General features: G+C 73.6%; 51 protein-coding genes and 1 pseudogene (1 of these 52 cut by a window edge). 29 read left to right on the top strand and 23 right to left on the bottom strand.

Annotated features, from left to right (window positions below; translation table 11 throughout):
- Nucleotides 1–96 precede the first annotated feature (96 nt).
- Nucleotides 97–1,026 (bottom strand): NADP-dependent oxidoreductase, encoded by a 930-nt coding sequence (locus LV78_RS23730; RefSeq protein ID WP_253847821.1) that lies wholly within the window; start codon nt 1,024–1,026, stop codon nt 97–99.
- Nucleotides 1,027–1,157: 131 nt separating this feature from the next.
- On the opposite strand from LV78_RS23730, the gene LV78_RS23725 reads away from it, so the two are divergent.
- Complete coding sequence (locus LV78_RS23725; RefSeq protein ID WP_253847820.1) at nt 1,158–1,667, top strand: MarR family winged helix-turn-helix transcriptional regulator; 510 nt, start codon at nt 1,158–1,160, stop codon at nt 1,665–1,667.
- 101 nt (nt 1,668–1,768) lie between these two features.
- On the top strand, nt 1,769–2,998 hold the full coding sequence (locus tag LV78_RS23720) for an APC family permease (RefSeq protein ID WP_253847819.1): 1,230 nt from the start codon (nt 1,769–1,771) through the stop codon (nt 2,996–2,998).
- Here LV78_RS23720 and LV78_RS23715 read toward each other — a convergent pair.
- Entirely contained in the window at nt 2,977–3,579 is a 603-nt protein-coding gene (locus tag LV78_RS23715) for a class F sortase (protein WP_301307217.1), read from the bottom strand. The two genes, LV78_RS23720 and LV78_RS23715, sit on opposite strands and share 22 nt — an antisense overlap.
- 398 nt (nt 3,580–3,977) lie before the next feature.
- Between LV78_RS23715 and LV78_RS23710 the strand changes: the two genes are divergently transcribed.
- From LV78_RS23710 to LV78_RS23700, 3 genes are all read left to right on the top strand, one after another.
- Nucleotides 3,978–4,670, top strand: coding sequence for a hypothetical protein (locus LV78_RS23710; protein WP_253847817.1), 693 nt, complete (start codon nt 3,978–3,980; stop codon nt 4,668–4,670).
- A gap of 104 nt (nt 4,671–4,774) precedes the next feature.
- Complete coding sequence (locus LV78_RS23705) at nt 4,775–5,869, top strand: glycosyltransferase family 4 protein (RefSeq protein WP_253847816.1); 1,095 nt, start codon at nt 4,775–4,777, stop codon at nt 5,867–5,869.
- A gap of 16 nt (nt 5,870–5,885) precedes the next feature.
- On the top strand, nt 5,886–6,692 hold the full coding sequence (locus LV78_RS23700) for a glycosyltransferase family 2 protein (protein WP_253847815.1): 807 nt from the start codon (nt 5,886–5,888) through the stop codon (nt 6,690–6,692).
- Nucleotides 6,693–6,737: 45 nt separating this feature from the next.
- Here the strand turns inward: LV78_RS23700 and LV78_RS23695 are convergent, their stop codons facing one another.
- Complete coding sequence (locus LV78_RS23695; protein WP_253847814.1) at nt 6,738–7,214, bottom strand: peptidoglycan-binding domain-containing protein; 477 nt, start codon at nt 7,212–7,214, stop codon at nt 6,738–6,740.
- 395 nt (nt 7,215–7,609) lie between these two features.
- Here LV78_RS23695 and LV78_RS23690 point away from each other — a divergent pair, with 395 nt between their 5' ends.
- Entirely contained in the window at nt 7,610–8,857 is a 1,248-nt protein-coding gene (locus tag LV78_RS23690; protein ID WP_253847813.1) for a helix-turn-helix domain-containing protein, read from the top strand.
- A gap of 44 nt (nt 8,858–8,901) precedes the next feature.
- Here the strand turns inward: LV78_RS23690 and LV78_RS23685 are convergent, their stop codons facing one another.
- The 3 genes from LV78_RS23685 to LV78_RS23675 form a co-directional block, all read right to left on the bottom strand.
- Nucleotides 8,902–9,537, bottom strand: coding sequence for a hypothetical protein (locus tag LV78_RS23685; protein WP_253847812.1), 636 nt, complete (start codon nt 9,535–9,537; stop codon nt 8,902–8,904).
- 100 nt (nt 9,538–9,637) lie between these two features.
- Nucleotides 9,638–10,687: a hypothetical protein gene (locus LV78_RS23680; protein ID WP_253847811.1), complete on the bottom strand. Its 1,050-nt coding sequence runs from the start codon at nt 10,685–10,687 to the stop codon at nt 9,638–9,640.
- Nucleotides 10,688–10,919: 232 nt separating this feature from the next.
- Entirely contained in the window at nt 10,920–12,950 is a 2,031-nt protein-coding gene (locus LV78_RS23675) for a dynamin family protein (protein ID WP_253847810.1), read from the bottom strand.
- A gap of 459 nt (nt 12,951–13,409) precedes the next feature.
- On the opposite strand from LV78_RS23675, the gene LV78_RS23670 reads away from it, so the two are divergent.
- On the top strand, nt 13,410–15,359 hold the full coding sequence (locus tag LV78_RS23670; protein WP_253847809.1) for a hypothetical protein: 1,950 nt from the start codon (nt 13,410–13,412) through the stop codon (nt 15,357–15,359).
- Nucleotides 15,360–15,450: 91 nt separating this feature from the next.
- Complete coding sequence (locus LV78_RS23665) at nt 15,451–16,992, top strand: ABC transporter substrate-binding protein (protein WP_253847808.1); 1,542 nt, start codon at nt 15,451–15,453, stop codon at nt 16,990–16,992.
- A 92-nt stretch (nt 16,993–17,084) separates the two neighbouring features.
- On the opposite strand, the gene pcaB is transcribed toward LV78_RS23665, so the two are convergent.
- Nucleotides 17,085–18,449: a 3-carboxy-cis,cis-muconate cycloisomerase gene (gene pcaB / locus LV78_RS23660; RefSeq protein WP_253847807.1), complete on the bottom strand. Its 1,365-nt coding sequence runs from the start codon at nt 18,447–18,449 to the stop codon at nt 17,085–17,087.
- 129 nt (nt 18,450–18,578) lie between these two features.
- Here pcaB and LV78_RS23655 point away from each other — a divergent pair, with 129 nt between their 5' ends.
- Entirely contained in the window at nt 18,579–19,550 is a 972-nt protein-coding gene (locus LV78_RS23655; RefSeq protein WP_253847806.1) for a right-handed parallel beta-helix repeat-containing protein, read from the top strand.
- Nucleotides 19,551–19,604: 54 nt separating this feature from the next.
- On the opposite strand, the gene LV78_RS23650 is transcribed toward LV78_RS23655, so the two are convergent.
- Together LV78_RS23650 and LV78_RS23645 are read right to left on the bottom strand one after the other, a co-directional pair.
- The gene (locus tag LV78_RS23650; RefSeq protein ID WP_253847805.1) at nt 19,605–20,609 is read right to left on the bottom strand and encodes a pectinesterase family protein; all 1,005 of its coding nucleotides are present in this window, start codon (nt 20,607–20,609) and stop codon (nt 19,605–19,607) included.
- A gap of 51 nt (nt 20,610–20,660) precedes the next feature.
- Nucleotides 20,661–21,518 (bottom strand): rhamnogalacturonan acetylesterase, encoded by an 858-nt coding sequence (locus LV78_RS23645; protein ID WP_253847804.1) that lies wholly within the window; start codon nt 21,516–21,518, stop codon nt 20,661–20,663.
- 352 nt (nt 21,519–21,870) lie between these two features.
- Here LV78_RS23645 and LV78_RS23640 point away from each other — a divergent pair, with 352 nt between their 5' ends.
- Nucleotides 21,871–22,251, top strand: a complete 381-nt coding sequence (locus LV78_RS23640) for a VOC family protein (protein WP_253847803.1) — start codon at nt 21,871–21,873, stop codon at nt 22,249–22,251.
- Nucleotides 22,252–22,330: 79 nt separating this feature from the next.
- The gene (locus LV78_RS23635; protein WP_253847802.1) at nt 22,331–23,266 is read left to right on the top strand and encodes a trypsin-like serine peptidase; all 936 of its coding nucleotides are present in this window, start codon (nt 22,331–22,333) and stop codon (nt 23,264–23,266) included.
- 36 nt (nt 23,267–23,302) lie between these two features.
- Here the strand turns inward: LV78_RS23635 and LV78_RS23630 are convergent, their stop codons facing one another.
- From LV78_RS23630 to LV78_RS23615, 4 genes are read right to left on the bottom strand one after another with little or no spacing between them, the layout of a single operon-like run.
- On the bottom strand, nt 23,303–23,905 hold the full coding sequence (locus LV78_RS23630) for a response regulator transcription factor (RefSeq protein ID WP_253847801.1): 603 nt from the start codon (nt 23,903–23,905) through the stop codon (nt 23,303–23,305).
- On the bottom strand, nt 23,902–25,020 hold the full coding sequence (locus tag LV78_RS23625; protein WP_253847800.1) for a sensor histidine kinase: 1,119 nt from the start codon (nt 25,018–25,020) through the stop codon (nt 23,902–23,904). The genes LV78_RS23630 and LV78_RS23625 overlap by 4 nt, the downstream gene beginning before the upstream one ends.
- A complete protein-coding gene (locus tag LV78_RS23620) occupies nt 25,017–25,763 on the bottom strand; it encodes an ABC transporter permease (protein ID WP_253847799.1) in 747 nt (248 codons plus the stop codon). Before LV78_RS23620 ends, LV78_RS23625 begins: the two co-directional genes overlap by 4 nt.
- Nucleotides 25,760–26,671 carry an ABC transporter ATP-binding protein gene (locus LV78_RS23615; protein ID WP_253847798.1) on the bottom strand — a complete coding sequence of 304 codons (912 nt, stop codon included), beginning with the start codon at nt 26,669–26,671 and terminating at the stop codon, nt 25,760–25,762. The genes LV78_RS23620 and LV78_RS23615 overlap by 4 nt, the downstream gene beginning before the upstream one ends.
- A 352-nt stretch (nt 26,672–27,023) precedes the next feature.
- Here LV78_RS23615 and LV78_RS23610 point away from each other — a divergent pair, with 352 nt between their 5' ends.
- The 7 genes from LV78_RS23610 to LV78_RS23580 all read left to right on the top strand — a co-directional run bounded on the left by LV78_RS23610 (nt 27,024) and on the right by LV78_RS23580 (nt 34,341).
- Nucleotides 27,024–27,914 (top strand): alpha/beta hydrolase family protein, encoded by an 891-nt coding sequence (locus LV78_RS23610; protein WP_253847797.1) that lies wholly within the window; start codon nt 27,024–27,026, stop codon nt 27,912–27,914.
- 17 nt (nt 27,915–27,931) lie between these two features.
- Complete coding sequence (locus LV78_RS23605; protein WP_253847796.1) at nt 27,932–28,774, top strand: LLM class flavin-dependent oxidoreductase; 843 nt, start codon at nt 27,932–27,934, stop codon at nt 28,772–28,774.
- A gap of 107 nt (nt 28,775–28,881) precedes the next feature.
- A complete protein-coding gene (locus LV78_RS23600) occupies nt 28,882–29,565 on the top strand; it encodes a M15 family metallopeptidase (RefSeq protein ID WP_253847795.1) in 684 nt (227 codons plus the stop codon).
- A gap of 211 nt (nt 29,566–29,776) precedes the next feature.
- Nucleotides 29,777–30,772, top strand: coding sequence for an SGNH/GDSL hydrolase family protein (locus LV78_RS23595; protein WP_253847794.1), 996 nt, complete (start codon nt 29,777–29,779; stop codon nt 30,770–30,772).
- A 1-nt stretch (nt 30,773) separates the two neighbouring features.
- Nucleotides 30,774–31,778: an SGNH/GDSL hydrolase family protein gene (locus LV78_RS23590; RefSeq protein WP_253847793.1), complete on the top strand. Its 1,005-nt coding sequence runs from the start codon at nt 30,774–30,776 to the stop codon at nt 31,776–31,778.
- A 63-nt stretch (nt 31,779–31,841) separates the two neighbouring features.
- Nucleotides 31,842–33,020: an NB-ARC domain-containing protein gene (locus tag LV78_RS23585; RefSeq protein WP_253847792.1), complete on the top strand. Its 1,179-nt coding sequence runs from the start codon at nt 31,842–31,844 to the stop codon at nt 33,018–33,020.
- Complete coding sequence (locus LV78_RS23580) at nt 33,013–34,341, top strand: hypothetical protein (protein WP_253847791.1); 1,329 nt, start codon at nt 33,013–33,015, stop codon at nt 34,339–34,341. Before LV78_RS23585 ends, LV78_RS23580 begins: the two co-directional genes overlap by 8 nt.
- 36 nt (nt 34,342–34,377) lie before the next feature.
- On the opposite strand, the gene LV78_RS23575 is transcribed toward LV78_RS23580, so the two are convergent.
- The gene (locus tag LV78_RS23575; RefSeq protein ID WP_253847790.1) at nt 34,378–35,001 is read right to left on the bottom strand and encodes a hypothetical protein; all 624 of its coding nucleotides are present in this window, start codon (nt 34,999–35,001) and stop codon (nt 34,378–34,380) included.
- Between the two features lie 96 nt (nt 35,002–35,097).
- Between LV78_RS23575 and LV78_RS23570 the strand changes: the two genes are divergently transcribed.
- Nucleotides 35,098–35,313 (top strand): hypothetical protein, encoded by a 216-nt coding sequence (locus LV78_RS23570; protein WP_253847789.1) that lies wholly within the window; start codon nt 35,098–35,100, stop codon nt 35,311–35,313.
- Between the two features lie 475 nt (nt 35,314–35,788).
- On the opposite strand, the pseudogene LV78_RS23565 reads toward LV78_RS23570, so the two are convergent.
- A pseudogene (locus tag LV78_RS23565) lies at nt 35,789–36,410 on the bottom strand (RNA polymerase sigma factor).
- Between the two features lie 120 nt (nt 36,411–36,530).
- On the bottom strand, nt 36,531–36,692 hold the full coding sequence (locus LV78_RS23560) for a hypothetical protein (protein WP_253847788.1): 162 nt from the start codon (nt 36,690–36,692) through the stop codon (nt 36,531–36,533).
- A 17-nt stretch (nt 36,693–36,709) separates the two neighbouring features.
- Between LV78_RS23560 and LV78_RS23555 the strand changes: the two genes are divergently transcribed.
- Nucleotides 36,710–37,348, top strand: a complete 639-nt coding sequence (locus LV78_RS23555; protein WP_253847787.1) for a hypothetical protein — start codon at nt 36,710–36,712, stop codon at nt 37,346–37,348.
- Between the two features lie 18 nt (nt 37,349–37,366).
- Here LV78_RS23555 and LV78_RS23550 read toward each other — a convergent pair whose 3' ends face one another.
- Nucleotides 37,367–39,157 carry a protein kinase domain-containing protein gene (locus tag LV78_RS23550; protein WP_253847786.1) on the bottom strand — a complete coding sequence of 597 codons (1,791 nt, stop codon included), beginning with the start codon at nt 39,155–39,157 and terminating at the stop codon, nt 37,367–37,369.
- A gap of 413 nt (nt 39,158–39,570) precedes the next feature.
- Between LV78_RS23550 and LV78_RS41735 the strand changes: the two genes are divergently transcribed.
- Nucleotides 39,571–41,352, top strand: a complete 1,782-nt coding sequence (locus tag LV78_RS41735) for a cellulose binding domain-containing protein (RefSeq protein ID WP_253847785.1) — start codon at nt 39,571–39,573, stop codon at nt 41,350–41,352.
- On the opposite strand, the gene LV78_RS23540 is transcribed toward LV78_RS41735, so the two are convergent.
- Both LV78_RS23540 and LV78_RS23535 read right to left on the bottom strand, forming a co-directional pair.
- The gene (locus LV78_RS23540) at nt 41,256–42,092 is read right to left on the bottom strand and encodes a hypothetical protein (protein ID WP_253847784.1); all 837 of its coding nucleotides are present in this window, start codon (nt 42,090–42,092) and stop codon (nt 41,256–41,258) included. The genes LV78_RS41735 and LV78_RS23540 overlap by 97 nt on opposite strands.
- An 8-nt stretch (nt 42,093–42,100) precedes the next feature.
- Entirely contained in the window at nt 42,101–43,258 is a 1,158-nt protein-coding gene (locus LV78_RS23535; protein WP_253847783.1) for a TetR/AcrR family transcriptional regulator, read from the bottom strand.
- A gap of 222 nt (nt 43,259–43,480) precedes the next feature.
- Between LV78_RS23535 and LV78_RS23530 the strand changes: the two genes are divergently transcribed.
- Nucleotides 43,481–45,061 carry an AMP-binding protein gene (locus LV78_RS23530; RefSeq protein ID WP_253847782.1) on the top strand — a complete coding sequence of 527 codons (1,581 nt, stop codon included), beginning with the start codon at nt 43,481–43,483 and terminating at the stop codon, nt 45,059–45,061.
- A 73-nt stretch (nt 45,062–45,134) separates the two neighbouring features.
- On the opposite strand, the gene LV78_RS23525 is transcribed toward LV78_RS23530, so the two are convergent.
- Nucleotides 45,135–46,751, bottom strand: a complete 1,617-nt coding sequence (locus tag LV78_RS23525) for a succinic semialdehyde dehydrogenase (RefSeq protein ID WP_253847781.1) — start codon at nt 46,749–46,751, stop codon at nt 45,135–45,137.
- Nucleotides 46,752–46,923: 172 nt separating this feature from the next.
- On the opposite strand from LV78_RS23525, the gene LV78_RS23520 reads away from it, so the two are divergent.
- The 5 genes from LV78_RS23520 to LV78_RS23500 all read left to right on the top strand — a co-directional run bounded on the left by LV78_RS23520 (nt 46,924) and on the right by LV78_RS23500 (nt 52,018).
- Entirely contained in the window at nt 46,924–48,135 is a 1,212-nt protein-coding gene (locus LV78_RS23520) for an oxygenase MpaB family protein (protein WP_253847780.1), read from the top strand.
- A gap of 201 nt (nt 48,136–48,336) precedes the next feature.
- Complete coding sequence (locus LV78_RS23515) at nt 48,337–49,458, top strand: serine hydrolase domain-containing protein (RefSeq protein ID WP_253847779.1); 1,122 nt, start codon at nt 48,337–48,339, stop codon at nt 49,456–49,458.
- Entirely contained in the window at nt 49,449–50,834 is a 1,386-nt protein-coding gene (locus LV78_RS23510; protein WP_253847778.1) for a sensor histidine kinase, read from the top strand. Before LV78_RS23515 ends, LV78_RS23510 begins: the two co-directional genes overlap by 10 nt.
- A complete protein-coding gene (locus LV78_RS23505; RefSeq protein WP_253847777.1) occupies nt 50,822–51,475 on the top strand; it encodes a response regulator in 654 nt (217 codons plus the stop codon). The genes LV78_RS23510 and LV78_RS23505 overlap by 13 nt, the downstream gene beginning before the upstream one ends.
- A 27-nt stretch (nt 51,476–51,502) precedes the next feature.
- Nucleotides 51,503–52,018, top strand: a complete 516-nt coding sequence (locus tag LV78_RS23500) for an SUKH-4 family immunity protein (protein WP_253847776.1) — start codon at nt 51,503–51,505, stop codon at nt 52,016–52,018.
- Nucleotides 52,019–52,073: 55 nt separating this feature from the next.
- On the opposite strand, the gene LV78_RS23495 is transcribed toward LV78_RS23500, so the two are convergent.
- Both LV78_RS23495 and LV78_RS23490 read right to left on the bottom strand, forming a co-directional pair.
- Complete coding sequence (locus tag LV78_RS23495) at nt 52,074–53,213, bottom strand: serine hydrolase domain-containing protein (RefSeq protein ID WP_253847775.1); 1,140 nt, start codon at nt 53,211–53,213, stop codon at nt 52,074–52,076.
- A gap of 412 nt (nt 53,214–53,625) precedes the next feature.
- Nucleotides 53,626–54,705, bottom strand: a complete 1,080-nt coding sequence (locus tag LV78_RS23490) for a hypothetical protein (RefSeq protein WP_253847774.1) — start codon at nt 54,703–54,705, stop codon at nt 53,626–53,628.
- 216 nt (nt 54,706–54,921) lie between these two features.
- Between LV78_RS23490 and LV78_RS23485 the strand changes: the two genes are divergently transcribed.
- Both LV78_RS23485 and LV78_RS23480 read left to right on the top strand, forming a co-directional pair.
- Nucleotides 54,922–55,584, top strand: a complete 663-nt coding sequence (locus LV78_RS23485) for a lytic polysaccharide monooxygenase auxiliary activity family 9 protein (protein WP_253847773.1) — start codon at nt 54,922–54,924, stop codon at nt 55,582–55,584.
- Between the two features lie 167 nt (nt 55,585–55,751).
- Nucleotides 55,752–56,972, top strand: coding sequence for an MFS transporter (locus tag LV78_RS23480; RefSeq protein WP_253847772.1), 1,221 nt, complete (start codon nt 55,752–55,754; stop codon nt 56,970–56,972).
- A gap of 3 nt (nt 56,973–56,975) precedes the next feature.
- On the opposite strand, the gene LV78_RS23475 is transcribed toward LV78_RS23480, so the two are convergent.
- On the bottom strand, nt 56,976–57,134 hold the 3' end of the coding sequence (locus tag LV78_RS23475; protein ID WP_253847771.1) for a class I SAM-dependent methyltransferase. The gene runs 672 nt beyond the window's last position; only the last 159 of its 831 coding nucleotides appear in the window; the start codon falls outside the window, past its right edge; the stop codon is at nt 56,976–56,978.

The raw sequence follows: 57,134 nt of genomic DNA, 5'->3' as shown, positions 1-57,134 counted from the left end.
CCACCACAGGCCGACAGCACGACCCGAACCCGACACCAGGCCGCCCGACCGCGTCCCCGCGCGGGTGAGGCGCGGGGAGGTCGCGGCCCACCGGGGTCACACCAGGACCACGACCTTGCCGGGCAGCGTCGTGGACTCGGCGTGCACCGACGGCAGCTCGGCCAGCGGCACGCGGCGGGCGACGTCCACCCGCAGCTCGCCCCGGTCGACCCGCTCGCCGAGCTCGGCCAGCTGGGCGGCGTCGCTGCGGACGAACAGGTTCACGCCGCGCACGCCGCGCGCCTCGTCGGTCGGGGCGGGCATCCAGACCGTGGTGTTCACGACGATCCCGCCGTCGTGGACCAGGTCGGTCAGCGCCGCGAGCTGCTCCGGGGCGACCGGGGCGAGGTTGAGCACCAGGTGGACCCGCTCGGTCACCGCGTCGGCCAGGGCGACCGTGGTGTGGTCGACGACCTCGTCGGCGCCTGCGGCCCGGACGCGGTCGGCGGTGCGGGGGCTGGCGGTGGCGATCACGTGGGCGCCCGCGGCCTTGGCGAGCTGGATCGCGTGGCCGCCGACCGAGCCGCCCGCGCCGTTGACCAGGACGCGCTGGCCTGCGACCAGGCCGCCGTGGTCGAACAGGGCCTGCCAGGCGGTCAGGCCGACCACCGGGAGCGCGGCGGCGTCGGCGAGGGGGATGGACTTCGGCGCGGGCGCCACCGCCTCGGCGGCGGTGACCACGTGCTCGGCGGAGGCGCCGACGCCGGTCATGGACAGGAAGGCGACGACCGCGTCGCCGACCCGGACGTTCGTGACGCCCTCGCCGAGCGCGTCGACGGTGCCCGCCACGTCGAGGCCGGGGGTGTGCGGGAGGGCCACCGGGATGGGGCCCTGCATGAACCCGGCGCGGATGTTGCCGTCGACCGGGTTGAACGAGGTGCCCGCGACCTTGATCCGGACCTCGCCCGCGCCGGGGGTGGGGAGCTCGACGTCCTCCAGGACCAGGACCTCGGGGGCGCCGTACTGGTGGAAGCGCACTGCCTTCATGGGAGAGCCTCATCTCGCTCGGTGTTGCTTCGAGTTCGAAGTAACTGGGGAGAACACTAGCGTTGCTTTGAATTTGAAGCAAAGTGACCTGCGCCACGGTGCTTTGAATTCAAAGCAGTAGACTCGGCGGCATGGCCGACACCCCGCCGTCGCTCGACCCCGTGCAGCTCGGCGCCTACTTCGACCTCATCGAGGTCACCAGCCTGCTGCGGCACGCCGTGGAGCAGCAGCTGCGCGAAGCGGGCGACCTGAGCTACGTGCAGTTCCAGCTGCTCGCCCGGCTCGGCGACTCCCCCACCGGCAGCCACCGGATGACCGACCTCGCCGACGGCGTCGTCTACAGCCGCAGCGGCCTGACCTACCAGGCGGGCCTGCTGGAGAAGGCCGGGCTGGTCACCCGCGCCCCGTCGCCGGACGACGAGCGCAGCGTCACCGTCACGATCACCGACGCCGGGCGCGCGCTGCTGGTGGAGGTGCTGCCGGGGCACGTCGAGGTGGTCAGCGGGCTGCTGTTCGAGCCGCTCTCCCGCGACGACGTCACCACCCTCGCCGGGCTCCTCGCCCCGGTCCGCGACCACATGCGCGCGGTGCCGCCCCGCTCCGCCGCGCCGCGCAAGCGCAGGGGCGCGCCGCGCGGCTGACGTTTCCCGGCGCGGGGGTGAACAGTCGGGGTTCGCGCGGGCGGGTCGCGCCGGGGACGTGGTGCACTCACCCGGTCGCCCCCGATCCGAAGGACGCGCCCGTGCCCCCACCCCCGCTCGCCCGCCGGTTGGGCCTCGGCGGCGCGACGCTCACCGGGTTGGGCGCGATGCTCGGCGCGGGAGTGTTCGCGGCTTTCGCGCCCGCCGCCCGCGCCGCCGGGACCTGGCTGCTCGCGGGACTGGCGATCGCCGCCGTCGTCGCCTGCTGCAACGCCGCGTCGTCGGCGCGCCTCGCGGCCCGCCACCCGGTGTCCGGCGGCGCCTACGCCCACGGGCGCGAGCGGCTCGGGCCGTTCTGGGGGCACCTGGCCGGGTGGGGGTTCGTGGTGGGCAAGACGGCGTCGTGCGCGGCGATGGCGCTGACCGCCTCGGCCTACGCGCTGCCCGACGCCGGGCGGCCCGCGCGCGCCGCACTCGCCGTGGCCGCCGTGCTGGTGGTGACCGCGCTGACCTGCTCGGGCGTGCGCAAGTCGCTGGCCGCCACGGCGGTGATCGTGGCGCTGGTGCTGCTCGTGCTGGCGCTGGTGGTCATCGCCCCGGCGCCCGGCGCGGGCCGGACCTGGACCGGGGACGTCGGCCCGCTGGGCGTGCTGGAGTCGGCCGGACTGCTGTTCTTCGCGTTCGCCGGGTACGCGCGGGTCACCACGCTCGGCGAGGAGGTGCGCGACCCGGCCCGCACCATCCCGCGCGCCGTCGCGGCCTCGCTGGCGATCGCGCTGCCGGTGTACGCGGTGGTCGCGGTGGCGCTGCTCGACGCGCTCGGACCGGGCGGGCTGGCCTCGGCGACCGATCCGCTGGCCGCCGCCGCGTCCGGGTGGCCGTGGTCGGCGCCGGTGGTGCGGGCGGGAGCGGCGCTGGCCGCGCTGGGGGCGTTGCTGGCGCTGGTGCTCGGCGTGTCCCGCACCGCGCTGGCCATGGCGCGGGACGGCCACCTGCCGCGCGCGCTGACCGCCGTGCACCCGCGCCACGGGGTGCCGCACCGCGCCGCGACGGCGGTGGGCGCGGTGGTCGCGGTCCTGGTGTCCGCAGTGGACCTGCGCGGGGCGATCGGGTTCTCCTCCTTCGCGGTGCTGGTGTACTACGCGATCGCCAACGCGTCCGCGTGGACGCTGGGCGGCAGCCGACCGGTCCGCGCGGTGGCGGTGGTCGGACTGGTCGGCTGCCTGCTCCTGGCGGTCGCGCTCCCGCTCGGCTCGGTGGTCGCGGGCGCGGCGGTGCTGGCCGCGGGAGCGCTGATCCGGTTGGCGCGTCAGGGGAGCAGGACCGCGTAGGCGATCACGTTGTCCCGGTAGCCGCGGGCGGACTCGTCGAACTCGCCGCCGCAGGTGATCAGCCGCAGCTCGGGCCCCTGGGTGTCGCCGTAGACCTGCTCGGTGGGGAAGCCGTCCTTCGCCACCCGGTCCACGCGGGTCACCGCGAACCGCGCCGTCCCGCCGCCCGCCCGGTCGACGAGGACCTCGTCACCCGCGACGAGCTCGTGCAGCCGGGAGAAGACGCCCGCGCGCCCGCCGCCGTTGACGTGGCCCAGGACCACCGCCGGTCCCGGCTCGCCCGGCCTGGGCGCGCCGGTGAACCAGCCGGCCTGCTCCGGCTGCTCGACCGGTGGGACCTGCACGGTCCCGTCGGGGTTGAGCCCGAGGTCGACCAGCGACGAGGACACCCCGAGCTTCGGGACGCGCACCCCGGTCGGCCGCGCGACGTCAGCGCTCGGAGCGGTGGCGGTGCTCGCGGTCACCGAGGTCGACAAGGGCGGCGAGGTCGGCGCAGGGGGCGCGACGTCGGACGCCGCGCACCCGGAGAGCAGCGCGGCGGCGGTCGCCAGGACCGCCACCGCCGAACCGATCCGGCGCATCAGGCCCGCCTGCGCCACGCCCAGGCGACCCCGGACGGGACAGTGCTTTCCTGGGCACCGGCGACCCCCGCGCCGGACAGCAGGACCAGACCCGAAAAAGCGCAGGCTGAAGCGAATCGAGCATTCATGACTTTCCCCCATGAGTCGCCACCGGATGATCATCCGGCGGCCGTGGTGCTCCTTGCCCTCCGAAAGACGCACGCGCTCATCAGGGGTTGCTCACCCGGACCGGGAATTCGGCCCCCGCGCCCGGAAGGCCGAACGCAGTCCTCTGTGTACGGACGCGGGCGTTCCGGAACCACCTGTTGCCGAAAACCTTTTCGGCTGCGACAGTGGTGGGCAGGGGGAGCACGGTGACCGCCGCCGCCAAGGCAGATCCGAGCGGATGTGAGGACGCGATGACGCGTTTGCGGAAGGTGCTCGTCCCCCTGCTGTCCCTGGTGCTGACAGGCGCGCTGGCCGGTTCGCCCGCCGCGCAGGCGGCCCCGGTGGAAGCGCTGGCGCCCCCGACCGGCACGGTGCGGGTGCACCTGCTCGTGCCGTCCGACGTGGCCCCCGACCAGCGGTACGCGGACGGGATCGCGCGGGTGATGGTCGAGGCGCAGCGGTACTACAAGCAGGAGCTGGGGAAGACGTTCCGGCTCAACGACCCGGTGGTCGAGGTGATCACCGGTGAGCGCGTGCGCAGCTGGTACGAGAACACCCCGAACGGTTCGGAGCGGTACTGGTGGACGGTGTTCAACATGCAGCAGGAGCTGCTGCGGCGGCTCGGGCTGGGCGCGCCGGACAACCGGTGGTTGAACGTCGGTGAGATCCGGGCCGAGGGACCGGGCGCGGGCGGTGGCGGCGGTGGCGGCTGGGTGATCCTGTCCGGGCACGACGCGGACGGGGCCGCCGGGGTCAACGGGCCGATGAACCGCTGGTACGGCGGGATGGTGCACGAGCTGGGGCACGCCCTCGGCCTGCCGGACTCCAGCTTCACCGACGGCACCCCGATGTCGGCCTCGTTCTACGACTACCCGAACACGCACTTCAACCAGTCCCAGAAGAACGGCATCCTGAACGGCCCGTACCGGAACTTCCTGTACTGAGCCGACTTCCCCTCGGCGTCGACGGCCGCCCGTGCGGTCGTCGGCGTCGCCGCGCGCCCGCCGCGCGCCCGTCACGGCGGCGCGCCCTGTGCCACACTGCGGCCATGCGGGTCACGTTCGTCCTCCCGGTGTTCTCCCGGCTGCCGAGCGGCGGGTTCCGCGTGGTCTACGAGCACGCGAACCGGCTCACCCGCCGGGGCCACGAGGTGACCGTGGTGCACGAGCGGTGGCGCGAGGGCTGGCGCAGGCCGGTCAAGCACTGCCGCGAGATCGCGCGGGACCGCTGGCACAGCAGGAGACCCGACGGCCTCCACCGCTGGTTGCGCTGGACGCGGGTCGACCCGGCCGTGCGGATGGTCATGGTCGACGAGCTGTCCCCCGGAGCGCTGCCCGACGCCGACGTCACCGTGGCCACCTACTGGACCACCGCGCGGCTGCTCCTGTCGGCCCAGCCCCGGCACGGCCGCCCGGCGCACCTGGTGCAGGGCTACGAGATCTGGGGCGTCCCGGACCCCGGCGAGGTGGACGCGGTGCTGCGCTCGGCGCTGCCCAAGGTCGTGGTGTCCGAGCACCTGGCCGGGAAGCTGCGCGGACTCGGCGTGCCGGACGAGCGGATCTCGTTGGCGCGCAACGGCTTGGACCACGCCGCGTACCGCCCGCCCGACCCGGACCCGCCGAGGGGCGCGAGCGTGAGCGTCCTGCTCGGCACCGGCCCGCAGAAGGGCTCGTCCACCGCGATCGCCGCGCTGCGGGCGGTGCGCGCGGAGCTGCCCGAGCTGCGGGTCAACGCGTTCGGCCCCGAGCGCAGGCACCCCGAACTTCCCGCGTGGGCGGGGTACTCGCGCGCCCGCAACGGTCCCGAGCAGGCCAGCCACGCCTACCGGGGCAGCGCGGTGCACCTGTGCTCCTCGGTGCACGAGGGCTGGGGCCTGCCGGTCGCGGAGGCGATGGCCTGCGGCACGGCGGTGGTGAGCACCCGCAACGGCGGGGTGGAGGACTTCTGCGCGCACGGGCGCAACGCCCTGCTGGTGGACGTCGGCGACGCGGACGGCATGGCCGGGGCGGTGCTATCCCTGATCGGCGACGGGGCGTTGCGCGCCCGGCTGGTCGAGGCGGGCAGGCGCACCGCCGAGGGCATGGACTGGGAGCGGTCGGCGGAGGCGTTCCTCGCCGCGCTGGAGAAGATCCGAAGCAGCTGACGAACCGGAAGGTCCCATGCGCACGATCTCGGTGATCACCGCGGCGCACGCCCCGAGCGCCCACTACCTGGCGGAGACGGCCAGGAGCGTTGCCGCGCAACAACTCCCGCCGGGCTGGGCGTGCGAGTGGCTGGTCCAGGAGGACGGCGAGGCCCCCGCGCTGGCCGACCGGGTCGGCGGGGCGCGCTACGCGGGCAACGGCGTCAGGCTCGGCATCGCCGCGACCCGCAACCTGGCGCTGGCGCGGGCGACCGGCGAGCTGGTGCAGAACCTGGACCACGACGACGTCCTGCTGCCGCACGCGCTCGCCACCCTGATCAGCCGCTTCGAGGAGCACCCGGTGCACTGGGCGGTGATGTCGGCGGACGACCTGCTCCCCGACGGCACGCGCCGCCCGTTCCCGCCGGACCTGCCGCACGGCCCGGTGCCGCCGGGCGCGGTGAACCGCTGGGCCGAGGAGCGCGGCGGCAACTGGCCCCTGCACGGGGGTGGCCTCGCGGCCAGGACGGAGACCCTGCGCGCGCTGGGCGGCTGGACCGGCGTGCCGGTCGACGACGAGCTGGGCGCGCTGGTCGCCCTGTCCGAGCTGACCCCCGGCTGGCACGACCACGCCGTGACCTGGCTCTACCGCAAGCACCCCGCGCAGACCACGAACAGCTCCCTCTACCCCGGCCTCGAGCACACCGGCCGCCGGATCGCGCTGCAGCGGGCGAAGGCGCTGCGCAGCACGGGGCTGCGGGTGTCCGTCGAGCGGCCGGGGGCGGGCAGCCACGACGTGGACCTGGGGCCGAACATCCGCCTGGTGGGCGGGGAGTCCGGGTGAGCCGGGGGCGGGACGCCCGAGGACGTCCCGCCCCCGGCAGCAGGATCAGCAGTGGCCGGACGAGGTGTTCGCGAAGCGCTTGAACGCGGCCTGGGTGCCCGAACCGGGGTCGCCGTCGATGGCGCCGGTGTAGCCGTAGTCCGCCTTCAGGAGCCGCTGCAGCGCCTTGATGGTGTTCGGGCCGGGGTCGCCGTCGATCGAGTCGGTGTAGCCCCAGTAGGCCTTGAGCCCGCGCTGGAACGCCTTCCAGCTGTTGGTGCCCAGCTGGCCGTCGATGCCGTCGGTGTAGTTCCAGTAGTCGGCGAGCCAGCACTGCACGTACTTGGCCTGGGTGGTGCTCAGGCCGAGGTTGACCACCGCGAGCACGCCGACGTCACCGGACTGGGCGCTCTGGGCGGAGGCGGGCGCCGCGACGACGGCGGGGGCGGCCAGCGCCGTCGCGGGCAGGACCGACGCCGAGCCGACCACCACGGCGGTCGCCACCAGGGCCTTCATCCACTTCTTCACAACAATCAGCTCCATCGATCGCAGGTGGATTCCACAAATCACGGCGGCGGACCGCGAGGGCGTTCACAGAAACCGGGCAAGACTGCGGTTAACCGACCGAACAGGCCGAAGACCGTTGGCTTGCGAGACCGCAGCGGGCTATAAAGATCGCCAGCGCACCAGCGCCTGACGAGGGGGATCACTCGTGACAAGGAATTCCGCAGCGCGACTCGACGTGCGACCGAACGACCACGGAACCGCTTTCCCCACGAGCACCTCCCCCATTCTTCGCCGCCCCGCTGAATTACTCCCGACGACCGTGGCGGGAACTCCTCAACCATCGCGCGCCGCCGCGCCGGAACCCAGGTCCCTGACCGGCACTTCGCAGGCACGTTCCGATCGCGGGCGCCCCGCCGGGAAGGACGGCGCCGGTGTTCGGTGACCTGGTCCGCACGCACCGGCGGCGGCTGTCGCTGACCCAGGAGGACCTGGCCGCCCGGTCCGGGGTGGCGCTGCGCAGCATCGGCAAGATCGAGAACGGTCGGACCTGCGCGCCGAGGGCGGCGACGGTGCGCCTGCTGGCGGGCGCGCTCGGCCTCGCGGACGCCGACCTGACCGGTTTCCTGGTCGCGGCCTCGGGCCAGGAGCCGAGCGCGGGGCCCGCGCAGCTGCCCGTGGACGTGCGCGGCTTCACCGGCCGGTCCGGGGAGCTGTCCCGCCTGGACGCGCTGCCGACGCCGACGGCGGCGGTGGTCTGCGCGGTGTCCGGCGCGGCGGGCGTCGGCAAGAGCGCGCTGGCGGTGCACTGGTCGCACCGGGCGCGGGGCCGCTTCCCGGACGGCCAGCTGCACGTGGACCTGCGCGGCTCCACCGCGCCCCGGCGCCCGGCCGAGGCGCTGCGGGACCTGCTGGAGGCGCTGGGCGTGCCCGAGGACCGCGTCCCGTCCGCCCCGGACCGCAGGGCCGCGCTGTACCGGGGCCTGCTGGACGGCAAGCGGGTCCTGGTGCTGCTGGACGACGCCCGCGACACCACCCAGGTCCGCCCGCTGCTGCCCGCCGCGCCGGGCTGCCTGGCCCTGGTGACCAGCCGGGGCGCCCTCACCGGCCTGATCACCGGCGTGGGCGCCCACCCGCTCCCACTGGGCGCGCTCCCCCACGGTCAGGCGCGCGACCTGCTGACCGCCCGGCTCGGCGCGGCCAGGACCTCGGCCGAACCGCGAGCCGTTGACCGCCTGGCCGCCGCCACGGCCGGGCTCCCGCTGGCGCTGGCCGCCGTCGCCGCCCGCGCGGCCACCCGCCCAGGGCTGCCGCTGGCGGCGCTGGCCGAGGAGCTGAGCCGGTCCGGGCTGGACGTCCTGGGCGACAGCGACGACCCGGCGACGGACGTGCGGGCCGCGCTGGCCTGGGCGCGCGGGGCGGTGGGCGCGGACGCGGCGCGCCTGCTCCGGCTGCTGGCCGGGTGCGCGGACGACGGGGTCGGCGCGTCGTGCGCGGCGGTGCTGGCGGGCTGCTCACCGGAGCGGGCGGCCGACCTGCTGGCCGAACTGGCCTCGGTCCACCTGCTGGCCGAGCGCTCCCCCGGCCGGTACGCGCTGCCCGACCTGCCGCGCGCCTGCGCCAGGGGATCGGCCGGTCACAGGGGTCCCGCCCCGAGGGAGGTCGCGCGGGCGGCGGGCTGAGGCGGGGCGCCACCCGCCGGGGACGGGCCCCGGCGGGAACCGCCTCACGCGACCGACGCGGGCCCCGCCTGCGTCGGAGACGGCTTGTGCAGCAGGAACAGCGCCGCCACGAGCGCGCTCACCACCACGAACACCAGGATCTCCAGCGGGATCGCGATGCTCCTGGGCACCAGGGTGCCCGCGCCCAGCGCGGCGAACAGACCGGCCGCCGCGCCCGCCGCGCCCTTGCGGAACCAGGCCGCCGGGACCAGCAGGGACAGGCCGACCACGGCGATGCCGCACATCAGCAGCTTCGCCGACGAGCCGTCCGCCACGGGGGACACCGTGACGCGCTCGCCGCTCGCGCCGACCACGTCCAGGGTCCGCCCGGCGAACCGCACCAGGGTGACCTCGGCGGGCGTGGCGGGGACGACGCGGTTGACGTCGTCCCAGCTGGGCAGTCCGGCGATGACGTGCTCGATGCCGCCCTCGTCCTTCGACTTCAGCTGCGCCGAGCCGTCGTAGTCGCGGAACGCGCTCGACACCGTGACGCGCTCCTCGAACACGCAGTCCTCGCGCTCGACGGCTCCGCACTCGGGCGCGAAGGCGAACGCCCAGCCCTCGGCGACCGCGCCACCCCACAACCAGGCCGACCCGATCGACATCAACGCCAACATCGCGGCCACCGCGATCGCCCTCATGGCGCAGGAGGGTAAGCCCTGGTGAGCGCGGGTACCAAGCACTGCTACGCAGTGTTTACATTCATGCGCCCAATGATCGCGGAAGGTGTTCACAACCGCGTTACGGTTCACGCGGGGCCCGTGCGGAACCGGAGGGGCCGGGCGCGCGGACCCAGGTCCGGGAGACGCCGCACTGCTCCGGTTTCGCCAGCCTGGCGCCGGACACGACCTCCTCGTGCGAGGGCACCGGGTCGCACGTCCAGGACGCCATCAGGTCACCGTCCACTTCGGACCGGTGACGCCACGGCAACCCTGGGTAGCCGGCGGGGACGGCGGTGATCGTGGGCACGGGCAACCGGTCGCCGTAGAGCCTGCCCGCCCACAGGTCGCCGCTGCCGTCGAGCACGCCGACGCGGCCCCGGTCCAGCAGCGCGGTCACCGGGAGGTGCGGCGGGAACCGCAGGCTGTTCTCCGCGCCGGGCAGGTCGTGCGCGGTGATCCAGTCGACCAGCCCGTCCTGCCTGCGCCCGAGCCGCTCGTCCGCGTAGCGGGAGCTCATCACCACCGGCACGGCCACGCCGCCCGCGTCCCGGTAGGACAGCAGCCCGGCGAGCCGCTGCCGCAGCTGTCCTGGCGTGTCCAGCGCGCTGACCGACACCCGCAGCTCCGCCCCCGCCGCGACGAGCCCGGCCAGCGCGTCCGGCGGGATCGGGTGGAAGTGCTTGGTGACGAACACGGTGCGGCGCCCGGACCCGCGCACCAGGTCGGCCAGCTCGCGCGCGCCGCGCCAGTCCCAGGAGGCGTCGCTGTTCCACTCGTTGCGCAGGAACCGCTGCCCGTCGGGCAGCGCCGCGAGGTCGGCGCGCAGCACGTCCGCGTCGAGGTGGTTCCGCACGCGGACGCCGAAGTCGAACCCGGCGCCGAACGCGGTCCGCGCGGCGAAGCAGCTGCCGTAGCAGACCTGGGTGACGGGGAGGCAGCCGAGGTGGAGGTCGGAGGTGAGGCTGTCGAAGGGCAGCCCACCCCGGCGACCGGCCCGGACGGTGATCGGCGCGGGGGCGTGAAGGGGGCGGACGGGGGCCATGCCCGAGGTGCTCTCCGCGACCAGCGCGCGGACCTGGCGCAGCGCGTCGGGGTCGTGGGCGGGCACGTCGAGCGGGTCGGGCGGCACGGCTCCTCCTCACGCCCGCGCGGCACGGGCCCGGCGCCCACTGGACCTGATGGCGGCGGCGGGGAGGTGGGCGGGGTTCGTGCACGAGCCGCAGTTCAGGGCAGTGGAGCGCCTCGGCACGAGGTCTGGCACCGGAGGAGGCGGAACTGGGTGCTTGCTCACAACGAGAACACGGCAGAGCGGACCTCCACCGGGACCGGTCGCGGCACGACGCGACCGGTCCCGGTGATCGCTACTCGATGAACCCGGTCAGCTCGGCCAGCAGGCTCTCGCCCTTCCGGCAGAGCGGCTCCAGGCGCGCGATGGTCTCGCTCAGGTCGAGGTTGCCGGGAGCGGCCAGCCTGCTCTCCACCACGATGATCTTCAGGGACAGCTCGTCACGGCGTTGCGACAGGAGTTCGACGGCGCGGTCGATGAGCACGGTGCCACGTGCGCCAGCGGCCAGCAGGTAGCTCTCGCAGTACTGGTCGGCGACGGTCTTCAGGTCGTCTACCCACTCCTCGCGGAGGAGGTCCCTGCTGCTCTGCCGCCGCTCCCCCCTCGTGCGCACCCAGTAGATGGCGGTGGCGAGCACCGTGACGAGGGCGGGAGCCGCCAACCCCGTGATCGCGGGGGTGCCGGTGGCGAGGGCGGCCACAGCCGTTGCCACCGGAGTGGAGATCCCGGTCCAACCGCTGATCGTGCTGATCATGTCCGCGCCTTCGGTGCGGTGGCGTGGAGAGGGCTCGACCATGATCTCGTCCAGGTCGACGCGCGACGCGCCCACCGACTTGATGTCCACCCTCCAGGTCTCGTCGACGGCGGCTCGGACGGTGGCGAGGACGCCGTTGGTGAACTCGCGGTACCCCCGCCCCCAGACCCGACCGGGGCCGTTCTCCTCGTGCGCGACCCACTGCTGGAGCACCCGTTCCTTCAAGGCGTCCAGCCGCGCGACTTCCTTCTCCTTCGTCAGATCGACCCCGTCGACCTCGTCCGCCAGCACCTCCCGCAGGTGCCCGGCGAGGCCGCGGAAGCTGTGCCGCACGTTGCGCAAGTGGGCGCGCAAAGCGCTTTCCAGCTGCTCGCGCAGCGCGTCGATCGCGGTCTTGAGGTGCAGTGCCCGCTCGGCGAGGTCCTCGCGCTCGGTCGCGAGCCGCTCCAGCGGCAACCTCGCCGAGTCCAGGTACTCCACCAGCGCGCGGTGGTGGGGGACGAGAACCATCTTCGCCTCGTGCGCCACGGTGGACAGGTGCCGCCTGCCGGTGCCCGCGGCGATGAGATCCCGCAACTCGTCGCGGAGCGCGTGCATCCCACTGCGCGCGATCAGGTTCTCCCCTCCGAGGCGATCGCCCTCGTCGCCCTGGGCGCGGAGCCACCTTCCCCTGGCCTCCCAGGCCGCGGAGACCGGGATGAACCCCCGGCCGATGAACTTGTCGACCCCATCGACCCCGTGCAGGCTCTCCCGCAGGTAGGCGTCGTTTCGCGCCAGGGTCTCCTGCCACTCCGCCCGGTCCCGGTAGTCGATCGTCGCGGCGCGGTCGATCCCCGTCATCACCCAGAGGACCTTCTTGCCCATCGCCCTCACGTGGTGCTCGTGCAACTTGTTGATCAGGTCGAGGTCGGGCTGGGACAAGGTGCGCGTGGCTTGGGTGACGAAGACGAAGCAGTCCGAGTCCTGCCACGCCCGTTCCGCGATGACGTCGTGCAGCGCGTGCGGGGACTCGGTGCCGGGCAGGTCGTAGAGCTTGGCGGGCATCTCCGGGCCGGAGATCAGTACTTCCACCTCCGCCAACGTCCGACCGAGGTGCTCCGCACTCCTGGATTCGGCTGCGGCCTGCTCGTCGGACGAGGTGTAGGCGGCGAGCTTGCGCTGATCGGGCGAGTTCCCGATGTCGTGCCACTGCGACGGCTGGTCCGCGAAGCTCACGCGCAGGAACCCGCGACCGGAAGCGTCCACCCCGGACGAGTCGTCGACCGGTTGCACGGACGCAGGGCACACCGTGGTGGCCCGGCCGGACGAGTACAGGAGCCCCAGGTACCTGTCGGACGACATGCCGTCCTCACCGCGCACCGGGGCGTAGTCCAATTTCCCCTGGAGCGCGCTCACCAGGAAGCTCTTTCCCGAGGAGAACGTCCCCACCATTCCGATGTTGATCAGTGCCGACGACGCGCGGGTGCGGTACCGGTTGATCGTGTCCACGTCGAGCTCAACGGACTCGCTCCCGGTCGGCAACCCGTCGAAATCCGACTTCGCCCTCAGCCACTCCGCAGCATCCCCCAGCACGCGCCTGAGTTCGGCACGGCGAAACTCGATCTCCCCCACAGCGCCCCTCCACCGAAGCCGTCACTCGTCCCCACGGTCCACCACTGCTTCGCAGACGATTCGCCGGAGCGGGGAAACGCAGCTCAGGGTACTCATGAAAAAACATCGGTCAACATATTGAAAATCCTGGGAAGCGGACACGAGATTACCTGAAACTTATTCACTCAGCAATTTTGCGGATCCACTGAAAGTTTTGACTACAACTACTCCGAACGAGTTCACACTAATCACCCCAACGGCAGCACCGAGCGCCATACCGACCCCCCTTTTGACCTGCTTGACGATTCACCGGATCCGGCGAACAGGTGAATAAAACAACTTTCCAGGTGAAGGCGCCGACAACGAGGGACTTCTTCTGATCCCCCCGGTTCTAAAGTCCGGTGCAGTCCACTGCAATCCACAAGGGGAGGTGGGACTTGGATGGCGAAGAAGGACTTGTTCGTCGGGAGGACCGAGTTGCTCCGACTGATCGACCGCATGGTCGAGCCTGGCGGGAGCGAGCGGAACCCCACGACGGGACGGGCGCTGGTGGTCGAGGGCTGTGGTGGCTCCGGCCGCACCGCGCTGCTGCGAACCGTTCAGCGGAACTGGGAGTTCAAGACCCCCGTGGTTCGGATAACGCCGGGCTGCGAGAGCGCTGACGAGGCGACGAGGCCGCTGCTCACGGCCATCCAGGTCGGGTTGAGCGGTGGCGCCCCCGGATACCCGCTGTCGTTCGAACGCCTCCTACTCGCGCAGATCGCCATCCGCGCCGGACTCTCGCCCGGTGATCCGACGGGGTCGTTGGCGCTCTTGCGCACGCAGACCGACGTGCACCGGGACCGCGCAGTGCTGAGCAGATTGGTCAAGGAACTTCTCGCTGAGACGAAGGACTTGCGCAGATCGTCGTGCGACGCCGACGTGACCGGGGACACCGAGCGCGAGGTTGTCGACCAGGTCATCGGTCTGCTGGATCGCCCGTTCCTGTCCCGCCGCACCCGCTGGAGCGAGGACGCGCTCGCCTGGTTCGGGCACCAGGACCAGGACTTGCACTTGAACGCCGAGCAAGCCAGGCTCCAACTCGGCTTCCAGGCCCACCGTCAAGACCACCACAACCGCTGCGCCGTGGACGACCTGCTCGTCGCGGCACTGCTCGCCGACCTGCGGGACAGCCTGGCCCGCGTGCGGAGGCCGGCCGCTGACGTCGTGGTCCTGGTCGACGACGGGGATTCGCCGAGGGCCACGGCGTTCTTCTCCGCCCTCCTGCGCGTGCGGCAGGCGCTCGCTGACTCCGGGAGTTCCCCGCGCCGCAACGGCTCCGACCGGCTCGCCACCGTCGTCACCAGCTCGGGCGCGCTCGTCGTCGAGATGACCGAGGACGTGGCCGCCCCCGCGCTGCTGGAGGAGCCCCCTGGGCTGGAGCCGGACTCCGGCCTGTGGACGAGGGTGCGCCTGCCCGGCCTGTCGCCCAAGCAGGTCAACCGCCTGGCCGACGACATCCTCTCGCCCTCGAACATCGGCACGGCCTCGATCGGCCACGCGGTGCACCGGCTCACGCACGGCCATCCCGGCGCCGCGAAGCTCGTGCTGGAGGAACTCGACTTCGGTTTGGGGAAGCGTGCGGGTGAAAAGGAGCAGGGACTGTCCTGCTTGGCGGAACTGGCCGACCGGCTCCTCTTCCCGCTGCTCGAACTGTTCCTGCACGAGGTGCCACCGTGGAACGGGCAGCAGGTCGAGGCATTGATCACGTTGTCCGCCGCCAGGAACGTCGGTGAGGCGCAGGTCCTCGTCCCGCTGCTGCCCTACCCCTTCGACTTGAACTCCGCGTTGCACTCGTCCCCCGCTCTGTGGAACCGCGACGCGGCCGTGGACGCGACCGGGTACGAGGAACTGCACCCACTGGTCCGCTACCTGGGCCTGCGCGCCCTGTCCCAGCGCGGAGCGGGGCACGAAGCAGCTTGGGAGGTGGTGCTGCGGACGTTGCGGGAGCACGCGGACGACCAAGCCGGGCGACTGCGGCACACCCTGCTGCTCGGTGAGCCGGGCGCACGCGACGCCGTGGCCGGGGAACTGGTCGAAGCACTAAAGGAGATGCCGACCACCGACTGGCTCGCGCTGTTCGACACCGTCGCGGCGGAGCTGAACCCGAGGGGGGAAGAACCGAAGCCGATCAGCGCCGCACTAGTAAGCGCGACGACGTTCGCGCAGCAACTGCTCGGAGTGGTGCCCTTGATCGAGCACAACCCAGGTGGCTCAGGAGCCCAATGGGCGGAGACGTACTGCGTCCACGCGGCCCTGGGCTTCCGCTACCTGGTGCCGTACGCGCAGGACCCCGTGCCGCTGATCCGGCGCGCACAGCACTACGAGAGCCGCAGCAGAAAACGAGGCTGAGAGCGTGGAGTACAGGTTCGGGTTGTTCCCGAAAGGACGGTCAGCGGGGCACAAGCGCCGACCGGAGCATTGGACGCGTTTGCTCTTGGCGGTGCTGGTCGTCGTGCTGGTGGCCGGGATCGCGAGCGTCGTCCCGCAGTGGACTCACCGGTGGTCGTGCCGGGACGGGCTCTGGCCGGACCGGGAGATCTGGGAAGCCGGTGGTAAGTGCGTCGGCCTGTCTGGGGGCCCGTACGCCTTCGATGAGGCGGCCTTCGAACCAGCCATGAAGGTCGCCGAGCAGCAGAACGGCTCTGCGGAGCGGGACTGCGGGTCGGACTCGCGGCCCGCGGTCACCGTCGGGGTCCTGCTGACCATGACCGACCCGATGGCAGGCACTCGCGCGGTGCAGGAGCTGGAAGGCATCCTGACCGGCCAGGCGCGGGCCAATGGTGAGCCGGACTGCCTCCAGCCGATCAAGGTGCTGGTCGGCAACCTGGGTGACTACGGGGGCGACGGCGATCCGGTCGCGGTCGCCACCGCTCTCGCCGAACACCCCTCGGGAGTCGTCGCCGTGGTCGGGATCGGGCTCAGCGACGTGAAGACGGCACGGGTCGCGAACGCGCTGGCGGAGCGGAAGATCCCCATGGTCTCCGACCTGATCACGGCGGAGGGGTTCGACCAGGGGACTTCCGGCAAGCCGAAGCCCGACTTCAGCGCGTGCAGCGAGGAAGGACGGGAGTACCGGGACGGGATCGGCAAGAGCTACTACTACCGCGTCGCGTTCCCCGGTTCGGTGCAGATGTCGGCCTTGCACAAGGTCTTGCCCGCACGCCTGGACTTCATCCTGGTCCCGTTGAAGACCGATGACCCCTACACGTGCACGGCGCTCCCGCTGATGCGGAAGCAGTTCGGCGGAGCGCCCAAGGAGATCAAGTTCGACACCGAGGAACCTCAGGGCGTGGAGCTGACGAAGCGCGCGATCTGCGCGGAAGCGGGGGACATCACGGTCGGGTACCTCGCCAGGGGACGTGATCTGGCGGGCTTCCTGCGGACGCTCGACGAGGCGTTCTCCCGCGGCCTGTGCCAGCCGTCCTCGGTCACCGTGGTGAGCACGTCGGACGGTCAGCGCGTGCGGGCGAAGGAGAGCGACGTGAACGCCGAGAGGTTGCGGCAGGAGGCGCTCACCTCGAACAGCTTCACCAGCGGCCGGATCAAGCTGGTCACCGCGCTGGTGGGCGGAGCGGACCAGACCGGTGGTTCCACCTCGGGCCGCGACGACTTCGCCAAGTTCGCAAAGGCCTTCGCCGCCGCGCACGGTCTGGAGGAGAGAGCCGTGCCGGAGCACGTGGACGCGGGCTGGGCGGTCAACGGGCACGACGCGATGAAAGTGGTGGCGGAGGCGGTGCACGCGCTGCCCAAGGAGGGTGGGCGCCGAGCGGGTGTCAACGGCATCATCGGCAGTTTCATCTCGGCCGAGCTGTCGGTGCTCGGCGCGGGTGGCCCGATCATGTTCGACAACGACGGCAACAGGACCGGGGACGCGCCGCCGGTCGTGCGCGTCTGCCCGGAGGTGCGTGGTCCCGACAAGGAGTTGGGACGGGTCAAGTCGGTGGTGCTGACTCCGGGGAAGCCCTTGCCTGACTGCCCCTGATCGAGGCCCCGGTCGCGCGGCGGGCAGGGTGCCGCGCGACCGCTCCAGGGAATCGTTGGCGCTGAGCGCCTCGCCTTACCCGGCCAGGGCGCTCACCCGCCTTCCCCGAACCCCCGCCAGCGCTCCACCGCCCGGTCGACCAGCCGCCCCGCCGCGCCGGTGTACCCGCTCGGGTCGCACAGCGCGCGCAGCGCCGCCAGGTCCGGCCCGCGCCCCGCCAGCGCGGCGTGCAGCCCGCCCGCCAGGTCGTCCGGGTGGGCGGCTGCCGCCTCCGCCAGCAGGCGCTTGGCCTGCGCCGCGCCCAGCACCGGCGCGAGCGCCGCGACCAGCCGCTCGGACGCGATCGCGCCGCCGGTCAGCGCGAGGTTCGCCCGCATCCGGTCCGGGAGCGCGCGCAGGCCCGCCGTCAGCGCCGCGGCGTTCCTGGCCGCGCCCAGGACCAGGCGCAGGGCCTCGCGCAGCGGTTGCCACTCGGCGTGCCAGCCGCCCGCCGAGCGCTCGTCCTCGACCACCATGCACTGGTGCAGCACCGCGACCAGGGCTGGCACCTGCCTGGCCGAGGCCAGGATCGTGGTGGCGTGCACGGGGTTCCGCTTGTGCGGCATGGCCGAGGACGCGCCCCTGCCCGCTCCCGCCGGTTCCGCGACCTCGCCGATCTCGGTGCGCGACAGCACCGCCACGTCGGCCGCCAGCCTGCCCAGCGCGCCGGAGGTGACGGCCAGCACCGAGGCCACGTCGGCGATCGGGGTCCGGGCCGCGTGCCACGGCAGGAACTGCGGGACCAGGCCGAGTTCGGCGGCGAACGGCTCGACCAGGGCCAGCGGGTCGCCTCCGGTGAGCAGGCCGTAGGACGCCAGGGTGCCCGCCGCGCCGCCCAGCGAGACCGGCAGACCCCTCGCCAGCACCGGGTCGAGGCGGTCGACGGCGTCGAGCACCTGGGTCAGCCACCCGGCCGCCTTGAGGCCGAAGGTGATCGGGACGGCGTGCTGGGTGAGGGTGCGGCCCGCCATCGGGGTGTCGCGGTGGCGCTCGGCGAGGGCGGCGAGCGCGGCGGCGGTGGCCAGCAGGTCGGCGCGCAGCGCCCGCAGCGCGTCCCGGCACAGCAGCGCGGTCGCGGTGTCCAGGACGTCCTGGCTGGTGGCGCCCCGGTGGACGTGGTCGGCGGCGGACGGGTCGGCGGCGCGGACGAGCGCGGTGAGCTGGGCGACGAGCGCGAGCACCGGGGTGCCGGTGGCGTGCACGCCCTCGACCAGCGCGGGCAGGTCGAGCGCGTCGGGGTCGGCCGCCGCTGCGATGGCCTCGGCCGCCTCCTGCGGGATCGCGCCGACGCTCGCCTGCGCCCGCGCCAGCGCCACCTCGGCGGCGAGCGCGGCGCGCACCCAGGCCCGGTCGTCGAGCAGGCGGTCGACGCCCGTGCCCGCCCAGCCGGGCGAGAGCAGTCCGGAGTCGGCGGGCACCGCGGCCTCCCGGCGGGGTCGGTGGTGGAACGCGCCCGCTGCCGGGCGCGTCGGTGTTGTCGAGCATGGCGGGGTTCGCGGCCTGCCGCACACCGGCGGCGGGCGCGCCCCGGCGGGGAGAGGTGTGGCATGGGGATCGGGGCGACCGCGCGGCTCGCGGCGGCCGTGGCGGCGGCGCTGCTGGTGGGCTCGGGCAGCGCCGGGGCGGCGCAGGACGAGCTGGTGGTCCGGGTGCGGCAGGGCGGCGCGGTGCCGACGCTGGAGGCCGCCCGCGCGCTCATCGCGGCGGAGAAGCCCGCGAAGGCGACCGTGCTCGTGCACGGCGGCACGTACTCGGAATCGGTGCTGTGGCGGGGAACCCCGGCCGGGAGCAGCATCACGATCGCGCCGCAGCCGAACACCGGGGACGTGGTGTTCGACGGGCGCGCGGCCGACGGGTACTGGGTGCAGGTCGCGCCGAAGTCGGGGACGTTGACGTTCCGGGGGCCGATGACCGTGCGGCGGTACGGCGACGCCGGGGTGCGCGCGGTCGGCACGGCCGAGGACGGGCCGGTGCGGGGCCTGACCGTGCGCGGGCTGGTGTTCGCGCAGATCGGCAACGCGTGGGTGCCGGGCGGCGGCGGGTACGCCGGGGTGCACCTCAACCACGCGACCGGCGCGCGGATCACCGGGAACTCGTTCCGCAACCTGGAGAACAGCGACTGCCCCGGTTGCGTGCACGGGGTGTACCTGGCGTTCAACCTGGGCGACCGGACGGCGGGCAGCGACCGGAACACCGTGGACGGCAACACCTTCCAGGCGATCTCCGGCGACCCGGTGCGGGCCAGCGACGGCAGCGGCGCGAACGTGGTGCGGGACAACGTGTTCCGCTCGGGCACCGCGCACGACGGGGCGCAGCGGGGCACCGGTCGGTACGGGATCTTCAGCTACTGGTCGTTCGAGCGGGCCGACGTGTGCGCGCGGGCGGTGAACACCTTCTCCGGCAACCGGTACGGGAACGGCTACTACGGCGACCCGATCCCGGCCGCGCTGACCGGGAGCGCGACGGGGCGCGAGTGCGACTCGGTGCGCGAGAGCGGGACCAACGCGCACCGGCCGTGACCGGGTTTCCCGGCGGGACGCTTCCCGCCGGGAAACCCTTGCCGGTCAAGGGGACTACTGCACCGGGTTCCAGCCGTCGTTGCCCGCCAGGTACTTCTGCGCGGTGTAGTTCGCGGCGGTGGAGGCGCTCATCTGCGGGCGGTCGCCCGTCCCGGTCGTGACGCCGGCGCCCGAGTTGTTGTGCTCGGTGAAGCGGCAGGTCTTCCAGGAGAAGCCGCCCATGTCCTGCCACGCGCCGGTCTGGCGGACGTGCCCGCCGAGCGTGGAGTCGCGCACCAGCACCTGCCCGATCGCGTCGGCCGCGCCACCCGCGTGCCAGCAGCGGCCGAGCGCGACGGTCTTGGCCGCCGACGGGCCCTTCAGCGTGGACCGGGTGATCAGGATGCCGTACGGGTTGGACGAGTGGGTGGCGGCGGCGGTGATGTAGCCGTTGTTGCTGCTGCCCCGGTCCAGCGACTGGATGGTGGTCGAGTCGACCACCAGCGCGCCGTTGCCGTAGATGAAGTCCACGGCGCCCTCGATGTAACTTTTGTAGACGTACTGGCGCACCTGGGAGCTGCCCGTGCCGCCCCAGGACAGGAACGTGTCCTGGTAGCCGAGCATCCGCACGTTGCGGTACACCTGCCGGTCGCCGCCCGCGTACAGGGCCAGCGCCTGGCTGTCGTGCGCGGCGTAGGTGTTGGCCATGGTCAGGCCGGTGATCGAGGTGTCCTTGGCCTTGTTGAGGACGGTGGCGCTGCCCTCGGTGCCCGCCGTGGACGCCGGGGTGCTGCCGGTGATCACGACGTCGGCGGAGTTGCCGGACGTGCCCTGCAGGACCAGCCCCGGTTTGCTCGCGGGGATGGAGACCTGGCCCTTGTAGGTGCCGGGCTTGATCTTGATGGTGGAGCCGGAGGACACGGCCGCGATTGCGGCCTGGACGGTGGTGTGGTCGCCGGAGCCGTCGGCGGCGACGGTGACCGTGGTGGCGGCCTGCGCCGGGGTGGCCAGCGCGAGTGCCAGCAGCGGGGCCGAGAGCGCCGCCGTGCCTGCGGTCAGGCGGGTGCCGTGCGGTGACATGCGTCAACTCCTCGTCGAGTCGCGGTGTGGTCGACGGCGGCGGTTCCGGGCTCAGTAGGGCGGCGTGGTGGGCCAGGTGATCGCGCTCGGCGGGACGGTCGCGGTGAGCTGCCGGAAGTTCCCGGACGGCACGATCCCCTGGCCGCTCAGCGCGGTCGCGACCAGCCGGGCGACCTCGATCGCGCCCGCGCCCTGGAAGTGCGTGTTGTCCTCGATCCCGCTCGGGTAGTTCGGGGACTGCCCGGCGGCCAGGTGCAGGAAGTGCTTCTTGGTGCCCTCCACGCCCGCGCGGTTCCACAGCGCCATGCTGGACGCGGTCAGGTCCACCAGCGGAACCCGCTTGGCGGCGGCCAGTTCGCGCATCGCCGCCGGGTACGCGCCGTGCGACGGGGCGGCGGCCCCGGAGCTGGTGAAGCGGCGGCGCTCCACCGGGGTGATCAGGACCGGCTTCGCGCCCTTGGCGCGGCTCTTGTCGACGTACTGCGACAGGTACGACTTGTACGTCGTGGACGGCTCGGTGTAGCGGGTGGGGTCCTCGACCTTGGAGTCGTTGTGCCCGAAGGAGATCAGCAGGTAGTCGCCGGGCTTGATCCGGGCCAGGATGTGGTCGAGCCTGCCGAGGTCGATGAAGCTCTTGGAGCTGGCTCCGGACCTCGCGATGTTGGCCGCGACCGCGCCGGGGTTCAGGAACACCGGCAGCGCCTGCCCCCAGCCCGCCCTCGGCGACTGGGAGGTGGTGTAGGTGGAGGCGGTGGAGTCGCCCGCCACGTAGATCGTGACGGGCGCCGCCGCCGAGGCCGCCGGGCCGGTCAGCGCGCCCGCCGACAGGGCCGCGACGACGCCGAGGACGACGGCGGGCGCGCGGCGGCGCGGGGTGGTCCGGTGCCAGAGCGGGGTTTTCGGTGCCATGCGCGGTCTTCCCCTCCGGGCGCGCGGACGCGCCCACGGGAGCTGCGGGGTGATCAGCGCGCGCCGGTCTGACGGCGGCGGGGGTCGACGGGCGGCGCGTCGACGCGGTGCGAAGTGGATTCGACTGGCGCTGATCTTGGGTGTTCGCAGTATGCGAGGACTTCGGGGGCGCGGGCAAGGGCGGGTGCCGGTTTTGTCCCGCATTTCCCCGCGTCGCGGGATTTTGAGACGCGCGGCGGGTGCACGCGGTGGGGCGATCGGGGCATCGGCGGCGGAAACCGGGAGGCGGGCGGGCGCGGCGGCGGGTACGGTCCGGACGCCGTTCCCCCGAGTCGCCCTCCTGGAGGTCCTCATGGCGTGCCGCATCAGCGAACTCGTGCTCGGCTGCCGCGACCCGGAGCTGCTGGCCCGGTTCTGGTGCGAGGTGCTGGACTTCGTGGTGCTGGACCGCGAGGTCGACGGCAGCGTGGAGATCGGGCCGCGCGAGGGGTTCGGCGGCGCGCAGCCCACGCTGTTCCTCAGCCGCAGGGCCGAGCCGGAGCCCGGAAAGCCCCGGCTGCACATCGACGTCAACGCCACCGACCGCGACCAGGAGGACGAGCTGGAGCGGTTGCTCGCCCTCGGCGCGCGCCCGGCGGACATCGGGCAGACCGGTGACGAGTCGTGGCACGTGCTGGCCGACCCGGAGGGCAACGAGTTCTGCCTCCTCAAGCGCAGGCTCGACCCGCTGTAGCCCTCGCGCGCGGGATCGGCACGGGATCAGCACCGCGCGCCAACAGGTTCCGCACAACCCGCTGCCACGCTCGGGTCCCATGCGAACGCTGACAGCCATCGCCGCGCTCGCGCTCGTGGTCCCCGCGACCGCGAGCGCGGCCGGGTCCCCCGAGGCGGCCCGGATCTCGGTCGTCGTGCACGACCTCGACACCACCAGCGTGCTGGCGCACTGGACCCCGGAGCGGATCGCGGCCATGCCGTCCGGCGAGGTGACGCCGGGCGCGCCCGCCGAGGACGGCCCGGACGGGGCGCCCGCCGACGCGGAGTGGGTCAACCGGGTGGTGGGCAGGCTGTTCTTCGTCAACCGGGGCGAGGACGAGAGCTGCACCGCGACCCTGGTGCGGAGCGCGAACCGGCGCACGGCGGTGACCGGCGGGCACTGCGCGCACACCCTGAACCTGATCGGCGAGGACCCGGTGTGGCACGAGAAGATGCTGTTCGTGCCCGGATTCGCGGACGGCGGGCGACCGCACGGGTCGTTCGTGGTCGAGCGGGTCGTGGTCAGCTCGACCTGGGTGGCCGACGACCAGCGCTCCGAGCACGACCAGGCCTTCCTGGTGCTGGACCGCCCCTCCGACGCGGCGCTGCCGATCGCGTACGGCAGGCCGGGCGGGCTGCCCGCGACCGAGTACGGCTACCCGCGCGCCGCGAACCGGCCAGGACACCAGGGCAGGCCGGAGTTCACCGGGATGCGGATGGCCCGCTGCTGGGGCACCCCGCGCCCCGACCCCGGCCACCCGGAGCTGGGGCCGGAGAACCTGTGGGGCGTGCCGTGCGACATGGGCGGCGGCTCCAGCGGCGGGCCGCGCGTGGCGCGCGGGGCGGTGGTGGGGGTGAACACCCAGAGCACCTACCTGGACGACGCGGGCAACTGGTGCGAGTGGGGCACGTCCACGTGCACCCGGCACCTGGTGGGGCCGCGGTTCAGCAGGGGTATCACCGCGAAGCTGCACGAGCGGGCCCAGCGCTCCTGACGGCGGGCGGCGTCCCGCCACCCCGGCGGGACGCCGCTACAACCACCCCCGGTCCCGAGCGGTCCTCGCCGCCTCGGTCCGGTTGCGGGCGGCGAGCTTCGCCATCGCCGTGGACAGGTAGTTGCGGACCGTGCCCTCGGCCAGGTTCAGCCGCGCGGCGATCTCCGCGTTGCCCGCGCCCGTCGCGACCTCGCGCAGCAGCTCGCGCTCCCGCTCGGTGAGCGGGTCGGCCGCGTCCCAGGCGGCCACGGCCAGCTCCGGCGCGACGACCCGCTCCCCCGCGTGCACCCGGCGCAGCGCGGTCGCCAGCTCGCCGATCGGCGAGTCCTTGAGCACGTACCCCAGCACCCCGGCGTCGACCGCGCGCCGCAGGTAACCGCTGCGGGCGAACGTGGTCACGATCAGCACCCGCGTCGGGTCGCCCGCCTCCCGCAGCGCCACGGCCACGTCCAGCCCGGTGCGGCCGGGCATCTCGATGTCGGTGACCAGCACGTCCGGCCGGTGCGCGCGGACGGCCGCGAGCGCGTCGTCGCCGGTGGTCGCGGTGGCCACGACGGTCACGTCCGGCTGGAGGTCGAGCAGGGCCGCGAACGCGCCCAGCACCATGCCCTGGTCCTCGGCCAGCACCACCCGGATCACCCGGTCACCCCCGTCGGGACGGTGATCGTCAGCGTCGTGCCGGTCGCGCCGTCGCGCCGGACCTCGCCGCCCAGCGCGGTGATCCGCTCGCGCAGCCCGGACAGCCCGCCGCCCTCGCCGCCGTCCCCGCCGATCCCGTCGTCCCGCACCACCAGCCGCACCCGCTCCCCCTCGACGTCCACCCCGATCCGACACCGGCTCGCCCGCGCGTGCCGCACCACGTTCGTCACCGCCTCCCGCAGCGCCAGCCCGAGCGCGTGGTCGACCGGCCCGCTCAGCTCCGGCACCTCGTCCGGGTCGATCCGCAGCACCACGCCGGTCCCGGCGAGCGCGCGCCGCGCGGCCTCCAGCTCGGCGCGGACGCTGGTGCGCCGCCAGCCCGTGACGGTGGCGCGCACCTCGGCCAGCGCCTCGCGGGCGTTGCGCTCGATCTCCTCGGCCTCGGCGCGCGCCCGCTCCGGGTCGACCGCGATCAGCTCCCTGGTGAGCTGGGCGCGCAGCACGACGGCGGTGAGCGAGTGGCCGAGCAGGTCGTGCAGGTCGCGGGCGATGCGCTCGCGCTCGGCGACGGCGGCGAGCAGCTCGGCCTGCGCGGCGCGCAACCGCTCGTTCTCCGTCTGCTGGCGGCGGTCCCGCTGCTGGATCTCCAGCAGCCCGATGGCCCAGATCAGCACGAGCGCGGGCATGAAGCTCCACAACCGGTGCGGCATCGGGACCTGGGACAGGAGCGTGGTGAGCACGTCCAGCCCGGTCAGCCCGGCGAACCACAGGCGCGCGACGTGCCGGGGCAGCGCGGCCCCGCCCGCCGCCGCCGCGTAGACGAACAGCACGCTGGCGCCCGCGTTGACCGGGGTGACCAGGGTGCCGAGCACCGCCATCGGCACGATCGCGGACCAGGTGCGGCGCGGGGAACCGTTGGCGTGCAACGCCTTCCCCCACAGCACGGGGGTGATCGCGCACACCGCGAACGCGAGCGGCCACTCCCAGGGCGCGGGGTGCGGGGTGAGCCAGGGCTGGGCGAGCACGAAGAGCAGGTACCCGAGGTGCACCCACTCCCAGGTGCGCAGCAGCTCGGCGGCGGTCCTGGGCGGGGGTTCGGCGGTGTCGTGGCTCATGTCCGGGCGTGACGGTACGACAGGGCCGCGACGCCCGCGGCGACGGCCCCGGTGACCAGGAGCGCGAGCAGGTGGACTCCCGAGTTCCCGGCGCCGAGCTGGGCGAGGCCGAGCTGCGCGAGGTGGTAGGTGGGCAGGAAGCGGGCGAGCTGCCCGACGGCGTTGGGGAGCAGCTCGATCGGCATCCACAGGCCGGACAGCACGGCCAGCGGGAACAGGGCGGCGTTGAGCACGGCCATGGCGGCGTTGGTGCGCAGCTGGAAGCCGACCGAGACGCTGAGCAGCGTGAACGGGATCGTGCCGAGCAGCAGCACGGCGGCCAGGCGCAGCAGGGCGAGCGGCGAGGCGTGCAGGGTGCCCAGGAGCGCGGCGGCGGTCCCCAGCAGCACGAGCACCGCGGCGCCGTGCAGCAGGCCCGCGAAGGCCTTGGCGGCCAGGGTGATCGGCACCGGCACGGCGGAGACCCGCTTGACCCGCAACCACCCCAGGTCGCGGTCCTGGGCCACACCGACGCCGGGTTGCAGCGAGGCGACGGTGATCACGCCGTACGCGCCGAAGGTGGCGACCATGGCGGTGCCCGCCGAGAGCCCCTGGTTGACCTGCCCGCCGTAGAGGAGGTTGAAGAGCACGAAGATCCCGACCGGCATGACGACGCCGAAGAACAGCGCGGTGGGCTCGCGCACGACGCCGCGCAGCTCGTCCCGCAGTTCGACGCCGAAAACCCTGAGCCGCAACGAGTTCACGCCGCCTCCTCCTCGTCACGGGCCGCCGTCAGCGCGAGCACGGCCTCTTCCAGTCCGGCGTCCCGCACCCGCAGCCTGGCGAGCGCGGGGTCGAGGTCGAGCAGGGCGCGCAGCACGGTCTCGGGCGCGCGGGTCTGGACGGTGGCCACGTCGTGCTCGCGGGTGGCGGAGAGCACGCCGGGCAGCGCGCGCAGCGCGGTCACGTCCAGGGTGGTGGTGGCGGTGATGGTGCGGTCGGGCAGCCGGGACACCAGCTCGGTCGGGGTGGCGTCGACCAGGACGGTCCCCCGGTCGAGCACGACGACCCGGTTGGCGACGGCGGCGGCCTCCTCGATCACGTGCGTGGTGACCAGCACGCCGACGCCGCGTGCGCGGCGCTGCTCCACCAGGCGCCAGAAGTCCCTGCGGGCCTGGGTGTCCAGGCCGGTGGTGGGCTCGTCGAGCACGAGCAGCGCGGGGTCGGTGACCAGCGCCATGGCGAGCTGGACGCGCTGCTTCTGACCGCCGGAGAGCGCGGCGACGCGCTTGCGGCCGAGGTCGGTGAGCCCCAGCTCGGCCATGATCGGCTTGGCGGCCGAGGAGCGCAGGCCGCCCCGGACGGCCGCACCGGTGACCAGCTCGGCGACGGTGAGGGTGGTGGGGAAGCCGAGCGCCTGCTGGGCGACGCCGAGCCGCCTGCGGGTGGCGGTGCGGCGGGGGTCGCCGCCGAGGACGCGCACGGCGCCGTGCTGGGGGGCGCGCAGTCCGATGACGAGCGAGACGAGCGTGGACTTGCCCGCGCCGTTCGGGCCGAGCAGCACGACGCACTCGCCGGGGTCGACGCGCAGGTCGACGCCGTCGAGCGCGACCAGGTCCCCGTAGCGGTGCCGCAGTCCCTCGGCGGTGAGGACCGCCTGTTCCGTTCCCATGCCGGGAAGGCTGCCGGGACGGGTCGTCGGGCGGTAGTGATCTTGTGTCACCGGCTCGGGGTGACAAAGGTAATCGCGGGACGTTGTGGCTGTTCAGGGCGTTGGGCGCCACTTTTGGCAACGCTGTTCACCAGCCTCGTCGGGCAGGACCGCCCCCGGTTCCCCACCGAGGTCGACCACGGCCCGACGGGCGGGGCGCGCGACTGGCCGCCGAGGGCGTGGTGACACCCCCTGAGGTCGCTTGAGTAGGGGGTTTGCCAAGCGGAACCATGTTCCGTATCTTTTGTGGAACAAGGTTCCGCTTAACCCGCGCCGTGCGGGTTCGGACCACTCCCCCTCTTGGAGCACGCCCGTGACCACGCTCTCCGCCAAGCCCGTCGTGATCCCCGCCCCCGACCGGGGCGCCGACCTGCACGTGCGCGTCACCGCCCCCGCCACCGGGACCGGCCTGCCGCTGATCCTGCTCTCGCACGGCTTCGGCGAGTCCCTGGACTCCTACGACCCGCTGGTCGACCACTGGACCGCGCACGGCTTCGCCGTCGTGCAGCCCACCCACCTGGACTCGCGCACCCTCGCCCTGCCGCCCGAGGACCCCCGCACCCCGCTGATCTGGCGGCACCGCGTCGCCGACCTCACCCGCGTGCTCGACGCGCTCGACGAGGTCGAGGCCGCCGTCCCCGGCCTCACCGGCCGGATCGACCGCGCCCGGATCGCCGTCGCGGGCCACTCCTACGGCGCGCAGACCGCCGGGGTGCTGCTCGGCGCGCGCGTCCTGGACGCCTCGGGCGTCCCCGGCGAGGACCTGTCCGACCACCGCGTCCGCGCGGGCGTCCTGCTCGCCGCCACCGGGCTGGGCGGGGCGGACCTGAGCCCGTTCGCGGCCGAGCACTTCCCGTTCATGAGCCCGAGCTTCGCCGAGCTGACCACGCCCGCGCTGGTCGTGGCCGGGGACGCCGACCAGTCCGCGCTCACCGCCACCAGGGGCCCGGACTGGTTCACCGACGCCTTCCACCACGCCCCCGGCGCGACGCACCTGCTCACCCTGGTCGGCGGTGAGCACACGCTCGGCGGCATCCAGGGCCGAGGGGCCGCCGCGACCACGGACGAGAACCCCGAGCGGGTCGCCGCGATCGCCCGGCTCACCACCGCCTACCTGCTGGGCGCGCTGGGCGGCGACGACGCGGCGTGGACCGTCGAGTCCTCCGCCCTGGACGCCGCGATCGGCTGGGTGAAGGGGAGGTGAGGCCCAGCTTCGGGATCATGACGCCGCAGCAGCAGGTCGACTACGCGGACGTGCTGCGGGTGTGGCGGGAGGCCGACGGGATCACGGCGATCGAGCACGCCTGGCTGTTCGACCACCTGATGCCGATCGGCGGCCCGGTCACCGGCCCGGCGCTCGAGGGCTGGACGCTGCTGTCCGCGCTCGCCGCGCTGACCTCGCGGCTGCGGCTGGGCGTCATGGTGACCAGCAACCGGTTCCGCCCGCCCGCGCTGCTCGCGAAGATGGCCACGACGGTCGACGTGGTGTCCGGCGGGCGGCTGGACCTGGGCATCGGCGCGGGGTCGCGGCCGAGCCACCCGGTGGCGCGGGTGGAGTACGAGGCGCACGGCCTGCCGTACCACGACGCCGAGCACGCGGTGGCCGCGCTCGCCGAGGCGTGCGCGGTGATCCGGCGGCTGTGGACCGAGGACGAGCCGTTCGACTTCCGCGGCGAGCACGTGCGGCTCACCGGGGCGTTCGGCAACCCCAAGCCCGTGCAGCGCCCGCACCCGCCGATCCTGATCGGCGGGGTGGCGTCCGCGACGCTGCGGGTGGCCGCCGAGCACGCGGACGTCTGGAACGCGCCGGGGCACGACCTGGAGGCCGCCGCGACCCGGTCGGCGCGGCTGGACCGGTACTGCGCGGAGATCGGCCGCGATCCCCGCTCGATCACCAGGTCCACGGTGCTCCAGGCCTCGTACGAGCACCCGGAGCGCACCCGCGCGGAGATCGGGCGGGCGCTGGAGCTCGGGTTCTCGCACGTGGTGCTCGGGCTGTCCGCGCCGTACCCGGAGCGGGTGGCGCGGTGGGTCGCGGACGAGCTGGTGGCGAAGTCCGGCTAGTTCGGCATCCCGACGCGCCCGCTGAGCGCCGGGAAACCGTTGCGGCGCTTCGGCTTCCCGGTCTTCGGGGTGCTGTCCGCCGCTCGTGCGGGGCCATCGTGGTGATCATGGGGATTCTGACGACGCTCACAGCCGCGCTCGCCGCCGCCACCGCGCTGGCCGCACCGGTTCCGCCCTGCGAACCCGGACTTCCCGAGTTCACCGCGCAGGTCGAGGAGGTGACCGCCGAGCGGCTGGGGGCCAGCTGGCGCGCGGGGTGCCCGGTCGGCCCCGAGGCGCTCCGCCTGGTGTCACTGGACTTCGTCGGCTTCGACGGGGCCGCGCACCGGGGTGAGCTGGTGGTCGCCGAGGCGGTGGCGGGCGACGTCGTCGAGGTGTTCCGGGAGCTGTACGAGGCGCGCTTCCCGCTGGAGCGCGTGGAGACGGTGGAGAAGCACGACGCCGACGACGACGCGTCGATGGCGGCGAACAACACCTCGGCGTTCAACTGCCGCCCGATCACCGGCGGGACGGCGTGGTCGAACCACTCGTACGGGCGGGCGATCGACCTCAACCCGGTGCAGAACCCGTACGTGTCGGCCAGCGGCGCGGTGTACCCGCCGAGCGGCGCGCCGTACGTGGACCGCGCGGTGCCTGCGCCGGGGTTGATCGTGGCCGGGGACGCGGTGGTGACCGCGTTCGAGAGCCGGGGCTGGACCTGGGGCGGGCGCTGGGAGACGCCGCTCGACTACCAGCACTTCGAGCTGCCGCAAGGGTTTTCCCGGTCAGGTCCGGCGGCGCGCCCGGCCTGACCGGGTCCCGGCGCCGCCCAGCGCGTTCCGGGGCGGTGCGCACGGCGAGCTGATCGCGCGCTCGGGGTAACCGGGCGGGTCCCTCGGACCCCTGGCGGGGGCGCCGATCGAGACGCGCGGTTGACGGCGGGCGCTTCCGGCTTGCATGGTCTGAGGTCCCAACGGATGCCGGTGGACCGCCGCACACCGCGTTCTCGCGAAAGGCACGCGCATGACAGCGACGTCATGGGGTGCGGCCAGGTCGACGGCGGTCCTGCTGACCACCGCGCTCGCCACCACCCTGCTCGCCCCGACCGCCTCGGCGGCGGTGGACATCCCGGTGTCCGACCCGAACATCTCCTACGTCGGCCGCTGGGACGCCACCGGCGACCCGCGCGTGCCGCACTGGGCGGGCGCCTACCTCCAGACCGGGTTCACCGGCACCACGGTGAAGCTCAAGCTGCGCGCCGCCGTCAACGTCTACACCAGCGTCGACGGCGGGCCCGACGTGTTCCACGCGGGCGTGCGCGGCACCGTCGACCTGACCCCGACGCCGCTCGCGGCGGGCAACCACACGCTGCGCGTGGCGTTCCGGTCCGGTGACACGGTGTTCGGCGGACTCGCGCTGGACACCGGGGCGCGGACGGTGGCGTTCACGCCGTCGGCCAAGGTGCTGGAGTTCGTCGGCGACTCGATCACCGCGGGCTACCTGGACTCGAAGCTGGCGCTGTCCTCGTACGGCTGGCTGGTGGGCGAGAAACTCGGCCTTCCGCGCACCGTGATCGCCCGCGCGGGCTACTGCCTGGTGGCGCGGTCGGGGTGCGTCGGGCAGTCGGCGCAGTTCTTCCGCACCGACAGCACGGGGTCGGCGAACTGGGACTTCGGCCGGTACCAGGCGGCGGCGGTCGTGGTGAACCTGGGCACCAACGACATCGGCCACGGCGTGTCGGAAAGCGCATTCCAGGCGGCGTACACCCAGTTCCTGCGGGACATCAGGGCGAAGTACCCGAACGCGGCGATCTTCGCGTTCCAGACGTTGAAGAAGCGGTACGCCGCGCAGACCAGGGCGGCGGTGGCGGCGACCGGTGACGCGCGGGCGTTCTTCGTCGACACGAGCGGCTGGCTGACCACCGGGACCGACTACGTGGACGGCGACGGCCACCCCAACGACGCGGGCCAGGCGAAGATCGCCGACCGGCTCGCCCCGATCATCGCGGCGAGGATCTGACATGGGCGTCCGAGTGATCACCGCAGCCCTGGCCGCCCTGCTGGCCACCGGCCTGGCCGCCCCCGTCGCCGGGGCCGCGACCGGCGACGGCTCCCCGACCGACTCGAACGTGAAGTACTTCGGCCGCTGGAACACGGCGGACCCGACGGCGCACGTGTCGGAGTGGGCGGGCGCGTACGTGCTGGTCGGCTTCACCGGAACGACCGTGAAGCTCAAGCAGCGCAACGCGATCGACCTGTACGCGAGCGTCGACGGCGGCCCGGACGTGCTGCACGCGAACGTGAGCGGCACCGTCAACCTGACCCCGACCCCGCTGAAGGCGGGCAACCACACGGTGCGCGTGTCGTACCGGCCGATCGCGGGCTCGTACAAGGGGGACGCGGTGTTCCGGGGCGTGGTGCTGGACTCGGGCGCGCGCACCTACGCCCCGGCGACGCCCGCGCGCACGGTGGAGTTCATCGGCGACTCGATCACCGTGGGGCAGCTGTCGTCGAAGCAGGCGCTGACCGGGTACGCCTGGCTGACCGGGGAGCGGCTGGGCGCGGCGCACACCCAGATCGCGGTGGGCGGCGCGTGCCTGTACCCGGCGGCGGACGGCTGCATCGGCATGAGCGACCGCTGGCTGCGCACGGGCCTGGCGGCGACCGCGCCCCTGTGGGACTTCGGCCGGTACCGGGCGGACGCGGTGGTGGTCAACCTGGGCACGAACGACGTGGGCCACGGCGTGACGGGGGCGCAGTTCCAGGCGGGGTACACGACGCTGCTGCGGCGGGTGCGGGAGAAGTACCCGAACGCGCTGGTGCTCGCGCTGCGGGTGTTCCGGGGCCGGTACGTCGCGGAGACCCAGGCGGCGGTGGCGGCGGTGGGGGATCCGCGGATCCGGTTCGTGGACACCACGGGGTGGATCGTGGAGTCGACCGACACGGTGGACAACGTGCACCCGAACGACGCGGGGCACCGGAAGGTGGCGGACCGGTTGACGCCGCTGATCTCGGGGGCTTGGTGATCCCCTCGGCGGGACCCCGCTTTCTGCGGTGATCGTCGGGCGCGGGCGCGCGACCATGTCCGGGTGCCCTCCCAGCGCGACGACCCGCACGTGCGGAACACCGTGCACGGCGCCGTGACCACCAGCGTCCAGGCGGAGCGCATCGGCGCCGTGCACCTGCACACCGGGCCTCGGGCGCCGGTGGCGGACTGGGCGTCGCACGCGCTGCTGGAACCGGAGGCGCTGGTCCACGCCGAGGCGGCCGTGTCCCGCCTGGTGACCGCGATCTCCGGCGCGGACGCCCCGTCCGCGGTGACCGTGTCGGGCGCGGGCGGGCTGGGCAAGACCGCGATCACGCACGCGGCGGTGACCAGGATCGCCGCCGAGGGCGTGTTCGACCGCATCGTGTGGGCGTCCGCCAAGAACAGCCGCTTCTCGTCGTCGGAAGCGGAGGACGCGGCGCTGCACTCGGTGCACTGGCACGATGTGGTCCGCATCGTCTCCGGCCAGCTCGGGTGCCCGCTGCCCGCGAACCAGGCGCTGTGGGAGCAGGCGCTGTCCGGGTTCCTGGGGCACGAGCTGGCCGGGACTCGGCTGCTGGTCGTGGTCGACAACCTGGAGCACGTGCACGCAGCGCACCGGGTGATCGGCCGGTTGCGGGAGCTGGGCCTGCGGCACCCGCACAAGGTCGTGGCGACCACCCGGTGGGCGGTCCTGGGCGACGACCTGGACGTGAGCGACGTGCGCGTGCGACCGCTGTCCCCGGAGCAGTCCTGCGACCTGGTGCGCGTGGTGGCGGAGGGGACGGACCTGGGCGCGGCGGACGACGCGGACCTCGCGCCGCTGCACGCGATCACCGAGGGCAACCCGTTCCTGATCAAACTGGCCTGCCGCCGCTACCTGGTGACGGGCCGTTCGATGGACCTGGTGCTGGCCGAGCTGGGCACGGCGGCAGACCGGTTGGGCGGACGGGTGCGGGCGTGGCTGTTCGACCGGTCGCTGGACGAGCTGCGGGACCGGTCGGGCGAGGAGGACGCGCTGGGGCTGCTGTTCGCGTTCTGCGCGGCGAGCCGGGGTGGGTCGCTGTCGTACCGGGGGTTGCTGGAGGAGAGCGGCGTGGCTCCGGAGGCGTTCGACCCGGTGCTGGAAACCGCGTGCAGGCTCGGCCTGGTGCGCCCGTCGGACCGCAACCGGCGGTACTCGATCCACAGCCTGCTGTACCAGTACACCTGCCCGCTCGCCTGGCGCGCCGACCGTGGCTGAACCGCTGACGGCCTGGCAGGAGCTGTTCGCCCGCCGCGCCCGCGCGCGCTTCCCGGTGAAGATCGCCCGCGTGGTCGCCGAACCGGAGGCGCACACCACGACGGAGGCGGTGCCCGAGCTGGGAACGCTGCTGCGGGCGGCGGTCGTGGTGGAGGGCGGGGTCGAGGCGGGGGCGGTGGCGGAACTGGTGCGGATCGCGTTCGACGCGGTGCTGATCGCGGGCGCGGGGCGGGACTTCGACGGGTACCCGCAGCTGCACGACAGCGCGCTGGAGCTGATCGAACGGTTGCGCGGGGCCGGGCACCCGGTGTCGCGGCTGCTGCTGTCCGCCGCGCGGCTGGAGATCAGGTCCAGCAACAGCACTCCACTGCGCCGGGAGCTCATCGAGGGTGCGGTGTCCGCTGCGGTCTCGCCGGAGGAGCGGGTCGAGTCCCTGCTGGCGCTGGCCAAGCTCCACGTCGACCTCAGCGGTTACCGGCGGGCTCGGCGGGTGCTGGCGGAGTGCGCGCGGATCACCGGGCGGGGCGAGGCGCCGGGGCAAGCCGCCCAAGTGGAGTGCACGACGGGGACGATCCTGTTCTACACCAACCCCGGAGCAGCGAGGGAGCACCTGGAACGAGCGGTGGCGCTGGATCCGGGGCGGGTGGGCCCTCGAGGGGCGAGGCAGGCCGTCGCGGAGGCGGTGCACTTCCTCGGCCGCATCCACCACGGCGCGGGTGAGCACGACCTCGCCGCCGAGCACTACGTCAGGGCGGAGGCGCTGTCCGACGACCAACTGCTCGGGCACGGCTTCTTCCACCAGCGGCTCGCCGAGGTCCTGGTCAGCGGAGGGTTGTTGCGGGAAGCGCACTTCCACCTGCGCTGGGCCACGGCGACCTTCGAGCACCTGGGGCAGAACGGGGTGAGCACGGCGGTTCTGGACGGGACGTGGTTCCGGTACTACGCGCGCACGGCCCAGCACGCGAAGGCGGAGGCCGTGGCAGAGCGCGGGATCGTGCTGGCCAGAGCGGGCGGTGGGCACCGGGCGGAGCTCACGCTGTGGGCGCAGCTGCTCGTCCTGCGGGCGCGCGAGCGGCGGTGGTGGGCCGCTTTCAGGGCCGGGCGCCGGGTGGCCCTGCGCCTGCTCGGGGTCGAACTGCGCGGTGGACCGGTCGTCTTCGGCAGGCACTGCGTCGGTGCGGCGCGGCGGATCTCGTTCGTGCTGGAGAGGCGCGGACACGCGAATCCGATGACAGGCTGCCCCTGCGGGGCCGATCACTCCGAGAGCAGCCCGATCACCGAACCACCGATGCGGCTCGAGACTGGTTTCGTTCCACACTGAAGGAATAGATGGACTCAACCCGCCCCGGAACGCCTCTCAGTCAGCCGACCCCACCGTCAGCTCGTAGGTCACCGACAGCGCGAACCCCGTCCCCGTCCCGTTGATCACCACCCGGTGCTCCCCCCGCGCCAACCCCGGCACGCTGAACCACAACCCGCACCCCACCAGGTCCTGCTCCCCGCCCCGCCTCGTCACCGGGTTGCCCGCGACGGCCGTGAAGCGCACCGGAGCCGACTCCACGCGGTCCAGGGCGACCGGCGCGCCGTCCAGGGTCACCTCGCCCTCGGCGTCCGCCATGAACTCGGCGCACTCCGCCTCGTCGCCCGCCACCAGGTTCACCGCGGGCCCCGCCAGCGGCACGCCCGCGGGCACGGCGCACTCCCTCGTCAGCGTCTCCCCGAACGACCCCGCCAACAACCAGCGGTCGTCCGGTTGCGCGCGGGCGCAGTGCTCGCCGGTGGTGTCCAGCACCGGGTTCGTCTCCTCCGGCAGGCCCGCCGCCCACGCCCACCAGTCCTGCTGCAAGCGCTCGACACCGGCCGGTCCCGAGGCGGTGGTGGCGGGAGCCGCCGAGCCCTCCTCCGACGACGAGGGCGAGGACGTCGAACACCCCACCAGCGCCACCAGCGCGCAAACCCCCACGACGATCTCTCTCCCCATCCGCGTGAGACTAGTTCACCCGCCGAACGACCCCGGCTCACCACTCCCGCAGCGGCCCCTCCACCACCCGCCCCCCCGCTCAGCGTCGCCACCACGGTGTTGGTGCTGTGCGGCGCCCTGTCCTCGGGGAACTGGTTCTTCACCGCGAACGTCCCGTCGACGACGGTCGCGGGCGACGAACCACCGCCCGCTCCGATCAGCGACACACCGGTCACCTCGTCGGAGGTGAACCCGAAGTGGATGTTCTCGTCCTCGCGCTTGTTCATCGACGTCAGGCTGCCGAACGGCCGCTCGGCGGTGAGCCCGGGATAGGTGCGCTGCCCGAGGAAATCACCGCCGAGGACGGCTGCGGCCCGCCCGTGCTGGATGAGGCAGACCCCCGCGCGCACGTCCGAGCGGATCACCAGGAAGGTGTCCCCGGCCTCGTTCTCCACCTGGACCCCGGCCCGCCAGGGGCCTTCGGCGGGCCTCCCCTCCCGCCAGAACCCCTCGGGCAGCGCGCCGGCCGCTTCCAGGCACTCCCCGACCAGCCCCGACCTGGGTCCCGCCGCCACCTCGTACCTCGCCACCCGGACCTCCGGAGGCGCCTCCGCCCCCGGCAACCCCTGCACGACCCCGAGCGTCAGCGCCGCGACCGACGCCGCCACCGCCAGCGGCGCGCGCCACCTCCTGGACCGCTCCCCCGGCCGGTCCAGGTCCAGGTCCAGCCCCGGCTCGACGGCCGCCCAGATCCCGTCCGCCAGCGCCTCCGGCATCGGCCTCGGCTCGGGCAGGTCAGCGCTCCCCCTCACGGTCCCTCCTCCACCACGCCGGTCCCGATGTCGCCGAGCAGCCCGCGCAGCCTGCCCCTGGCCCGCGAGATCCGCGCCCGCACGCTCACCTCGGCGATGCCGAGCACGGCCGCCGCGTCGGCGGTGGGCAGCTCGCCCAGCAGGCACAGCTCCACCGCGCGCCGCTCACCGCGCGGGAGCCCGGCCACGGCGTCCAGCACCACCCGCAGCCTGCGGTCCGCGTCCACCCGGTCCACCACGTCGTCGGCGTGGTCGCGGGTGGCCTCCACCAGCGGGACGCGCGAGAGCAGGCGGCTGAACCGCCCCGCTGCGGTGCTCGTGCATGGCCAGGTTGCTGGTCACCGTGAACAGCCACGGCCGGGCGCTCGCGTTCACCAGCGTGAGGTCCGCGAGCTTGCGCCACGCCGCCAGGAACGTGGCCGACGTCAGGTCCTCGGCGACCGACCAGGACCCGGTCAACCGGTACGCGTAGTTCCACACCGCCTCGACGTGCCGCCGGTACAGCTCGCCGAACGCCCCCCGGTCACCGGCCCCCGCCAGCTCCCACAGCACCCGGTCGTCGCGGTCCGCGCACCCCGGACCACCCGGCGGCTCCGGCTTCCGCGCCCCGTTCCCCACCCTCGTCACACCCGGTGTGTTCCCGGCCGCGTCGAGAGCGTTGCCCCGCACACCGCGTGTTCCCGCGCACGCGCTCCGCGTTGCGCCGGTCAGCCGCGCCGATCAGGGGCCGTCGGGGCGTCAGCCCTGCTCGACCGCCTTCTCGGCCGCCTTCGCGTGCAACCGCTCGCGGATCTCGTCCGGCGTGTAGGCGCGGCGCTTGCGCTCGGCCCGCGCGACCACCACACCGGTCGCCGCGACCCCGGCGACACCGGCAAGTCCAACCAGCCTCCAGAAGCGCATGTGCCTAGGCTACCCGGATGGGCGAAACGCGAATCTCCCTCGCCGAGGCCGTGGACCTCACCCGGACCGGCGACGTCTGGCTGTTCCGGGGCAGCTCACCGGCCGACCGGGCGATCCAGATGACCACCAACAGCCCCGTCAACCACGTCGGCATGTCCGTCGTCGTGGACGACCTGCCGCCGCTGATGTGGCACGCCGAGCTGGGGCGCTCGCTGCCCGACGTGTGGACCGGGACCCACCAGCGCGGGGTGCAGCTGCACGACCTGCACGACGCCGTCGTGGTGTGGGCGCGCAAGTACGGGCAGCGGGCGTGGCTGCGGCAGCTCGACCACTCGCTGGACGTGGACGACGCCGTGCTCAGGACCGTGGCCCGGCTGGACGGGACGCCGTTCCCGTCGACCGCGCGGCTGGCCGGGCGGTGGCTGCGCGGCCGGTTGCCCAGGGTGCGCCGGTCGGCCGAGATGACGCTGGAGACCGCCTACTGCGCCGAGGTGGTGGCGGTGACCTACGAGGCCATGGGGCTGCTGCCGACCGGCAGGCGCGCCAACTGGTACGACCCCGGCCGGTTCTGGAGCGGGGACGAGCTGGAGCTGCTGGCGGGCGCGCGGCTCGGGGCGGAGATCGCCGTGGAGATCCCGCCGGAGGCTGCTGTCTAGCGGCCGGGGTCGCGCTGGTCAGGTCTGCACGGGGTAGACCGCGCCGACGGTGAACCGCTCGCCGCAGACGACCGGCTCCTTGGTCTTCAGCGTCATCGTGGACTTGGACGCGGGCGGGAAGACGACGAGGGTCTCGGGCTCCTCCCAGCAGCCCTCGTCGTCGCCCGACTCGCTCACGCTCGCGATCACGTCGGCCTGCACGGCCGTGCCGGGGACCAGGGTGACCGGCTCCTTGGTGCCGCCCGCGCGACCGGCCGCGTCGCCGATGATCGCGTTGTCGTTGTCGCGCAGGGAGACGCCGGGGAAGCCGTTGAGCACGCACTCCTGGTTGGAGGTGTTGGTGAACACCAGCCGGTAGGTGGCGACGCGGCCCCCGCGCTCGACCGGCTCGAAGACCATCGTGAGCTGGGCCGTGGTGCAGCGGTTGCCGTCGGGGACGTCCGACTCGGAGGCGGGCGGCTGGCCCGCCCCGCCGGACTGCGAGGCGGGCGTGGACGCGGACGTGCCGCCGCCCGCCTGGTCGGCCGACTTGTTCTTGTCCAGCAGGTAGATCCCGCCGCCGGCGAGCGCGAGCACGGCGACGGCCGCGACGGCGGCGAGCGCGCCGGGACGGCGCTTGACCTGCTGCGGACCGGTGTGCACGGGGTGGTGGACCTGCGGCGGGCCGCCGGGGTGGGTCCGGTAGGCGGTCGGCGGCTGCTGGTAGCCGGTGGGCGGGTAGCCGGCCAGGGTGGGCTGCGGGCCCGACCGGGGCAGCGACTGGAGTCCGGACGCGGGCCCCTGGTGCGCGACCTGCTGCGGGAACTGCGCGGGCCCCGGCCGGGGCGGGGTGTGCGGCTGCTGCGCCGGTGGCTGGGCGGGCGGCTGCTGCGGGGCCTGCTGCGCGGGCACCGGTCCGGGCGTCGACGGACCGGGCGCCACGGGCCCGACCAGCACGTCGGTGCGCTCGTCACGGGCCGCCGCGCTGCGGACGAGCGCCCGCCGGTACGCCGGGTGCTCCACGAGCTGCGGCGCGGGCTGGCAGCGCTCGATGATCTCCTGCGGGCTGGGCCTGCGCGCCGGGTCGCGGTCGGTGATCGCGGTGATCAGCGCGGCCAGCTCCGGCTCGACCCCGTCGAGGTCGAGGTCGACCTGCACGGTCCGGTAGGTGATCGCGTACGCGTTGCCGTCGCCGAACGGCGGCCTGCCGGTGGCGGCGCGGGCGATGGTCGCGCCGAGCGCGAACACGTCGGCGGCCGGGCCCACCGCGTCGTCGGTCAGCACCTCGGGCGCGATGTAGCCGGGGCTGCCGGTGGCCAGGCCCTGCTGGGTGAGCGCGGTCTGCTCGGTGGCGCGGGCGATGCCGAAGTCGATCAGCTGCGGGCCGGTCGCGGACAGGATCACGTTCTGCGGCTTGACGTCGCGGTGCCACACGCCGTGCGCGTGGATGTCGGCCAGCCCCTCGGCGAGCGCGGCGAGCAGCGCGCGGCACAGGTCGGGCGGCAGCCCGCCCTCGTCCTTGATGGCGCGGGCGAGCGTGGGGCCGGGCACGTACTCGGTGGCGAACCAGCACGGCGGGGTCGTGGTCTCGGAGTCGATGAGCGCGGCGGTGTAGGCGCTGCGCACGGTCCGGAGCGTCTCGACCTCGCGGCGGAACCGCTCCAGCGCGTTCGGGTCCTCCTGGAACCCCAGGTTGATCACCTTGACGGCGGCCAGCCTGCCACCGGGCGAGCGCCCCAGGTAGACGCTGCCCATCCCGCCGGAGCCGAGCCGCCCGGTCAGGCGGTAGCGGCCGATCTCCACCGGGTCGGAAGCATGAAGCGGCTGCACGGGGAACCTCTCTGCGGGCGCTGCGTCCCAGGCAGCGTACTGGGCAGCGGGCGGGCGCGTGGGCACCGGCCGATCCTGGTCCGGGGCAGCGGGAACGGTCCGTCACTCGCGGTAGGACGTTGACAGCACAGGGTTTCCGGACGTGACGGCGGTCACCCGAGCGGCGGGTCCGAGGTTGCCGTCGGGGTGCTCGACGCGCGGTGACGCCGGGCCGTCACCGCGCTCGGAGGGCGTCGGGACACACCCGGCGCGGCTCAGGTCGCCGCCGGAAAGCGCTTCCCGGTCCGCCTCCGCACCCGCTGCGCCAACCAGGTGAACCCGCCCGCCCGCTGTTATCCCCCGCCACTCCCCCCGTCTGTGTCCACGACCGGCGCTCCACACCGACGTGGGGCCCAGACCTCCGGAGGTCCAGCGTGGCACCAGCAAGGTCGACCTCGTCGCGGGCGCCCGCCCGCGCGGCACTGGCGTTCGGGGTGGCCGGGGCGCTCGCCCTGGCCGGGCTGGTGGCCGCCAGTCCGCCCGCGGACGCCGCCGCGGTGCCCGCGTTCCCCGGCGCGGCCGGGCCCGCCATGTACGCGAGCGGCGGGCGGGGTGGGGACGTCTACCACGTCACCAACCTCACCGACAACGCCGCCAGCCCGCAGCCGGGTTCGCTCCGGCACGGCCTGACCACCGTGCCCAGTGCGGGCCGCACCATCGTGTTCGACGTCGCGGGCGCCATCAAGCTCTCCCCCGCCGGACGGCAGGGCTGGCTCGGGATCGGCGCGAGCAACCTGACCATCGCGGGCCAGACCGCCCCCAGGCCCGGTATCACGATCATGGGCCAGGCCACCAAGATCACCGGCAAGAACGTCGTGCTGCGGCACCTGAAGTTCCGCCCCGGCAAGGACCAGGCCAACCCCGGCAGCGCCACCAACGACGGCATCTGGATCACCGGCGACAACGTCGTCGTCGACCACGTCTCGGTCAGCTGGGCCGACGACGAGGGCATCAGCGCCAGCGACGGCGCGGGCCAGGTGACCGTGCAGCACTCGATCGTCGCCGAGGGCCTGAACTACGCGGGCCACTCGTACGGCTCGCTGATCGGCAGCGACGTGGCGGGCTCGGCGATCGCCTACCACCACAACCTCTACGCCCACAACACCAGCCGCCTTCCCCGCCTGGGCAACGAGACCAACGCGACGAACTACGTCGAGTGGAGCAACAACGTCATCTTCGAGGGCAAGGGCTACAGCGGCGCGAACCAGCCGGTGAACGCGAACTTCGTCGGCAACACCTACCTGCGGCACAACTCCGGCAACCCCGAGGTCTACACCGGCGCGGCGGGCACGACGATCCACCAGTCGGGCAACAAGGTCGACTACGACGGCGACTCGAACACCACCAACGGCAAGGACGCCCCCACGAGCGCGTTCTCCTCGTCCACGCTGCGCTCCAGCCGCTTCCCCGTGCCGAACATGACCACCGAGGCCGCGTACACCGCGCTGCCGAAGGTGCTCTCGGGTTCGGGCGCCTTCTGGTGGGCGCGCGACGCCGTGGACACCCGGATCGTCGCCGAGACCCGCACCACCAGCGGCGGGATCGTCAACGAGTACAACCAGTCCGAGTGGAACGCCATCTGGAACGCCGCGCAGGTGAGCGCCCCGAGCGGCTGGGACACCGACCGCGACGGGATGCCGAACGCCTGGGAGAGCGCGAACGGCCTGAACCCGAACACCGCCGACCACAACGGCGACGCGGACGGCGACGGCTACCGCAACCTGGAGGAGTACCTGGACCACGCGGCGAACGGCGGGACCACCCCGCCGCCGACCACCACGACCACCAGCCGCACCACCACGACCACGGGTCCGACGACGACCACCCCGCCCACGACGACCACCACCCCGCCGCCGGGCGGAAGCGGTTGCACGGCGGCCTACCGGACCACGAACTCCTGGTCGGGCGGGTTCCAGGGCGAGGTGACCGTGACGGCGGGCAGCGCGGGCGCCGGTGGCTGGTCGGTGGCCTGGGCGCTGGGCGGCGGTCAGGCGATCACGCAGGTGTGGAACGGGGTGCTGAGCACGAGCGGGTCGACGGCGACCGTGGCGAACGAGTCCTACAACGGCGCGCTGGCTCCGGGCGCGTCGACCACGTTCGGCTTCACCGCGACGGGGTCGGCGACGTCACCCGCGTTGAGCTGCGCGCGCAGGTGATCGCGGTGGCGCCGCACCCCTCGACGACCGGGGGACGCGGCGCCGCTCAACCGGACAACCGCGTCGCGCACGTAGGTGACGAGGGCGTCGTCGTCGCGCTCGCGGAGCGCCGGGTCGGTCGAGCGGTCGTCCAGGGCGGTGAACACCCGGTCCAGGACGGTGGTCAGCGGCTCGCCGGTCCGCTCCCCCGCGCGCGCCGCCGCGCGGCGGACCGGGAACCAGCGCTCCGCGAGGTCCGCCGGGGAGATCGCGCCCCGCGCCAGCTCGCGCATCAGCTCGACCTGGCGCAGGGTGTGCGGCCCCCGGTCGACCGGGGTCTCGACGGGGTGCCGCGCGGCGACGTCGGGCAGGTCGGGGAACCGGTCGGCCAGCCGCCGCGCCGCCCGGTGGAACGCGATCCGGGCGCGGTCCTGGCCGCCGGGGCTGAACCCGGCGTGGAACCGCGGACCACCGGCCGCCAGCGCGTACCCGCGCGCGGTCGTGAGCACCGCCCCCGAGCGGTCCGGCAGGACCAGCACCCAGCGGCCGGGGCGGACCAGGTCGGTGATCGGGACCAGGTCGGCCGGAGCACCGGCGACGTCCAGCGCGGCCACGGAGTAGTGGTCGAACCCCGACTTCCGCGCGGCTGCGGCGCACCGCTGCGCCAGCGCCCGGTCGACGCCGCCGACAGCCACGACCGGCACCACGCCCTTGCCGCCCGACCACTCCTCGGCGAACCCGCCGCCCCCGGCGACGAACACCCCGGCGATCACAACCCCAGCGCCCCCACCAGCAGCGCCGCCACCACGTCCCGGTTCTCCGGCGCGTCCCGCCACCGCAACCGCCGCCCGGCCTCCACCACCACGCCGAACCCGGCGTGCACCAGCACCCTCGCCTGCCGCGAGTCCAGCTCCGGCCGCACCGCCCGCAGCTGCTGCTCCCACAGCGCGATGTGCTCCCGCTGCGCCACCACCAGCGGTCGCCGCAGCTCCACCGGCAGCCCGACGATCTCGGCGCTCGCGACGCTGGTCAGCGCGGTCCGCTCGAAGTTGTAGCCCACGTACGTCGCCGCCAGCGCCGCCACCGCCTCGCGCGGCTCGGTGACGCCGCGCAGGTTCTGCTCCACCGCCTGCGCGAACAGCTCCGCGTCCTGCAAGCACGCGGCGGCCAGGATGTCGGCCTTGCCGGGGAAGTAGCGGTAGATCGCCGACGGCACCACGCCGACCGCCTCGGCGATGCGGCCGTTGGTGACGTTCGCGAACCCGTCCCGCTCGAACAGCGGCACGGCGGCGGCGAGGATCTCGGCGCGCCGGGTCCTTGGCTCGGGCTGCGCGGGCAGCCGCACCTGACGTCCGCCGCCCGCCGCCGGATCGGTCGCCACCACCCGGAAAGCCGCCGCCTGCAACAGCTCCTCGGCCCGGCGCGGCGCGATCGACGTGCGGTGCATGGTGATCGACCCGATCGCGCCGAGCGCGGCGGCGGCCCGCAGCTGCTCCTGCGGCAGCGGGTGCTCGCGCCGCACCGCGCCGGTGACCCGCTCGACCACGTGCCCGAACTTCGTCCTGAGCGCCTGCCGGTCCTCCCGGTTGAGGTACCGCGCCTCCCACCGGTACAGCCCGCCGGACGCCCGGTGCGCCACGGTCACCCGCGTCCCGGCCGCGAGCAGGTCGGCCAGCGCCGCGCCGGGCGGGACCTCGTCCAGCGCCGCGACGAGCCGGTCCACCATCACGTACGCGCACTCGGCGAACAGGGCGTACTTGTTCGGGAAGTGCCGGTACAGCGCGGCGGCGGTGATGCCGACGCTGGCGGCGATCTCCTCCATCGACGCCGCGTGGTACCCGCGCTCGGTGAACGCCCGCCCGGCGGCCTCGACGATCAGCTGCTTGCGGTTGCGCGGTCGGACGGCCGCGGTCGACTCGGCGGTCACCGCGGCACCCGTGCGTGCGCGCGCGGGAACAGGGCCATGTGCGCCAGTCAACCACGAAGCGGAGCAAGTCAAGGGCAACCACCCCGCGCGGATCGGCCGCCGCACCCGAACCGACCGGTCGAGACGTGAATTCCGGTTAACTTAGCCCTTCTCAACCAGCCAGGCGACTCGGCATAATGACGCCGCAACCGCTCGCCGCCACCGGCCCACGAGGAGTGGTCAATGCCGACCCCCGCGGTTCCACCCTGGTCCTTCCGCCACCACTGGATGGCGCACACCGCCACCCACGCGGCCACCCGCCCGGACAAGCCCGCGCTGCGCTACCTGGGGCAGACCACGACCTGGTCCCAGCTGTCCGACCGCTCGCTCCGCCTGGCCGCCGCGCTCGCCGGGCGCGGCGTCGCGGCGGGCGACCGGGTGGCCACGCTGACCCTGAACCACCCGTGGTTCGTGGAGACCGTGTTCGGCGCGAACAGCCTGGGCGCCGTCGCCGTCCCGCTCAGCTTCCGCCTCGCGCCGCCGGAGCTGGACTACATCCTGGCCGACTGCACCCCGTCCGCCGTCGTGGTGGACGAGCGCCTGCTACCCCTGCTGCGCGCCGTCCCCGCCACCTCGCAGGTCGGCACGGTCGTCGTCGTCGGCGCGCTGCCGGAGGACGCGCCGGAGAACTTCGTGGCGTACGAGGACTTCCTGACCTCGCACGAGCCGATCGACCCGCCGGACGTGGCCGAGGACGCGACCGCGCTGATCATGTACACCTCGGGCACCACCGGGCGCCCCAAGGGCGTGCTGCTCTCGCACCTGAACATGCAGGTGCAGGCGATCACCTGCGTGCGGGCGATGGAGATCTTCGACGACTCCGACGTCGGGTTCCTGACCGCGCCGTTCTTCCACATCGCGGGCCTCGGCTCGATCGTGGCGAACATCCTGGTGGGCGGCACGGTCGTGATCCACCCGCTGGGCGCGTTCGACCCGAAGGCGGTGCTCGACGCGTACGAGCGCGAGGGCGCGACGGTGGTGTTCAACGTGCCGCAGCAGTGGGACCTGCTGTGCGCGCAGCCGGACGTGCACGAGCGCGACCTGAAGCTGCGGATCATCAGCTGGGGCGCGGCGCCCGCGAGCGACGCGACGCTGCGCGCGATGGCGAAGGCGTTCCCGGACGCGCTGAACGTGGCGGTGTTCGGCCAGACCGAGACCTCGCCGATCACCTGCGTGCTGCGCGGGGAGGACTCGCTGCGCAAGCTCGGGTCGGTGGGCAAGCCGATCCCGACCATCCAGTACCGGGTGGTGGACGAGTTCATGGCGGACGTGGCGCCCGGCCAGGTCGGCGAGATCGTCTACCGGGGGCCGACCGTGACGCGCGGGTACTGGCGCAAGCCGCAGGAGACGGCGGAGGCGTTCGCGGGCGGCTGGTTCCACTCCGGCGACCTGGTCAGGCAGGACGACGAGGGCTTCGTCTGGGTGGTGGACCGCAAGAAGGACATGATCATCAGCGGCGGCGAGAACATCTACTGCGCCGAGGTGGAGAACGCCGTCGCCGAGCACCCGTCGGTGCTGGAGGTCGCCGTGGTCGGGCGGGCGGACGAGCGGTGGGGACAGGTGCCGGTGGCGTTCGCCGCCGTTACGCCGGGCGTGGAGGCGCTGTCGCTGGCGGAGCTGACCGCGTTCCTGGAGGGGCGGCTGGCCTCGTTCAAGCTGCCCAAGGACTTGGTGGTGCTCCCGGCGCTGCCGCGCAACGCGGGCGGCAAGGTCACCAAGGGCGCGCTGCGCGCGCTGGACGGGGAGCGCGCGGGCGGGAGCTGAGCGCGGGAAGGCGGGGACGGGGAGGCGGGCCGGGTGCGACCCGGCCCGCCTCCCCGCTGTCCGAAGAGGACGGTCAGCGCACCCGGAACTTCTTCATCAGCGCCAGCTGCCGGTTGGTGCTGCGGACGAAGTCGGCCACGGGCGCCTTCGGCGACGGCCCGAGCGGCATGAGCCGCTGCTCGGCGATCGTCTGGCTCTCGGTGTACTTGCGGATGCCCTCGGCGCCGTGCCGCCTGCCGAGGCCGCTGTCCCCCATGCCGCCCATGCCCGCCTCGACGCTGCCCGCCGCCGCCATCGCGCCGTCGTTGACGTTCACCGACCCGGACCGGATGCGCAGCGCCATCCGCTCGGCCGCGCGGGTGTCGCGCGACCAGACCGACGCGGACAGGCCGTAGCTGCCCTGGTTGGCGAGCGCGACGGCCTCGTCGTCGGTGCGGAACGGGTAGAGCGAGAGCACCGGCCCGAACGTCTCCTCGCCGTGCACGGCCATGTCGCGGGTGACGCCCTCCAGCACGGTCGGCTCGTAGCACAGCGGGCCGACGTCCGGCCGCGCCTTGCCCCCCGCGAGCACGGTCGCGCCCTTGGCCACCGCGTCGTCCACGTGCGCCTCGACGGCGGCGAGCTGGGACCGCGAGACGAGCGAGCCGAGGTCGGCGGCGTAGTCGTAGCCCTGGCCGATGCGCAGCGCGCCCGCCGCCCGCACGAGGGCGTCGCGGTAGGCGCCGTAGACCTTCTCGTGCACGTAGGCGCGTTCGACGTGGATGCACATCTGCCCGCTGTTGGCGAAGGCGGCGGTGATCGTGCCAGCCGCGGCGGCCTCCACGTCGGCGTCCTCGCGCACCACCAGCGGGTTCTTGCCGCCCAGTTCGAGGGACGCGCCGATGAGCCTGCGCGCGGCGCGCTCGGCGACGGTGCGGCCGGTCGCGGTGGACCCGGTGAAGCAGATGAAGTCGACGTGGTCGACGAGCGCCGTGCCGACCACCGAGCCGGACCCGGTGACGACCTGCCAGAGGTCGTCGGGCAGCCCGGCCTCGGCCATCAGCTCACGCGTCCACAGCAGGGTGAGCGCGGTCTGCGAGTCGGCCTTGGAGACCACCGCGTTGCCCGCCATCAGCGCCGGGATCACGTCGCCCGCGCCCAGGTACAGCGGGTAGTTCCACGGCGAGATGACGCCGACGACGCCCTTGGGCACGCGCACCTCCCTGACCTTGGTCAGCACCGGCAGCATCCCGCGCACCCGCTTGGGCGCGAGGTAGTGCTTGGCGCGCCGGGCGTAGTGGCGGGCGAGCGTGGCGACCTGGGCGACCTCCTGCCAGGCGTGGTAGCGGGCCTTGCCGGTCTCCCACTGGATCAGGTCGAGCACCTGCTCCTGGCGGGCCAGCAGCAGGTCGTGGAAGGCCAGGACGACCTCGGCGCGCAGCGCGAGCGAGGCCTTGCCCCAGGCGCGCTGGGCGTCGCGGGCGGTGACGACGGCGGACGCGACGTCCTCGGGCGCGCAGGCGGGGACGGTGGCGACCGGCGCCAGGTCGTAGGGCGCGGCGGCGGTGACCGGGTCGGGCGCGCTGCCGCCCCGCCGGGTCACGTCCCTGCGCACCCGCTCGCACCACCGGGCGACCACCTCGTCGGTGACCCAGGCGGGGCGCTGGCCCGTCGCCGCGTGCTCCGAGACCCGGCTCTGCTCCGTGCTCATGCGGACTCCTCCTGGGGTGGCGGACCGGTTCAGGCCCCCTTGCCGACCAGTGACGCGCGTCGCTATGTTAACGAAGAATCTCTCCACGGATCAAGGGAGAACGCCGCCGCTCCGCTCCCCCGCTACGCCGCTTGAGCGGCAACTTTGCCTATCGAGGAAGCTAGGTAAGTAAATGAGCGATCTCAGCAGAAGGCACATGCTGTCCCTCGGCGCCGCGCTCGGTCTGGTCGGTGTCGCGGGCGCGGTCCCGGCCTGGGCGTCGACCGCGGCGGGCACGGTGGGCGCGGCGGCGGGCACCGACCCGTGGTGGGTGTGGGACGACGAGATCGACGGCATCATGGCGTCGGTCCTGCGCAACGGCCAGGTGCCCGCCGTCAACGCGGCGATCCGGACGTGGGTGAACAACAACGACCCGCTGCCCACCGGCCTGCCGCCCGCGCTGTCCACCTGGCTGGGCAAGGTCAACGGCCTGCCCTCGTGGGCCGACCGGTCGAAGCTGCGGCTGGCGGCGGACTTCAACCGCCGCAAGGACACCTACCTGTTCATGCTCTACGGCCTGGGCAGCGGGATCATGAGCACGGTGATCCCGCGCGAGGCCAAGTCGGTGTACTGGTCGGCGGGCGGCGCGGACATGAAGGACCGCGCGGCCAAGACGTTCACCTTCGGCTACGACCTGAGCGAGCTGACCGCGTACGAGCCGTCCGGGCAGTTCCTGGTCACCTCCAACAAGACCCGCCTGGTGCACGCGGCGGTGCGGCACCTGCTGCCGCAGTCGGCGCGCTGGCGGGCGGTCGCGGACGAGCAGAACGGCATCCCCATCAGCAACGGGGACATCCTGGTCACCTTCCACAGCCTGGGCACCTACGTGCACCGCAAGCTGGTGGAGTGGCGGGTGCCGATGACGGCGGCCGAGGAGGAGGCGTTCCTGCACATGTGGCAGGTGGCCATCCACATGCTCGGCGTGCGGGACGAGTTCATCCCGAAGTCGTGGGCCGAGGCGGAGGCGCAGTCCGCGCAGGTGCTGACGCCGATCATGGCGCCGTCGACCGAGGGCAAGGACCTGGCGAAGGACCTGCTGGGGCTGACCGCGCAGATCGACCTCGGGGTGACGCGCGGGTTCCTGAACGAGTTCGTGCGGTACGCGCTGAGCCACGAGGTCGGCGACTGGCTGAACCTGCCGAGGGACTACGCGGCGTCGGCGCTGATCCGCACGGGCTGGCCCGCGTACATCGCGTTCCGCGAGGGGCTGCTGCCGGTGATGCCGGTGGGGTTCTACATGTTCGACCAGTTCATCCGGGCGATCGCGATGCTGTTCCTGAACAAGGGTTCTTCCGGCACGACCACCCTGATCACCATCCCCACCGGCAACCGGCCGGGGGCCTGAGCCGCTTTCCCGAACGCCAGAACACCGGAACACCGGAATACCGGAACGTCCGGCCGCCCGTCCGCCACGCCGTGGTGGGCGGGCGGTCGCGTGGAGGGGTACAGCCTGCTGTACCCCGGATCGGTCAGCCAGCGGGATGGAACGCCGTTCTCCGCGTCGAGATGCTTGTGGCACAGGCGAATCGACCGTGAGGAGACGACGATGCGGGTGCGGAGGGCGGTCGCGACCGCGCTGGTGGCGGTGTGCGCCGGGGTGCTGGTGGGCGTGCCGCAGGCGAGCGCCGACGCGGAGCGCGGGAACGCCCCGGAACGGGGGAACGCCGTGCAGCGCGGGCTGGACGTGCTCGTGCGGGAGGACGGGTTCCCGGCGGTGCTCGCCGCCGTCCGCGAGCCGGGTGGGCGGACCAGGCACTACACCGCGTCCTCGGTGGGGCGGGTGCCGCAGAACGGGCAGGTGCGGTTCGGCAGCAACACCAAGACGTTCACCGCCGTGGTGGTGCTGCAGCTGGTCGGCGAGGGCAGGCTCGGACTGGACGACCAGGTGGAGCGCTACCTGCCCGGCATCGGGCTGGACGGGCGCGGGATCACCGTGCGGGACCTGCTCCAGCAGACCAGCGGGCTCGGCGACTACGACCAGGCGCTGCTCGGGGACCTGTTCGGCACGCTGCACCGGTACTTCGAGCCGCGCGAGCTGGTGGACGCCGGGCTGGCCGAGCCGTCCGAGACCGAGCGCGGGCAGTGGGGGTACGCGAACACCAACTACGTGCTGGCCGGGCTGCTGGCGCAGAAGGTGACCGGGCGGCCGATCGGCGAGGAGATCACCAAGCGGGTGATCGAGAAGCTGGGGCTGCGGGACACCTACTGGCCCGCCGTCGGCGAGCAGCGCGTCCGGGGCGAGCACCCGCGCGGGTACCTGGCGCTCAAGCGCGGCGACGCGTGGCAGGACGTGAGCGAGATGGACACCTCGGCCGCGTGGTCGGCGGGCGCGCTGGTGGGCACGCCGACCGACCTGAACCGGTTCATGACCGGGCTGCTCGGCGGTGAGCTGCTGGCGCCCGAGCAGTTGGCGCAGATGCGCACGACCGTGGACGCGCCGGGGTTCGACCTCACCGGGAAGGCGCGCTACGGGCTCGGGCTCGCGACGCTGGCGCTGAGCTGCGGCGGTGAGGCGTGGACGCACGGCGGGTTGACGCCGGGGTACGCGGTCTACAACGCGGTGACCACGCGGGGGAAGGCCGCGACCGTGGCGGTCACCGGGCTGCCGAGGGACCTGGTGGACGTGGAGCACATGGAATCCGCGCTGGACGCGGCGCTGTGCGCGTGACGGAGCGGTCCGCCGCGCCCCGGTCCCCCTCGGGGTCGGGGCGCGGCCTGCTGCGCGCCCCCGTCGACGGGCTCCGGTCGCTGCTGGGCGCGCTGGGCACGGCGGTGGCGGCCTTCGCGGTCCTGGCGCTCGTGCCGGTGGTGGCGGTGCTGTGCCTGGTGGGCGTGGGGATTCCCCTGGTGCCCCGCGTTTCCCGTGCGGTGCGGGCAGTCGCGGACCGGGAGCGGGGGCGGTTGTCGCGCGCGGGGGCCGTGGTCGTGGAGGCCGAGCCGCTGCCGGACGGGGTGGTGCCGTCCGTGCGGGCGACGGCGCGTGAGCTGGGGTGGTTGGCGTGGCACGGGACCTGCGGGTTGGCGCTGGCGGTCGGCGGGGTGATGCTGCCGCTCAACGCGGTGCACGACCTGGCGTTCCCGCTGTACTGGGACGTGCTGCCGCCCGGTGAGATCACCGCGGCGATCGGCTTCCCGGCGGCGCACGACGGTCGGGAGGCGCTGCTGGTGTCCGGGATCGGGCTCGGGTGGGCGGTGCTGGCGCTGATCGCGCCGCAGGTGCTGGCCAGGGCGCACGCGGCGGTGGGGCGGGCGCTGCTCGGTCCGGCGCCGGGCACGGACCTGGCGCTGCGGGTGATCCGGTTGACCGCCACGCGCGCGGCGGCGCTGGACGCGCACGCCGTGGAGCTGCGGCGGATCGAGCGGTCGCTGCACGACGGGGCGCAGAACCACCTGGTGGCGGTGAACTTGTTGGTGGGCGCGGCGAGGCGGGTGGTGCACCGCGATCCGGCGGCGGCCGACGCGGTGCTCGACCGGGCGCAGGAGGCCGCCGAGCAAGCGCTTGCCGAGCTGCGGGCGGTGGTGCGGACGATCCTGCCGCCGGTGCTGGACGACCGGACGCTGGGCGACGCGGTCGCGGCGCTGGCGGCGAACTGCCCGGTGCCCTGCGCGGTCGTGTCGGACGTTCCGGTGCGCAGTGCGGCGTCCGTCGAGGCGACGGCGTACTTCGTGGTGGCGGAGGCGTTGACGAACATCGCCAGGCACAGCGGCGCGCGGCGGGCGGAGGTGCGGATCGAGCAGCGGGAGGGGCGGTTGCGGGTGACGATCACCGACGACGGGCGCGGCGGCGCGGAAGCGCGGAGCGGTTCGGACGCGCGGGGCGGTTCAGGCGCGCGAGGCGGTTCAGGCGCGCGAGGCGGTTCAGGCGCGCGAGGCGGTTCAGGCGCGCGAGGCGGTTCGGACGCGCGAGGCGGTTCGGACGCGCGAGGCGGTTCGGGGTTGGACGGCATCCGGCGGCGGGTCGAGGCGCACGACGGGGTGCTGCTGGTCAGCAGCCCGGTGGGCGGGCCGACGGCGGTGGGGGTGAGCCTGCCGTGCGGATCGTGATCGCGGAGGACGATTCCCTGCTGCGCGAGGGTTTGGCGCTGCTGCTGCGCGCGGAGGGCTTGGACGTGGTGGCCACCGCCGACCGCCCTGAGCCGTTCCTGGCGGCGGTGGACGAGCACCTGCCGGACGTGGCGATCGTGGACGTCCGGATGCCGCCCACGCACACGGACGAGGGGGTGCGGGCGGCGGTGGAGGCCAGGAGGCGCAGGCCGGGGCTGGCGGTGCTGGTGCTGTCGGCGTACGTGGAGCGGGCGTTCGCGGACGACCTGCTGGCGCAGGGCGGGGCGCGGTTGGGGTACCTGCTCAAGGAGCGGGTGGGGCGGGTGGAGGAGTTCATGGTGGCGCTGCGGCGGGTCGCGGGCGGGGGGACGGCGATCGATCCGGAGGTGGTGGCGCAGCTGGTGACGCGGTCGCGGGCGGATCGGCGGTTGGAGCGGCTGAGCCCTCGGGAGGGGGACGTGCTGGCGCTGATGGCCGAGGGGTTGGGGAACGGGGCGATCGCGGAGCGGTTGGTGATCACGGAGGGGGCGGTGCACAAGCACATCCGGAGCATCTTCGCGAAGTTGGACCTGCCGCCGAGCGAGCGGGCGGATCGGCGGGTGACGGCGGTGCTGCGGTATTTGGAGGACGGGCGGGGGTGAGGGTGGGGAGGTTGTGGAGGTGAGGCGGTGGTGGAGGTGAGGCGGGTGGAGGAGCGGCGGTTGATCGCGCCCTGGCAGCGGTTGCACGACCTGGGGCACTGGGGTGATCCGTCGAGCACGGGGAAGCTGGGGGCGGTGGTCGACGACGGGCGGGTGCTCGGTGTCACCGAGAGGCCCTTCACGGCGGAGGAGTTGCACCCGGTCATGCGCGCGCAGTTCGGACTCGGAGCGGACTTCTACCGACCTTCGGTGTACTTCGTCAACTCGTCGGTCGCGCGCTTCGTCGAGGTCTCGTGGTTGGTGAGCGCGGCGTTCGTGGAGTTCCGGATCCTCGACCTGGAGGAGGGGCCGGAGAACGGGCCGCCGCTGGACAGCGGGGAGCGGAGGGCGGAGTTCCTGCGGGCGTGCGAGGCGCACGGCGAGCGCAGGTCCTGGGGGTTGCGGGCGTTGCTCGCGCGGGTCGAGGAGATCGATCCGGCGGTGCGGGGGGACGACGAGGAAGGCGCTTGGTACGACGCGATCGTCGACCTGGATCCCCTGTGACGCCGACGAGTCCGCCCCGCCGCAGCACGGGCGGGGCGGACTCGTCGGCATCGGGTCACTTGGCGCAGAGCGCGGTGTCCAGGACGTTGTTGACCGCCTCGACCTGCTCGTTGCTGTCGGGCAGGGCGGTCACGACCACGGTGGCGGCGCGGCCGTCCTCGGTGACCGCGTCGCGGGTCTCGTAGCCGTCGATGTCGCCGCCGTGGCCCCAGGCGTGGCCGCCGCAGCTCAGGTCGATCTTCATCAGGCCCAGGCCGTAGTGCCAGGTCGTGGGGAACTTGTGGGCCTCGACGGTCTGCTGCATCCTCGCCAGCTGCTCGGGTGCGACCAGGCGTCCGCCGACGAGCGCGGCCAGGAACTTGTTGAGGTCGCTGGGGGACGCCACGAGGTTGCCCGCCGACCAGGCCCAGGACGGGTCGAGGTCGCTGATGTCGGTGCGGGCGCCGTCCTTGACGAGGTAGCCGCGCGGGTGGGCCTCCCGGATGCGCTCCTCGCCTGCGGTGGGCCAGTAGGTCTCGCGGAGGTCGAGGGGGGTGATGACGCGGCGGGTGATCTCCTCGCCGAGCGGGCGGCCGGTGACTCGCTGGACGAGGAGACCGGCGAGGACGTAGTTCGTGTTGCTGTAGTAGGCCTTCTCGTTCTGCGGCACGGTGCGCGGGCGGGCGAGGGCGACGTCGAGGAGGTCGTGGGGCTCGTAGTAGGTGTGCTGGATCGCGAGGATGTCGTCGGCCACGACGTCGGTGTACTCCGGGATGCCGCTGGTGTGCTGGAGGAGCTGGTGGACGGCGATCTCGCGGCCGTCGAAGCCCTCGCCTCGGACGAGGTCGGGGAGGTAGGTCTCGACCGGGGCGTCGAGGTCGACCTTGCCCTCGGCGACCAGTTGCATGATCACGGCGCTGACGAACATCTTGCTGGCGCTGCCGATCCGGACCTGGCCGTTGACGGGGACCCGTTCACCGGCGCGGGGGGCGAGGAAGCGGGTGCGGCCGTCGCGCTCGCGGATCGAGGCCATCGCGGACGGGAAGTTGTGGGCGGTGACTAGTTGTTCGAGGCCTTGGCGGACGGCGCGGTCGTTCTGCTGGGATTCCTGGTTGGCCAGCGCGATGGGGGTGATGGCGGTTGTGGTGGCGGCGAGCGCGGTTGCGGTTGCGGTCGCGGCTACCAGAGCACTGAGCAGGAGTCGTTTGCGGGACAAGGGATTCCCCTCTCGATCGGCTTGTTCGGACACCGTCAAGAGTGGCGTGGGGAGATGGTTGGTTCGATCCCGCAGGCTGGCCGGATCGGGGTAGTGCCTGCTGTACCTGAGGGGGGCGGGGAGGGGGAGGTGAAAGTCAAGAGCTGAAAGTCAAGAGCTGAAGGGCTCGCCTCGCCGGCGGGGCAGGCCTCCAAAAAAGAGGGGGACGAGCTCTGCCGGCCGGTGACCGTTGGGTTGGTGGTGCGGTTGTACCACTGCGGTGGTCCGGGTCCCTCTTCTCCGTGTGGCCTCCTTTCAGGCAAGCACAGGCGTCAAGACGCCGTATGACCAGGCAGTCTGCCGCTCAGTGCGGCGGCGTCTTGACACCTGTGCTCGGGCTGCGCCAGGCCACACGGAGAAGAGGGACGCGGGATCAGGGGGCTGCGGGCTCGCTGCGCTCGCCCCGCAGCCCGCGAGTGCGGGGACTTGGGCTGTTGCGGCAGGCTTCTGCTCTGGTGGTGAGGAACGCGGCTCGTTTGGTCGGGCCCACGTGGTCCCACACCGGGGAGTCGGCTTGCCTGCCCAGGGCTCGGAACTGGTCCACGGCCTCGGTGTGTCTGCCGGTGCGGACCAGGGCCAGGGCCAGGGCGGCTCGGTGGTGGCGGGCGTCTGGGGTTTCGGAGCCTCCGTCGCGTAGCCAGCCCGTGGTTGCGGAGATCGACGCGGGCACCGCCGGGTCGTCCCAGTGGTCGGCCTGGGCGGCCACCAGGAGGCGCAGCCAGGACAGGGAAGGGGAGGATTCCGCTGCCTGGTCGGCGAAGTCCAGGGCCTCGGGGTAGGAGTCTGCGGGGTAGCGGTCGGGGTGTGGGGTGGGGTTCGGGGTGCGGGCGCCTGGCACTCGGCCGGTCAGGTGGGAGTCCCAGCGGTAGCGCAGGGCCAGGGCGTGGCCTGAGCGGTGCAGGGGGTCGCGGTCCAGGAGTTCTTTCCAGGCTCGGGCGAATTTCTCCTCGGGGAGGTGGAGGCCGTGCGCCACCGCGAGTTGTTGGGCCCAGGGGGTGGGGTCGTCGGGAGCCAGGCGGGCGGCGTCGCCTGCTCGGTCGCTGGCTGCCACGAGGGCCCTGCGGAAGCCTCGGACGCGGGTGGCCTTGGGGGCGGCGCGGTCGCGGCGCAGGACGGTGGCGTGGGTGAGCAGCCAGGCGGTGTGGGCGGTGATGGCGTCCGGGGAGTGCGGCTGCTCCAGCAGCCAGTCCTGCATCCAGTCGCCGTCGGCCTCGTCGGCGTGCGCGGCCAGCGCCTGCACCGCCTCCCAGCGGCGCTCCCAGTTCCAGCCGGTGGTGGCGAGCAGGCGGGACGCGGGGCGCCACGAGCCGTCCTCGGCCGCTTCGACGGCGGTGCGCAGGACGTCGTCCAGGAGGGGGCGGGCGGTGACCTCCGCGTCGTCCACCAGGCCCCTGCGAGCGGGGGCGTGCGGGGCGTGGCGCGCGATCAGGCGGTGGAGCGCGGAGCGGGCCATGGCAGGGGTTCCTGGTTCGCCGAGCCGAGAGGTGCCCGGTGGACTGTAGTGGATCTTCCGATGCGCTCGCACCGAGCGGGCGGGCGGAAAGAAAGCAACTTGATCACTCAGTGTTTCGTTGAAGTTTCGCTCTGTGACGGATAGTGTCCCCGGTAACCACTGGGAGCGCTCCCAACATTCGCCGCCGCCACACCTACGGAGAATGGAGGATCAACCATGCGCACGCGAACCACCTCGGGGTCCGCGACCAGACGGCGCGGCGTGATCGCGGTCGTGGTCAGCGTCCTGGCCTGCGTCTTCGTCGCCACGCCGTCGGCGTCCGCGCACGGCACGATCGTCGGCCCGGCCACCCGCGCCTACCAGTGCTGGCAGGACTGGGGCACGCAGCACACGAACCCGGCCATGCAGCAGCAGGACCCCACGTGCTACCAGGCGTACCAGGCCAACGCCGACACCATGTGGAACTGGATGAGCGCGCTCCGGGACGGCCTGAAGGGCAACTTCCAGGCCGCCACCCCGGACGGGCAGCTGTGCAGCAACGCCCTGGCGCGCAACAACTCCCTGAACACGCCGGGCAAGTGGCGCACCACGAACGTCGGCAGCAGCTTCTCGATGCACCTGTACGACCAGGCCAGCCACGGCGCGGACTACTTCAAGGTCTACGTCAGCAAGAACGGCTTCGACCCGGCCACGCAGCGCCTGGGCTGGGGCAACCTGGACTTCGTCACGCAGACCGGGAAGTACGCGCCCGCCAAGGACATCACGTTCAACGTCCAGACCAACGGCAGCTACCGGGGGCACCACGTGGTGTTCACGATCTGGCAGGCCTCGCACCTGGACCAGGCCTACATGTGGTGCAGCGACGTGAACTTCGGCTAGTCGGGGGCTTTCCCGGCTGACCGGTCCACGCGCACGCCCGCGTCCCGCCCCCACATGACGGGGCGGGACGCGGGTGCGCGCGCGTGGACCACCGGATGCGGTGCTCCGGGGTGGCGGGCGGCGCGTCGGTCACCTCCCGCCGCGGGGTTTTCGCCAGGATTGGCGGCATGGTGATCCGCTACCTCCTGTCCCACGCCTTATCAATGCTCGGCAACTCCGTGGCCGCCGTCGCGCTGCCCTGGCTGGTGCTGGTGCGCACCGGGGACGCCGCGGTGGCCGGGCTGATCGCGGCGGTGAGCGCGCTGCCCGTGCTGGTCGCGGCGGTCGCGGGCGGGCTGGTGGTCGACCGGTTCGGCAGGCGTCGGACGTCGGTCGGCGCCGACCTCGCGTCCGCGCTGGCGGTGGCCGCGCTCCCCCTGGTCGACCAGGTCTCCGGGCTGACGGTCACCTGGTTCCTGGTGCTCGGGGTCGCGGGCGCGCTGTTCGACGTGCCCGGCATGACGGCCCGCGAGGCGCTCGCCCCGGACGTGGCCTCGGCCGCCGGGGTCGGGCTGGAGAAGCTGGCCGGGCTGCGCGAGGGCGTGAGCGGGATCGTGGTCGTGGTGGGCCCGGCGCTGGCCGGTGGCGCGCTCGTGCTGCTGGACCCGGCGAGCGTGCTGTGGATGACGGCGGGGTGCTCGGCTTTGGCCGCCGCGGTGACCGCGACCCTGCCCGCACGCGTGGGCGCGGGCTCCGGCGAGGCGTCCGAGGGGGTGCGCCGCGACCTGGGCGCGGGCTTCCGGGTGCTGGCGGGCGACCGCGTGCTGCTGACCGCGACCTGCGTGGTGACCGCGAGCCTGCTCGTGCTGGCCCCGCTGCAGAACGTCCTGCTGCCCGTGCACATGGTCGCCCTGGACGCGCCCGGCGGCTACGGCCTGGTGATCGCCTTCCTCGCCGTGGGCGGGATCGCCGGTTCGATCGCCTACTCGACGCTCGGCGCCCGGCTGTCCCGCAGGTCGGTGTTCGTGCTCACCCAGGCCGTGACCGCCCTGGGCACGGTCGGCCTGGCCCTGCTCCCGCCGACGCCGCTGCTGCTGGCGGCGGCCGTCCTGACCGGTTTCGGCGCGGGCCCCCTGCAGGCGATGGTGCTGGTCCTGGTGAGCGAGCGCGTCCCGGACCGCTTCCGGGGCCGGGTGCTGGGGTTGCAGAACTCGGCCACCCTGACCGCCGTGCCGCTGGGCACCCTGGTGGGCGGCGTGCTGATCGAGGGCGTCGGGCTGCGGGAGACCGGGGTGGTGCTGGCGGTGGTGTGGTGCGCGGTGGCGGTGGGCGCCCTGGTGGCGCCCGCGCTGCGGCGGTGGGACGGGCCCGAGGTCGCGGGAGCCGGGGAGCCGCCGTTGCCGGAGTGATCCTCAGAAGGCGAACCGCGAGATGTGGCCGACCCTGCGCGTGACCGGCAGCCTGGCCAGCACCCTGGTGTCCAGCAGCAGCCTCAGCCGCAGCCCGAGCGGCAGGCGTCGGTGGTCGCCAGGGTCGGCCGTCTCGTACGCCTTGACCGACTCGACCAGGCG

It is taken from the genome of Actinosynnema pretiosum (assembly GCF_024171695.1).
Classification (GTDB): domain Bacteria; phylum Actinomycetota; class Actinomycetes; order Mycobacteriales; family Pseudonocardiaceae; genus Actinosynnema; species Actinosynnema pretiosum.
This window is presented reverse-complemented; position numbering and strand designations above follow the sequence as displayed.

Bases quoted from the DNA above. Each gene is read 5' to 3' on its own strand.
- LV78_RS23730 (WP_253847821.1), bottom strand. From the start codon at position 1,026: ATGAAGGCAGTGCGCTTCCACCAGTACGGCGCCCCCGAGGTCCTGGTC.
- LV78_RS23725 (WP_253847820.1), top strand. From the start codon at position 1,158: ATGGCCGACACCCCGCCGTCGCTCGACCCCGTGCAGCTCGGCGCCTAC.
- LV78_RS23715 (WP_301307217.1), bottom strand. From the start codon at position 3,579: ATGCGCCGGATCGGTTCGGCGGTGGCGGTCCTGGCGACCGCCGCCGCG.
- LV78_RS23710 (WP_253847817.1), top strand. From the start codon at position 3,978: ATGACGCGTTTGCGGAAGGTGCTCGTCCCCCTGCTGTCCCTGGTGCTG.
- LV78_RS23705 (WP_253847816.1), top strand. From the start codon at position 4,775: ATGCGGGTCACGTTCGTCCTCCCGGTGTTCTCCCGGCTGCCGAGCGGC.
- LV78_RS23700 (WP_253847815.1), top strand. From the start codon at position 5,886: ATGCGCACGATCTCGGTGATCACCGCGGCGCACGCCCCGAGCGCCCAC.
- LV78_RS23695 (WP_253847814.1), bottom strand. From the start codon at position 7,214: ATGGAGCTGATTGTTGTGAAGAAGTGGATGAAGGCCCTGGTGGCGACC.
- LV78_RS23685 (WP_253847812.1), bottom strand. From the start codon at position 9,537: ATGAGGGCGATCGCGGTGGCCGCGATGTTGGCGTTGATGTCGATCGGG.
- LV78_RS23670 (WP_253847809.1), top strand. From the start codon at position 13,410: ATGGCGAAGAAGGACTTGTTCGTCGGGAGGACCGAGTTGCTCCGACTG.
- LV78_RS23655 (WP_253847806.1), top strand. From the start codon at position 18,579: ATGGGGATCGGGGCGACCGCGCGGCTCGCGGCGGCCGTGGCGGCGGCG.
- LV78_RS23650 (WP_253847805.1), bottom strand. From the start codon at position 20,609: ATGTCACCGCACGGCACCCGCCTGACCGCAGGCACGGCGGCGCTCTCG.
- LV78_RS23645 (WP_253847804.1), bottom strand. From the start codon at position 21,518: ATGGCACCGAAAACCCCGCTCTGGCACCGGACCACCCCGCGCCGCCGC.
- LV78_RS23640 (WP_253847803.1), top strand. From the start codon at position 21,871: ATGGCGTGCCGCATCAGCGAACTCGTGCTCGGCTGCCGCGACCCGGAG.
- LV78_RS23635 (WP_253847802.1), top strand. From the start codon at position 22,331: ATGCGAACGCTGACAGCCATCGCCGCGCTCGCGCTCGTGGTCCCCGCG.
- LV78_RS23625 (WP_253847800.1), bottom strand. From the start codon at position 25,020: ATGAGCCACGACACCGCCGAACCCCCGCCCAGGACCGCCGCCGAGCTG.
- LV78_RS23615 (WP_253847798.1), bottom strand. From the start codon at position 26,671: ATGGGAACGGAACAGGCGGTCCTCACCGCCGAGGGACTGCGGCACCGC.
- LV78_RS23605 (WP_253847796.1), top strand. From the start codon at position 27,932: ATGACGCCGCAGCAGCAGGTCGACTACGCGGACGTGCTGCGGGTGTGG.
- LV78_RS23600 (WP_253847795.1), top strand. From the start codon at position 28,882: ATGGGGATTCTGACGACGCTCACAGCCGCGCTCGCCGCCGCCACCGCG.
- LV78_RS23595 (WP_253847794.1), top strand. From the start codon at position 29,777: ATGACAGCGACGTCATGGGGTGCGGCCAGGTCGACGGCGGTCCTGCTG.
- LV78_RS23590 (WP_253847793.1), top strand. From the start codon at position 30,774: ATGGGCGTCCGAGTGATCACCGCAGCCCTGGCCGCCCTGCTGGCCACC.
- LV78_RS23575 (WP_253847790.1), bottom strand. From the start codon at position 35,001: ATGGGGAGAGAGATCGTCGTGGGGGTTTGCGCGCTGGTGGCGCTGGTG.
- LV78_RS23560 (WP_253847788.1), bottom strand. From the start codon at position 36,692: ATGCGCTTCTGGAGGCTGGTTGGACTTGCCGGTGTCGCCGGGGTCGCG.
- LV78_RS23555 (WP_253847787.1), top strand. From the start codon at position 36,710: ATGGGCGAAACGCGAATCTCCCTCGCCGAGGCCGTGGACCTCACCCGG.
- LV78_RS23530 (WP_253847782.1), top strand. From the start codon at position 43,481: ATGCCGACCCCCGCGGTTCCACCCTGGTCCTTCCGCCACCACTGGATG.
- LV78_RS23525 (WP_253847781.1), bottom strand. From the start codon at position 46,751: ATGAGCACGGAGCAGAGCCGGGTCTCGGAGCACGCGGCGACGGGCCAG.
- LV78_RS23520 (WP_253847780.1), top strand. From the start codon at position 46,924: ATGAGCGATCTCAGCAGAAGGCACATGCTGTCCCTCGGCGCCGCGCTC.
- LV78_RS23515 (WP_253847779.1), top strand. From the start codon at position 48,337: ATGCGGGTGCGGAGGGCGGTCGCGACCGCGCTGGTGGCGGTGTGCGCC.
- LV78_RS23490 (WP_253847774.1), bottom strand. From the start codon at position 54,705: ATGGCCCGCTCCGCGCTCCACCGCCTGATCGCGCGCCACGCCCCGCAC.
- LV78_RS23485 (WP_253847773.1), top strand. From the start codon at position 54,922: ATGCGCACGCGAACCACCTCGGGGTCCGCGACCAGACGGCGCGGCGTG.
- LV78_RS23480 (WP_253847772.1), top strand. From the start codon at position 55,752: ATGGTGATCCGCTACCTCCTGTCCCACGCCTTATCAATGCTCGGCAAC.